Genomic DNA, 47,880 nt, shown 5'->3' with positions numbered 1-47,880 from the left:
GCGTACCCATGTATTGGAATAGATTCACATAATATGAAAATACTGTAGTAATATTTGTCGAATAATATTTTTTTGATGCACTACCAATGGCTCAAACCGTTGGTACATCAACATTTATAGAGGGAGGAATTTTTCCCTCTATTTATTAGAATCGTATGTTTAACCTAATTTTTTATCCTCCCCAACAATAAGTAGAGGCATTCTTATAAGTAACCTCATTTACTTGTGGTACGGTTCACCGTGTTGTATCTAAATGAGGATTTATCGCCCTCTTTAATTACGCACACAACTTATCCTGTTTCCACACAGTTAATTACATCTATTATCTCTTACAATTCAGTTCAAATAAAGTCCATAAACTACTTTGTGGACTTACTTTTTTATAAAGCCGTGGATAAAATGGTTTTCTTTTTCAAATAATAAGAAAAAATTATTAAGGATTTTTCAAATGGCAAACACACCAAATAACAATAATTGCCCAAATTATAAAAAAATTAAAAATATCCTCAACCAATCACCAGATTTACTTTGCAGGACAATTGAGGTCGCTGGAGATTGTCTGGAAGTTATCTTTATGAAAAATTTAATTAAGACTGAAACAGTTAATGAATATGTTATTAAATTCATTCAACAGCTGCCAAAAAAAGATATAACCTACTCTTATTTAATAAAAAATATCCCTATTGACGAGGTAAAGATTGACTTTAAGGAACAAGAAATTATTTCTTCACTTTTAAATGGATTCGTTTATATTTACTTATTAAAAGAAAATAAAGCCCTTTTAGTAAATTGTGCTAATCCAATTGAAAGATCCATCGAGAAAGCAGAAACTGAATCTTTGGTATACGGCCCTAAAATTTCGTTTACAGAATCATTGTCTTCTAATATAAAAATTATCAGACAAAATCTAAATAATTCTAATTTGTGTACAGATGAATTAGAAATAGGAGAACGTGTTAAGAAGAAATTAAGAATTATTTACATTAAAGATTTAACGGATGAAGACATACTAAAAACACTTAAGCAGAAGCTTGAAACTATTACAATGGATGATATAAGTGACAGTTCAGTTTTGGCACAGTGTCTTGAAGATAATCATTATTCTTTTTTTCCTCAGTTTATCATGACAGAACTGCCTGATCGATTTCTCTATTCTATTTTAAATGGACGGGTTGGTATCCTTTTAGATCGAAGCCCAGTAGCTATTATTGGGCCTGCTAATTTTTTTTCGTTTTTTGAATCAACAGAAGATATTTATTTACGCTGGTCTTTGAGTACTTTCATTAGATTTATACGGTTTTTAGCTATGGCTGGATCATTGCTCTTTACAGCCTTCTATGTGGCAGTCCTCACCTATCACTATGAACTTATACCATCTAAATTGTTAATTGTCATTGGGCAATCACGTTCACAAGTTCCTTTTCCCCCGTTACTAGAAGCAATATTAATGGAATTCTTAATTGAATTACTTAGAGAGGCAGGAGCACGTCTACCATCAAAAGTAGGTCAAACAATGGGGATTGTTGGAGGGATTGTGATTGGTCAAGCAACTGTTGAGGCTGGCTTAACTAGCAACATTTTAATTATAATCGTGGCATTTAGTGCCTTAGGAGCCTTTTCAGCTCCAATTTATGAAATGGGTACTGCTATAAGAATCGCCAGATTTCCTTTCATTATTCTAGCAGGTGTTTGGGGTTTTAATGGGATTATCATCGGTGTCTGTGTACTGATTGTCCACTTGTTAAAGTTGACATCCTTAAATAGACCTTATCTTGCACCTCTATACCCGCTTAGGATAAAGGATTTAAAATACGCCTTTATACGTCTCCCACACCATTTTTATAGGAAACGTCCTGTTGTTAATCGTCCATTAAAATTATTCCGGATAGGAAGGAAATCTAAAAAAACAGATACCGATTTAGATGAAATTTGAGGTGGATAATGAAATCAAATATTAGTTTTGTAAACGCCTATCTTGCTTTCTTTATCATTCACACTTCACAAATCGGAATGGGCATACTTGGCGTTCCTAGATTTGTTTTTCTTGAAGCTAAGCAAGATGCCTGGATCAGCGTTCTACTCTCTGGACTATTCATAAGTGTTATCATTTTGATAATAATGCGCATCCTTGCTAAATATGAAAACTGTAATCTTTATGAAATACACGAGAATTTATTTGGTCGCTTTATAGGCAGTATCATCAATACCTTTATTGTTATTTACTTTATTGCAGCACTTTACTCTATCATCATCGATTATGTTGAATTGTCTCTGACATGGGGATATGAAGGAGTTGATGAATGGGTAGATGTTTTAGCGCTATTATTCGTAACCATTTATGCCGTTTCTGGCGGATTCAGAGTAATTGCAGGGATATGTTTCTTATCCTTTTTAATGACGATATGGCTAGTATTTGTTTTTTATCAACCGCTTGAATCGATAAACTTCACTAGAATTTTACCTGTCATGGCGGCAACCCCTGAACAAATAATGAAAGGAGTATTTAAAACCAATTTTACAATGTTAGGTTTTGAAACTTTATTTTTTATTTTTCCATTTATAAAGGAGAAAAAAAAGCTGCTTTTTTTCAGTCAATTAGCAATCTGGTTTACTACACTTCTTGTATTTATCACAACGGTTATTTCGATCTTATTTTTTAGTCAAAAGGAATTGGAAAAATATATTTGGCCTGTGGTCAGTATGATAAGCACGGTCCATTTTCCATTTCTTGAACGGTTTGAATTTATTGCCGTTCCATTTTGGATATTGGTTATTTTTCCAAATTTATGTTTATACCTGTTCATTTCTTCAAAAGGATTAAAACAAATATTTCATTTAAAACAAAAACATGGTATATGGTTAATCTCCATAATCATTTTTATCACGAGTTTTTTTGTCACCAAAAGAGTCGACAATAACCTTTTTTTTGATCAAGTTGGTCATGTTGGCTTTTACCTATGGTTTATCTATCCATTCTTGTTATATTTCATTTCAATCATTAAATCTAAAATTTTTTCACAATCTTAACGGAGTTGAAACGATGAAAAAATGGCTTATTCTATTTTGTTGTCTTATCTGTACTGCATGTGTGCCCCCTGAAAAAATATTAGAAAGGCAAGGGATTTCAACTATTATTGGTTATGATTTACTTGATAAAGATACATATAAAGGCTCTATTAGCTTGTTGCAATTCGACCGTAAAGAAGAGAAAACAAGTGAAACCATTTCTGCCGTCGGTTCTACAAGCAAACAAATAAGACAAAGGTTAGAACAACAAACAAGCCACGACATTACATCTGGACAATTGAGGACAATACTATTTGATAAAGATATAAGTGAAAAGATAGGAATTTCATCTTTTTTAGATTCGATGCAACGAGAAAGCAGCATTGGATCATTAATTTTTTTGGCCATTACAAACAATACTGAAGAAGTCATTAAAAATAATATCTATGAAGAATACCCGGAAATGGGGTCATATATTTATCAATTATTGGATAAGCAAGAAAGGAAGGAAATGTTAATAAACTCCAACCTGCATGATTTTTTCTCCACTCTATATGAAATTGGCATCGATCCCACCTTACCGATTATATCGAATAAGAATGGTGCAGCACCCTATATTGAAAAGGTGGCATTATTAAAGGATGATAAAATGGTCGGTTCTATTTCTTTGACAAAAACCTTGTTCATAAAATTATTCTCCAATCGCAAGGCTTCTCTGGGAGATATAACATTAAACATTCCTATAGAGGTTTTAGAACAAAAGGGAATACCATTAGTCGAAAAGCCAAAAGGAGATAATTTTAACATTACTATTCACCCAATAAAGCACCACGGAAAGGTTAAATTATTTAACGAAGATGACTTTTATCTAAACGCAACGATAACTGTTTCAACTATAGAAGTACAACCTGCAATTCCTCTTAACAATAGGAAATCTATAAAAAAATTAGAGCAACTGCTTGGGGAAGAACTAAACAAAGAATTGGGGGATTTTCTTGAGGAGTTAAGAAAATTAAATACTGATCCAATTGGCATTGGAAGAAAAATAAAAAGCATCAGAAAATATTCCAATTTAAGTGATAAAGATTTGAGGGAAAAGTATTCAAGTTTAAAGTTAAATTCAACTATTAAGGTTGAAATAAAACGCACAGGTGTTGTTGATTAGTAAAGATAGTAGAGAAAAAAACTCTACTATCTTATTCTTTCAAGTTTTTTACGTTCAAGAATATTAACGAAGAAGAACCTCATTTACTTGTGGTAAGGTTCCCCGCGATTGATCCTGAATGCTCGATAAATCTGCTCAACCAGTATCAACCTCATCATTTGGTGAGGAAACGTCATTTTTGAAAAAGATAGCTTTTCACTAGCTCGTTTCAACACGTCATCGCTCAAGCCTAACGAACCACCTATGACAAAGGCAATTTTACTTTTTCCATATGTAGCAAGCTTGTCTAGATCATCTGCTAATTGCTCTGATGATTTCATTTTCCCATCAATCGCTAGTGCAATGACATGTGTATCTTGACTGATTTTACTTAAAATCCGCTCGCCTTCCTTTTGCTTTACTTGTTCCATTTCTGCTGCACTCAGTTCCTCTGGTGCTTTTTCATCGGCCACCTCGATGATTTCGAGCTTAGCGTATCCCGACATCCGTTTCACAAATTCATCAATGCCTTGTTTTAAATACTTTTCTTTTAATTTTCCAACCGTCACAATTAAGATATTCACAGTTATCCCCGCTTTACAAACAGTTTACAAACAAGATATCCACAGGAGTTATCCACATACCCACATTTTCTATCCACATCTTGTATGAGATCAACTGTTCGCCACAACATATACAGCTAGATTTCGACAATATTCACAGGTTGTTGATATCTTTTTCTCTTCATCAATTTTCTCTAATGTTGGCGAAGTCATATAATCATCAACGATCACATCTAAAGCCAATTCTACATGTTCCTCACAGCAATATATCATTATTAAAACTCCTTTCTCGTTTATCCACAGTTTCCTTAACAATACTATATCCCTGATATCCACAAATTAAAATCATTTAATCTAAACTTATTTATCCACAACCCGACTATCCAACCCTTTCTTGTATAAAAAAATGAAAAAGCAGAAAGCTACAATAAGCCTTCTGCTAAAATTATTATTCAACAGCTATTAGTTTTGGCCAGCAAGTCTCATCGTAGTCTCTTGCAGTTTGCCATTTCGATAAAACTTAATCTTCATTTGCTCGCCAATTTTCTTTTTATTATAAAGGTGCTTTCGAAGATCGATTACATCTCCGATTTTTTCGCCATCCATTTCAACAATGACATCAAGCTCCTTCAGTCCAGCAATATCAGCAGGTGAATTCGGTACAATTTGACGAAGTGCAACTCCGTAAGTAATATCCTTCGGCAACTTTAATGCTTCCTCTTGATAGTATTTGGCAATTTCACTGACAGATTGCAATTCTACACCCATGTATGGTCGTTTCACTTCACCATGCTTTTCAAGGTCTTCAATAATAGGAATGGCATAGTTGATTGGAATGGCTAATCCAATCCCCTCAACGGACGATTCAGCAATCTTCATGGAGTTTATTCCAATTAATTGGCCATCAATATTCACGAGGGCGCCACCACTATTACCTGGATTAATCGCAGCATCGGTCTGAATGACCTCGGCTTGCCAGTCTTCAATTCCATCTGAGTTAATATCAATTGGAATCGTCCGTTCCAGGCCAGAAATAATCCCTTGTGTTACTGAACCACTAAAGGTTGCTCCAAGCGGATTACCAATAGCAATTGCCGGTTCGCCAACCTGTATACTATCAGAATCTCCGAATTCTGCAATATTTTTAATATTTTTAGCCTCAAGCTCTAGTACTGCTAAATCTGTCCATACATCTGAACCACGCAGCTTGGCAGCATGCTTCGTACCATCAGAAAGAGTAATCTCAAGCTCTTTGGCCCCGTCTACCACGTGATGATTTGTGACTACAAATGCCTTGTTGCCTTCTATTTTATAAATAACACCAGAGCCTGTCCCGGCTTCTTGACGGCTGCTCTCTCCAAACCAGAAACCAGTTTCCTGTAGGTTTGAAATAGCTACAACAGTATCTCCAGCTTTTTCAACAGCTTTAGTTACTTGTGATGTAACATCAACTGAAACATTTTTTGTTGTACCCGATGAACTTCGCTGATTATTTACGGCATTATTTTCTGTTGAAGGTTGATAGGGAAGGACCCCTAAATCAGTTAACTGTGGTAGGGAAACAATGACGAGCATTGCGCCAAGAATTCCGCCAACTAAACTAGCAATAATATATCCGCTTTTATTACGCTTCGGTTGTTTATATCGACCTTCATAATCTTGATCATAATACCCCATAGACTCCATCCTTTCTAACAAAACAAATACCTTGAGAATCCTGTGTTAATCATAATTATACTAAAATGATTACAATTATCTAGAAATACATACCAATATTAAAAATGTTAACAATTTGTTAATAGATTAGACCGACATTGGTAATATTTTGTTCGGAAATGGCTTGTTTATACAAGGGTTAAAGGAGTAGGAATTTTTGGATCAGTATCAAATAACTCAAATTGCTCACCAACAATAATTCCTCTTGATTGTAGCGTTTGCGATACTGACATTCTCGCTAAATCCTTCATATTATTATCGAGACTAAGGTGCGCTAAATAAAAACGTTTTGTTTTATCTCCAGCCACATCACTCATCGCTAGTGCTGCATCTTCGTTTGAAACATGGCCAACGTCGCTTAATATTCTACGTTTAATATTCCATGGGTAACGCCCCATACGCAGCATTTGTACATCGTGATTGCTTTCAAATACGTACATATCTGCATTGGATATTATCCCTTTTACTCGCTCACTGACATAACCTGTATCAGTTATTAAAACGAGCTTTTTATCTGAATGATGGAATACATAAAACATTGGCTCTGCAGCGTCATGGGAAACTCCGAAGGATTCAATTGATACTGAGCCAAAGCTTTTCACACTTTCCATTCCAAACACAAACTTTTGCTCAACCGGTATCTCCCCGACTAATCCTTCCATTGCCTGCCATGTTTTTTCATTTGCGTATATTGGCAATTTATATTTCCGTGCCAAAACACCAATTCCCTTAATGTGATCACTATGTTCATGCGTCACTAGTATCCCCGAAAGATTTTCGATTTTACGGTCTATTTGTGAAAATAAACCTTCTATTTGCTTGCCGCTAAAGCCTGCATCAACTAAAAATGAATGATCCTCCGACTCCACATAGATCGCATTCCCTGTACTCCCACTTGCGAGCACACTAAAATGCATAGACATTCAATTCACTCCACTAATTTTTTTCTTTATTATCATCTATCTCGATAATTTGCCCCTCAAAAGCATTAACATATAAATTTTCCTTATCATCCACAACAAAATGCCAGGTCGGTGTTAATAATTGGGATGCAGTAAGTTGAACTAATGTATGCAGTCCAAGCTCAACCTTAGTAATTTTAGTTCTTGGCTCGAGTAGGCCATTTTCGTAAAGTGTTTCTATGGCCTTTATTGGAGGTAATACATCGTGTTCCTCTTGCAATAATTCTATTTCCTCCAACAACGTCTGTGAAAATGAATAGATTTCATTCCTTTCGTTTACATAGAGCGTCAATTTGCCATTAATGTTATTATAAATCGTTTTATTTTTAAATTGTTGATAAAAGGTTATCGTTTGTTCCTCTTTATTTTGACTAAAATATTTATATTGATCACCATAAAGAATTTTATTGACTACCAATGCGTTTAAGTCAGATTTTTGAAGATCCTTCATGCTTATCGGCTGATCGAAAACTCCCTGTAAAACCGTTCCGTCAGTAATCGAATAATTAACACCTTTCATCTTTCCGTACTCTTCTTTCCTAAAGACTTTCGGTTTCGCACTAACATAAGTATCTTTAGTCAAGTTAGTGGGCAGATCGACATAATCAATTTTATCTTGAGCTAAATGCTCTTCAAACGAAGTTTCAGTAATAAAGTCATACTTGCTAGCATCGCGAATCTTAAAAAATTCATATAGCAAATAGATATCCAAGGCAAGGAAGGTCAAAATAAAGATCGTTTTAATCTTACTCCAATCCATTACTATTCCCTCCAACATCCTTCTGGACAACTTGAACCCAGAGGTTTCCATACTGGTAGTACCAAGCTGGTTCAAGATTCATTAATTGCGGTTCATTTGGATCTATGGACATCTTATATCCAATTGCAATATCCTTCAGCATTTCTGGCTTAAAGCCTTTCTTGCTCTTTAAGTACTCAATTACTTCACTACTAGATAAAAGGGTTACTTCCTTTTTGTCTGTAGTTAACGGTACATCCAGTGAAAAAATGGGACGATTGTATTTATAAATATCATTTTTCCCCCATATTTGGACGATTTGCGAAAGACCTAAATCATTAAAAATCGGATAACCGCTCCGATCATAAAGTCTGAATTTAATTTGCTGATTTTCCTCATCAACTGCTGCATATTTATAATTTCCAGTCCAACCACCATGTTCATTTACATAATTAATACCCTTTTTTAATAAATCCTTTGTAGGTACCGCTCCATCTGATTTCTCTGCTGGTATCACATATGAAAGCGTGAGGGAGTCATAATTAACGGTCAACATGCTAGAATCATCAATGTATTCTACCGTATTTCCATCATCATTTCTTTGAACATAGCTAGGGTCATTAAAAATGGCATCTTTAAACTTTTCTGGATCCAACTGATCTAAAAAATACTGATAGTGAATGAGTGTTTTATTTTTCTCAGGAAGGAATAAAGTTCTTTCCTCAGTCACCTGATATGAGATATAGTTTTCATATTGATTGGATACTCGATAAAACTGATGATCGAATTTCTTCAAATCCTCGCCATTAATATGGCTCGAAAATACTTGATAATCTCTTGGATTTCCATAATTGACAAAGTATATATTACCTTCATTTTTAACAGTATTTTCAATATCAATGACGATTCGGTTAAATTGGAAGTTAGGTATTTTCTTATCTTCAACATGGATGATACTTTTATAAAGTTCAATTGGTACAGCATCAGGAAAAATAATTTCCACATTTCCTTTAGCATGAACAAAATCTGTTAATTTGCCCACTTCCTCAGTTATTTCTTCAAAATCATAAAAATTCCAACGAAATACTTCCTGTAATGTCTGATCAATCTCATCACTGCTAGTCGTACCAAAATGAGAATCCTTTAAATGATAAATAATTTTATTAGGTTGAATGATCTCCTCTACTTCCTTAGCTTCACTCAATATAACCTCTTGTACAGTATTGGTGTTTTCCATCGTTGCATAGCGTGGTTGGTAAGTCCATAGATTCCAGGTTAATACCACACTTGTAATGACTAGAATTGTTAATATGACTGATTTAATATTTTCGTATGTCATGACCAATCATCCTCATAGGAATGGTTGTATGGAAGGGTAAAGGAAATCGTAGTTCCTTTTCCTTCAACACTTGTAGCCCAAATTTTGCCACCGTGGGCATTGATAACTTCTTTGGCAATCGCTAACCCGAGACCAGTACCACCTAGTTTTCTGGACCGAGCTTTATCCACTCGATAAAACCGCTCAAATATTTTTTCAAGATCTGCCTTTGGTATTCCAACACCCTGATCAGAAATGCTTACCATAATCAAGTCTTCTTTTTCCTCAACAGCAAATCTGACATATCCTCCTTCTGGAGAATACTTCAATGCATTAGAAATGATATTATCTAAAACCTGAGTCAGCTTATCTTCATCCATTTCAATGAAAATATCATGAGATGGAAGATTCCTTTTGAAACGAACATTGTGCTCCTTCGTAATTTCAAAACGATCGATGATTCGGTTGAAATACACGATGAAATTAATCCATTCCTTCTTCAGTTGATAATCTTGACTGTCCATTTTTGATAACTGCAATAGGTCATTAACAAGACGAATCATTCGCTCCGTTTCATTTCTAGTAACATCAAGAAAATTTGGAGCAATTTCTTCATCCTGCCAAGCGCCGTCAGCCAATGCTTCTAAATAACTCCGCATTGTGGTTAATGGTGTTCTTAATTCATGAGATACGTTTGCTACAAATTCTCTCCGTTCCCGATCAATCTTTTCCTGCTCAGTTATATCATGCAAAACCGTGATGAGACCATTTACAAATCCAGTTTCCTTTTGGATAACTGAAAAATTAGCTCTAAGCACATAGTGGTTTTTATCAGTGCTATAGTCTAAATTGACTGATTCCTGTTCTTCCAACAGATCCTCAAAGCTATACTTGTCCTCAAGTCCTAACAAATGAACAATCGGCTGCGAGAGGACTGTTTCACGTGAAACATTCAAAAGCTTTACCGCAGGCTCATTAATTAAGATTACCCGTCCCCGTCGATCCGTTGCGATTACTCCATCCGTCATATTAGAAAGGACTGAAGAAAGTTTACGTCGCTCACCTTCAGTAGACGCTTGAGCTTCCTGAAGCTTTTTAGTTAAATTATTAAAAGTTATTGCCAACTGCCCGATTTCATCATAGCCGTAAACTTTAACTTTTCTCGTAAAGTTTCCTCTCGCTAAAGCCAGTGCATGCTTACGCATATCTGAAATTGGTCGAGAAATCGTTTGGGCAAGTAGAATACCTAAAATTGCAGTAATAGCAAGGGCGATAGCTGTTCCGGAGATAAAAATATCATTAATATCCTTCATTTGCGCAAATACGTTTTCAATTTTTGCTACTAAATAAATAGTGCCCTTAACTTCTCGATTAGATTTAATTGGTGTAGCAAGGACCCAAGTACGCTTTCCAGACTGCTTGTCAATTAAAATGGAGCTTTGTTCTGATTCTAATACAAGCGACCTTTTAATCATTAAATCATTTGATCTTTGACCTACAACATCCTGATTATTAAGCTTAGATGTTCCGATGATTTTTAAACTGCCCGCTTGGATAACTCTCACTTCAATAATATCAGCGGAAGAAAAGTCCAATAGAATCCTCTTAATATCTTCCTCTAGCTTAGGATCGTCTTTATCTCTTTCCTTCATCATCTCTTCTTCAACATTGTAGGCAAGTAAATCGACTCGTTCATTTAATGAATTTTTAAAGTTAGTTAAAAGCGTTTCTTCCAACTGTCTTACAAAATAAACTCCAATAATCTGCATCGCAACTAATATGAGCAGAACGTAAATCAACACAAATTTAATATGGATGGATCGAAAAAAACCAACCTTTCGCATCACATCAACCCTATTCCTGTTCAGGATTCCTTAAATAATACCCCACACCTCTTCTTGTTACAATCCAAATTGGGTTACTCGGATTATCCTCAATTTTCTCACGTAAACGTCTTACGGTTACATCTACTGTGCGGACATCTCCAAAATAATCGTAGCCCCAAACGGTTTGTAATAAGTGCTCTCTCGTCATCACTTGTCCAATATGATTGGCAAGATAGTGGAGCAATTCGAATTCACGATGTGTTAATTCAATAGACTCACCGCGTTTAGAAACAATATAAGCATCCGGATGAATAATCAGCGAACCAACATTAATAGTATTTCCTTCGGCCTCAGTTTGAGCCGCAGTATGACCGTGACGACGAAGATTTGCCTTTACCCGGGCAATTAATTCACGAGTACTAAATGGCTTGGTTACATAATCGTCAGCACCAAATTCCAATCCGAGCACCTTATCTATTTCTGAATCCTTAGCCGTTAGCATAATAATTGGCATTTCATACTTTTTTCGCACTTCACGACATACTTCCATGCCATCCAATAGTGGAAGCATAATATCAAGGAGGATTAAATCTGGAATAATTTCATTAACCATTTCAAGAGCTTGATTGCCATCATAGGCGCAATAAACATCATAGCCTTCTTTTTTTAAATTAAATTGGAGTATATCAGCTATTGGCTTCTCATCATCAACGACTAGTATCTTTTTCATGTCCATCTGTTTTTCTCCTTTTATCTGGTTAACACGATTTCCAGTTTTGCTGGATAAGCGCGTTCACGTCCTATTTTATCTATTATAGTATCTTTGATTTGAACTTAAATGCATAATCTACTATATAAATTTACCATATGACCTTTAACACAGCCAATATCAAAAAAGCCCCTAGACTAACTGGAGTCTAGAGACTTTATCAATCATTTATCTTAAATAGGAAACAGGGTTTTGTAAACTGCCACCTTTATAAACTTCAAAGTGTAAATGTACGCCAGTTGAGTCACCGGTAGAGCCCATCACACCGATTGCTTGACCTTTGGCAACGGTTTGGCCTGAGCCTACGCTAATTGATGATAAATGAGCGTATACGGTACGCATTCCATTTCCATGATCGATGGTGATTTTATTTCCATAAGCACCATCCCATCCAGCAGATACGACTCTTCCATTGTCTGCAGCCTTAATCGTAAGATTACTTGGTCTCGCAATATCGATACCCTTATGCATCTTACCGCCACGGTAACCCATTGGACTTGAAATATATCCACCAACTGTCGGCCATGTTAATGAACCATCGCCACGTGAAGGAATAACCTTTGTTCCCTTAACAATAACTTCGTTTACTGGTTGCTTAGTAATATTTGAGCTAATTTCTTGTTTGCTAACAACTTGACCGTTTTGTTCAGAAATTGTATAAGTTGCAAGTCTTTCACCGTTTTGACCAGTTTGAGTTACTTTTTTCTCGCCCTTCGGTAAATTTCCATCTTCTTTTGTTTCAGTAGTGTAAGCAATACTTTCTTTAACCATTGCTTCTTTTTCTACAATAACCTGTAGTAAAGGTACTTGAACTGTAATGTTGACTTCTTGTCCAATCTTCAACACAGTTTCCTCAGTTAAGCCTGGGTTGATTTCAACCATTTGCTTTAAAGTTAGGCCATTATTGTTAGCAATTGAGCCTAATACATCGCCCTCTTGAACTTGATATTTCTTTTGTTCTAAAGTACCATTTTGTAAAAATTTTACAGCATTTTCAACTGACATTAGTTTGTCTGGTGTCACTTCTGATTTTTCAAAGGAAACTTCCTTTGATAGTTTAATATCTAGAACACGAGTTTCATTTTCTTGAAGTTGAGGTAAAGCACTGGATGAGTCTTTTTTTCGGGCTTCAACTGCATTCATTTGATCTTCACTTACATATTGAAGTTTAAGTTGTTTAATAACTTCCTCAGCTGATTTTTGGCTATCAACGAATGCAACTTGTTTACCGTCTAATACAATTGCTGCTGCATCAGCTTGAATGGTTAGTTTTTCGTTTAATTGTTTAATCACCTGATTATTGTTCGTTGAGGAACTAGAACCAAATACTTGTTCAGGTATGTATTTTAGTTGAGAACCTGTTGATAATTCGATACCCTCGTAATTTGACTTCGTCTCTTCTAGTTTCTTTTTAACCACTGATTGAATTACTTTCTTATCTGAAACAGTTCCAATATATTCATTGTTAAAATACACATAATATACTGTAGTTGTTTCCGATTCGTTGCTACTACTACTTGCCATTGGTGCATTGTAAATGCCAAAGGATAAGGCAGTTACAGCGAGCGCTGTATAAACAACCTTTTTCGCCTGCGGAATCAGTCTTGCTGTTTTATTGCCCGTAAGGTTGGACAAACTTGTTTTCCAATTCTTCATTCATAATCCTCCTACTAAACGTGCACAAACAGTCTATTAATATCATATTCTGACAAATTTAATGTGTTAGTCTTACAATTTTCGACTTTTTTACTTTACCATAAATTAGCGTTAAAATGGGCATTTGATTTGATAATGTAACATAAATGTATAATTACTGTCATTTAATGTCGAAAAATGGCAGTGTATTGGAAGGGTTTTCATATTAAATATTTGATCCAATATGGAGAATCCTTATTATTAAAGGATTTTTAGGAATTGTTTGGTTAGGAAGGACTAGCTGATGTTTTTTACGTAACTTACCCTAACATTACAGTAATATTACAAAAGAGCATACAATGTATGCTCTTTTGCAATTTAGATGGCTCAGGACGGAATCGAACCGCCGACACATGGATTTTCAGTCCATTGCTCTACCGACTGAGCTACTGAGCCAATTTCTATTCTGTTATGTAAATGGCGGTCCGGACGGGACTCGAACCCGCGACCTCCTGCGTGACAGGCAGGCATTCTAACCAACTGAACTACCGGACCAAATAAAAAGTTGACCAACGTAAAACCGTCCTTGCCAGCTCTTTGCTAGCCAACTTATGCCGATGACCCCTACGGGATTCGAACCCGTGTTACCGCCGTGAAAGGGCGGTGTCTTAACCGCTTGACCAAGGGGCCATACTAAAATTAAAATGGTGAGCCATGAAGGACTCGAACCTTCGACCCTCTGATTAAAAGTCAGATGCTCTACCAACTGAGCTAATGGCTCGTACTAATATAATTATCTATACGAATTTGTCGTCGACTGAGCTAATGGCTCGCACTAATACTGTGACGACGTTTTTTATAATATCATATAAAATTATAATTAAGCAATAGTTTTTTTGATATTTTTTTATTTATTAATAAATCTAATGATTTTCGATAAAACTCACCAAGTAACTTAGGAAAAGAAAGACGTGCAGTAAACACATCAACTGCACGTCTTTTTTTATAGGTAAAGCTACAGCTGCATACCACTCAGGATCAAGCTGCTCCGTTTTTCGTTTTGTCTAGCTACGGCAGCTAGCCCCTCGGGGTCATAAGCCAATCCGTCCAGAAGGTAAAGACCAACCTTCTTGCCGGCTTGTCTTATGCCTGTCGGGGCTGGTCAAGCTGCCTCCGCTTTTCGTTTTAGCGCCAAGGGCTGAATACTACGTTTGTTTGGTTACGATCTGGCCCTACTGAGAAAATGGATAAAGGAATACCAGTAAGTTGAGAAACTCGCTCTAAATAATGTCTTGCATTCACTGGTAGCTCATCGAGTGATTTACAGCCAGTAATGTCTTCAGTCCAGCCTGGAAGCTCTTCGTAAACTGGTTTACATTCTGCTAACACTCTTAGGTTTGCAGGATATTCAGTAATCATCTCACCGTTGTAATCGTATGCTACACAAATTTTAACTGAATCTAAACCAGTTAAAACGTCAATAGAGTTTAAAGATAGGTCTGTGATTCCGCTAACACGACGTGCATGACGAACCACAACACTATCAAACCAACCAACACGGCGAGGTCGGCCAGTTGTTGTACCATATTCACGGCCTACTTCACGGATTTGGTGACCAATTTCATCATGAAGCTCAGTTGGGAATGGACCATCACCAACACGAGTTGTATAAGCTTTACATACGCCAACCACGTGATTAATCTTAGTAGGACCAACGCCTGAACCAATTGTTACACCGCCAGCTACAGGGTTTGAAGAGGTAACAAACGGATAGGTACCTTGGTCGATATCTAACATAACTCCTTGTGCACCTTCAAATAATACACGACGACCTTCATCTAAAGCATCATTTAATACCTTTGAAGTGTCTACTACATATTGCTTAATTTGTTGTCCGTACTCGTAATATTCATCTAAAATATCTTCAATCTTAAAGCCTTCTGTTTCATAGAAACGCTCGAACATGCGATTTTTTTCTTCAAGATTACGGGTTAGCTTTTCTTCAAATACTTCACGATCTAACAAATCTGCCATACGGATTCCGTTACGAGCTGCTTTGTCCATATATGCAGGTCCAATACCTTTTTTCGTAGTACCAATTTTGTTGGCACCTTTGCGCTCTTCTTCAACCTCATCTAACTTAAGATGATAAGGTAGAATTACATGGGCACGGTTACTGATTCGAAGATTATCAGTTGTAACACCGCGATCTTGAAGACCTTTTAATTCAGCAACTAATGCTTTTGGATCAACAACCATACCGTTACCAATTACACTAATTTTATCTTTATAGAAAATACCTGATGGAATTAAATGTAATTTATATGTCTCGTTGTTAAATTTTATTGTATGTCCTGCGTTATTCCCACCTTGATAACGTGCGATAACCTCAGCATTTTCCGATAAGAAATCGGTTATTTTTCCTTTTCCTTCGTCGCCCCATTGTGAACCGACAACAACTACAGATGTCATCTTAAAGAACCTCCCAGGTTATATGTATTTATTTCATTATAACTTTCCCGATTCAAACAAACTAATTTTATCAATTTACTGCCATGTAAGTCAATAAAACACGAACATTTTCATAAAACTTATATTTTATGTTCGGAAAAGGACGGATATTTCATCGAAAGAATAATAGAAATATAATATTTTCCTCTCTCAAAAAAATAATAATATAAGATTAAAATCATAAAAAAAGGTTAACCTAATAATAGGTTAACCGCATTCTAAGCACCTGGTGGCATAGATGGATCGTTGTAACGAGTCTCTAAGTTTACGAATTTATTATACTCTTTGACGAAGGCGAGTGAAACAGTGCCAACTGGACCATTACGTTGTTTTGCAATAATAATTTCGATAATATTTTTATTTTCCGTTTCCTTATCATAGTAATCATCACGATATAAGAAAGCAACAATATCAGCATCCTGCTCAATACTACCTGATTCACGAATATCGGACATCATCGGACGCTTATCTTGACGCTGTTCTACACCACGAGAGAGCTGCGATAGAGCAATAACCGGTACTTGCAATTCACGGGCAAGCTGCTTTAGTGAACGAGAAATTTCCGATACCTCTTGCTGACGATTTTCGCCTGAACGTCCATCACCTTGAATTAGCTGCAAATAGTCGATTAATATCATACCTAAGCCATGCTCTTGCTTCAAACGGCGACATTTAGAACGGATTTCCCCAATTCTAACACCAGGGGTATCATCAATGAAAATACCTGCATTAGATAGGCTTCCCATTGCCATCGTTAATTTTCCCCAGTCCTCATCTGTAAGTGCGCCAGTTCTAAGGTTTTGCGCATTTATATTCCCTTCAGCACAAAGCATACGCATAACAAGTTGCTCAGCACCCATTTCGAGACTGAAAATCGCGACATTTTCACCTGTTTTTGTCGCTACATTTTGAGCAATATTTAATGCGAAAGCTGTCTTACCAACAGAGGGACGTGCTCCGACAATGATTAAATCATTTCTTTGGAAGCCAGCAGTCATTCGGTCAAGTTCTGCAAATCCTGTGGCAATCCCGGTAATATCACCTTTACGATTCGTTAATAGTTCAATATTGTCATAGGTTCTAACTAATACGTCTTTTATATTATGGAAGGCGCCAGCATTTTTGCGCTGTGCAACCTCAAGAATACTTTTTTCAGCTTCACCCAACAGGGCAGTAACTTCATCCTCACGCTCATATCCATCTTGAGCTATTCCAGCTGCAGTACGGATTAATCTGCGTAGAATCGATTTCTCTTCCACAATTTTTGCATAATATTCAATATTGGCAGCTGTAGGAACAGAAGCAGCCAATTCACTTAAATAGCGAACTCCACCAGTATCTTCAAGCAGTTTTGCAGCTGCTAATTCCTCGGTTACAGTAATTAAATCAACTGCTTTTCCTTGATCATTAAGCTTTAGCATTACACCAAAGATTTTTTGATGTGAGCTGCGATAAAAGTCTTCAGGAATTAATATCTCAGAAGCCATGATTAAGGCTGCAGGTTCAAGAAAAATTGCCCCTAATACTGCCTGCTCCGCTTCAATATTTTGGGGAGGAAGACGATCTGTTAATGCATCATTCATCTATAAAAGCCTCCTTATCGAGAGAGGAATGACTTCCTTTTCTTCACATACTGTATGAAAAAAGTGATCAGCCAAATAACCGATCACTGTTTGCTCAACTATTATATTCTAACAAGATTTTTTACGAATGGGAACTGCCAAATTTAGTTTACTTCTTTAACGTGAACATTTAATGTAGCAGTCACATCATGGTGCAATTTTACAGGAACCTTAGTGTATCCAAGGCTTCTAATTGCATCAGCAAGTTCAATTTTTCGCTTATCAATTTTGATTTTATGCTTTTTCTGGAGTTCTTCAGCAATTTGCTTGCTTGTGATTGAACCAAATAATCGGCCACCTTCACCAGATTTAGCAGATAGCTCTACAGTAATTTTTTCAAGCTGGGCACCTAACTTCTTTGCCTCTTCTAGTTCTTGTGCAGCTTGTTTTTCTTCTTTTTTCTTCTGGGCTTCAAGTGAACTCATATTTGCTTGTGACGCCTCTATCGCTAAGCCCTGCTTCAATAAGAAGTTTTGGGCATATCCGTCTGCTACATTCTTAACTTCACCTTTTTTTCCCTTTCCTTTAACATCCTTTAAAAAAATTACTCTCATTCTCTTCTGCCTCCTTCTAAGTATTCATCGATGGCTTGTTGAAGAAGCATTTCAGCTTCAGCAACCGATGGAACCGTTAATTGAGTTGCTGCATTTGTTAAGTGACCGCCACCGTTTAACGACTCCATAATGACTTGTACATTGACATCACCTAGGGAACGGGCACTAATTCCTATTCCTGCTTCACCACGTTTGGAAATGACGAATGATGCAATTACTCCATTCATCGTTAGCAAAGTATCAGCTGCCTGTGCAATAACTACCTGACTATATTCTGTATCCTCACTACCCTTAGCAATAGCTAGCCCCTCATGATAAAAATAAACAGATTCAATTAATTTTGCACGTCTAATATATGTGCGAATATCCTCTTTTAAGAATTTTTGTACTAATATTGTATCAGCACCTTGAGCACGCAAATAAGATGCTGCCTCAAATGTTCGAGACCCAGTTCTTAATGTAAAGCTTTTTGTATCAACAATGATCCCTGCTAATAGCGCCGTTGCTTCAAGCATATCAATCTTACCGCGCTTTGGCTGGTATTCGAGTAATTCTGTTACTAGCTCTGCTGTTGATGAAGCATATGGCTCCATATATACAAGTAACGGATTTTCAATAAATTCCTCGCCACGGCGATGGTGATCTATTACCACAACATTATCAATTTTTGTTAACAGCTTTTCTTCAATTACAAGCGATGGCTTATGTGTATCAACAATCACCAGCAAAGTACGATCAGTTGCGATTTCAAGTGCTAACTCGGGATTAATCATTCTAGAATATAGAGCTTCTTTTTGTTTGATTTCCGTCATTAGGCGGCTCACACTTGCGTCGATTTGATTATGATCAAATACAACAAAGCCTTCTCGTTCATTCATTTCTGCAACTTTTAATATCCCGATTGAGGCTCCGATTGCATCCATATCAGGATTTTTGTGACCCATAATAATGACTTTATCACTGGCGGTAATTAATTCTTTTAATGCATGAGAGATTACCCTTGCCCTAACTCTTGTACGCTTTTCAACCGGGTTCGTTTTTCCACCAAAAAACTTCACCTTGCCATTTGCCTTTTTAATCGCTACTTGGTCACCACCCCGTCCAAGTGCAAGGTCAAGGCTGGACTGTGCTAATGTACCAAGCTCCGGAAGGGAGGAAACCCCTGTGCCAACCCCGATACTAAGTGTAAGTGAAACATTTTGCTTTGATGTACTCTCTCGCACTTCATCTAGTATACTAAATTTCCCTTTTTCCAAAAACTGTAGGATATGCTCATTAAACACTGCGATAAAGCGCTCGGATGAAACACGCTTGAGAAAAACACCATTCTCCTTAGCCCAATTATTGAGCAATGCTGTGACCATGTTATTGATGTTACTACGGGCTTGATCATCCATGCCTTGTGTGAGTTCATCATAATTATCTAAAAAGATGATTCCGAGAACAGTACGCTCATCACGGTACATTTTCTCAATTTCTGTTTGTTCGGTTACATCGAAAAAGTACAATAATCGCTCCTCGTACTTATGGATAACACGAAGCTTTCGTTCGTGTAGGGTTATAATTTCCGTATCAACCTCTTGCTTAATTAACGGAATTAATATATCAGCAACATCGTAAAGCGATCTTCCCACTAAACGATCTTCCTGAAAAAATGAAGTTAAAAATGGATTAGTCCATTCGATACTGTAATCATCATTAATGAGCATAATACCAATTGGCATTTCCATTAATGCTTCCTCTCCGACTTTTTTTACTCGATAGGAAAGGGTTGATATGTATTCTTCAGCTTCTTTTCTCTGGATTCTTGAGATGTAAAAAATAAAGTAGTATGGGATCGCTGTGAGAAAGAACGCGAAAAGACCAATAAGCCAGTTATAGTAAGTTAACAGACCAAGTAGCAAAAGAGTAAAGCCCATCAACCCAAATAACCAATATCGCAGGGATTTTTTCTCCAAAAAAGAAGGCATGTTTTCAGCTCCCAGACTGTAATGATTGGATAATTATTTAAAAAATACAGCAAAGACGAATTAAGATAGATTACTGTTTTTTTGCTATCCGTTTTCTTAAATCAAATCCTAGGTCAATTATACCGAATATCCTCACAATATAAAGGAGAAATGGCAGTAACATTGAAAAAACTACAACTACAACAGGTACAACTTTTCCAAATCCTTTTACGTGACAATAATAGAAAATAAGTGAAACACCTTGAATAATCATCGCAAATTGCAATATGTATACAAGATTTGTAATAGCAATATATAAGTATGTACCGGGCTCTGGGTTCACTATTAAGCTAATTCCCATGCAAATAATATAATACCACAGCAAGCTTTTCGGAAGAGTTAATTCACGTAATGGAATCCAATCGATCAATTTAACCCCAAATCGTTTCATAAAAGGCATTGATATTAACATAATAAAAAAGACTAATAAAAAGGAAGACATCACAAAAATGCTTGGCATTAATATTTCAAACATTTTAATGCTAGCTTCTAACTGCTGAATCACCTGTTCATTAGGCTTCTGTCCCATGCTCTCGAGCATTTCGTAGCTCATTTGAAACGATTCATGCATCATATCCATTGAGGACTTAATAACATTAACATTTAAAAATACAACCGATACCACATAGATGGCAATAATATTGATTAAAGTAAGAAATGATGTTGTCGATAGAATAACCCATCGACTTTTTTGCTGACTAATTAAATAGCCTATTGAGACACCCATCACAGCAAAAACCCATGTCAGCGGTATTGTCAGCATTGTCCCAACTATCATCGACAGCAGCAACGCTCCAACGATTAAAACAAACGAACTTTTCAAATTGTTATGTGCAGCAAACAAAATGAAAGGAAGAGGCAAGAAAAAGACGGTGACGGATCCTAGTAGTGGTACATACAACGTTATTAATAATAATATAGAATATATTGTTAAAAACATTGCTCCCTTTGTTAACTGACTTGCATTTTTCATTCCATTCCTCCGATAAAAAAGACATTCAATATCTCTATTGTAGCTAGTAAAATCAAACGATTCAACCTTTCTATCTTCTACGAATAGTGTCAATCTAGAGATAAAAAAAGACAGTGAGCGTACTCACTGTCCTCTTTTACAATTATTCACCTGAAACGTATGGTAATAAAGCCATTTGACGTGCGCGTTTGATCGCAACAGTCAATTTACGTTGGTATTTAGCGCTTGTGCCAGTTACACGACGAGGTAAAATTTTACCACGCTCAGAGATGAATTTTTTTAATAAATCCACTTCTTTGTAATCGATGTGTGTGATTCCGTTCGCTGTGAAGTAACACACTTTACGACGTTTAGCACGTCCGCCTTTACGTCCTCCTGCCATTTCGAGTGACCCCCTTTTCAATTTTGATTTTATACGTCAGCTAAAACATATTAGAATGGAAGATCATCATCAGAAATGTCAATTTGACCGCTTCCTGCAAATGGATCTTCATCTACACGTGTATAGCCTTTACTGTTATTATTGTTGTTATTGTTAGGTCGTTGATTCTGATTATTTCCAAACGGAGAACCCTGTTCTCGTGGTGGTTCGTTATAGAATCCGTTTCCGCCTCTGTCACCAGAATTACTGCCTCTTGGTTCAAGGAATTGAACGCTATCCGCAACAACTTCTGTCACATAAACGCGTTTACCATCTTGTCCCTCATAGTTACGCGTTTGAATCCGACCGTCAACACCAGCCAGACTTCCTTTTTTCAAGAAATTAGCCACATTCTCTGCAGGACGTCGCCAAATCACGCAATTGATGAAATCTGCTTCCTTTTCACCTTGTTGATTCGAAAAAGTTCGATTCACAGCTAGGGTAAAGGTCGCGACTGGTACACCGTTCGGGGTGTAGCGTAAATCAGGATCTTTTGTTAAACGGCCAACTAATACTACACGATTCATCATCAGAACCAACTCCTTTCTTCATTCACTTCGATGTTTCACGTGAAACACTGAAGGATTGGAAGAATATGTCAAGTCAATATTATTTTACTTCTTGTTTAATTACGATATGACGAATGATGTCTTCGCTGATTTTTGCTAAACGGGAGAATTCTTCAACCGCAGCTGGAGCAGCATTAACATTTAAGATTTGGTAGTATCCGTCACGGAAATCGTTGATTTCGTAAGCAAGACGGCGTTTACCCCAATCTTTTGTTTCGTTAACTTCCGCACCATTTTCAGTTAAGATCGAATTGAAACGCTCAACTAAAGCTTTTTTCGCTTCATCTTCAATGTTTGGACGGATGATGTACATAACTTCGTACTTTTTCATCACTTTCACCTCCTTTTGGTCTACACGGCCCTTTTAGGGCAAGGAGCAACTATTCATTACTCACAAGTTAAAAGTATAGCATATCTTTGAAAGACTTGCAATGTTATGTCGATGGAAAAAGAAAAGGATGACCAAAAAATAAAAGTCACCCTTTTCATTCCTATCCAGTTTGAGGAATTATTAAACATTAAAACGGAAGTGAATGACATCTCCATCTTTTACTTCATACTCTTTTCCTTCTAGGCGAACTTTACCTGCTTCTTTTGCTGCTGTCATATTACCTGCAGCGAGCAAATCTTCATAGGCAACTGTTTCTGCACGAATAAATCCTCTCTCAAAATCAGAGTGAATTACTCCAGCACATTGAGGTGCTTTCATTCCTTTACGGAACGTCCAAGCGCGCACTTCCTGTACTCCTGCAGTAAAATAAGTAGCTAATCCGAGCAAGCTATATGCTGCACGAATTAATTGGTCAAGTCCTGATTCTTCAATTCCTAATTCTTGAAGGAACATCTCTTTTTCTTCGCCATCCAGCTCGGCAATTTCGGATTCAATTTTTGCACATATTACGATTACTTGTGCGTTATCCTTTTCAGCAAATTCCTTTACTTTCTTAACGTATTCATTGTCTGATGGATCAGCTACATCGTCTTCAGAAACATTTGCTACATAAAGAACTGGTTTAATTGTTAATAAATGAAGTCCTTTGACAATTTTCAATTGCTCTTCTGTAAAGTCTACAGTACGAGCTGGTTTTTCTTCTTCAAACGCTTCACGTAATTTTGAAAGCACTTCAAATTCTGCCGTAGCATCTTTATCCTTTTGCTTTGCTAGTTTTTCAACGCGTCCAATTCGTTTTTCAACAGATTCCATATCTGCTAAAATCAACTCTAAATTTATCGTTTCAATATCATCAATTGGATCCACCTTACCGGCAACGTGAGTGATATTGTCGTCGGCAAAACAACGAACAACCTGACAAATTGCATCTACTTCACGAATGTGGGAAAGGAACTTATTCCCTAAACCTTCACCTTTGCTGGCACCTTTTACGATTCCGGCAATGTCCGTAAATTCAAATGCTGTTGGTACAGTTTTTTTAGGTTGAACTAATTCTGTTAGTTTGTTTAAACGATGGTCAGGTACCTCGACAATTCCTACATTCGGGTCAATGGTACAAAAGGGATAATTGGCAGATTCTGCACCTGCTTGGGTAATTGCGTTAAATAATGTTGATTTTCCTACGTTTGGTAAACCAACAATACCAGCTGTTAAAGCCATCCTGTTTCACTCCTCATTTTCTTCTATATTAAAGCTATGAATTCTAATTTTAAATACGGTCAATCCTTATAGTCTTTCACAATTATAGATACAAGCCAATAAAAAAACAAGCTTATAAACTATGATTTCTGCTCCTTGTGTTTTACTTATCACAAAGAAAAGCATGAATTATTCTTCATGCTTTAACAGTAACTTTTTCATTTTTCGCGAAAAATCACGACGTGGGATTAACACGCTATGGCCACAGCCTTCACATTTAATTCTGATATCCATCCCCATCCGAATTATTTTCCAGCGATTGGTACCACAAGGGTGAGGCTTTTTCATTTCAACTATATCATTTAAGTTAAATGTGATTTCCTGCATAATGGACCCTCCTCTTTTTCCTGCTATATCTGCTTATCCAACGACTGCTCTGCTTTAGAGTACATAACAAGTCGAGGGTAGGGAATTTCTATTCCATGTAAATCAAGCCAGTGCTTGACCTCTTTACGGATCGCTCTCGACACAAGAAAGTGCTTCATTGGTTGGGTCTCTGCAACAATTCGCAGAACCACTTCTGATGGTCCAAACGTTTGAACCCCTAAAAGCTGTGGTGGAGCAATAATCTCTTCATATTTCCCAGGCAAGGTTTCCAGCAATTCACGAATGACTTGCTCAGCTCGGTCAATATCTTCCTCATAGGCAATCCCAACATCAACAATTGCTTTACTATTATGAATTGAAAAGTTTGTTACGTCTAAAATACTACCATTCGGAATAATATGGCGCTCACCGGTGAGTCCCTTTATTTTTGTCGTTCTTAAGCCGATTTCCTCAACATCGCCTTCAAATTGACCAATTCGGACGTAATCACCGACTGAAAACTGATCTTCAAAAATAATAAAAAATCCGGTAATAATATCTTTCACGAGGTTTTGGGCTCCAAACCCGACTGCGAGACCTACAACACCAGCACCTGCCAATATTGGTCCGACATTGATGTTTAACGTGGACAACATCATAATAAACGCAATAAAATAGATTACATATGTAACAATATTTTGTAATAATTTCGCAAGTGTTGTATCCCGACGTTCGGAGGTCCTTAATGGCGACAACGAACGAACCTTAAAAATATTTTTAATCGCCAACTTAGCAATCCGTATGATTATACCTGCAATAATAAAGATAGCAACTATTTTTAATGCCACAGTTCCTAAATAGATCCATGTTTCCTGCTCAACTAGCTTCTCTGTTACATTCTCGATGTCCTTTTCGGTTAATTTCAACTATCATCACCTACTTTATTTGAAAGATTGTCTAATTATTATCTTAACAGAAAACGGCATTTACTTAAAAATGAAAGACATTAAATAAATTTTCCTTAAAACTTGCTTTTTATTAATCAATGGACGTATACATTGCCATTATTATCCGTATACTGTTAGTACAATGAGAAGAGGTGGAAGCTAATGAATTTTATGCCAAATTTCTTTGATAAGAGAGGCGGGAGTTCAAGAATTCTTCATGATGAAATTGCGGCTCCTGAAAAATTGGCAATAGAACTTACAACGAAAATGTCTAGCATGAATGCTAACCGACCAATTGTTTTTGTATGTATTGGAACTGACCGCTCTACAGGAGATTCATTAGGCCCCCTTGTCGGAACATTTCTAGAAGAAAAAGTGATTTCTCCCTTTTTTGTATATGGGACGCTTGAAAATCCGATCCATGCTGTCAATTTGAAGGAGCAACTTAACGCAATTCATGAAAAGCATGCTGATCCATTTATTATTGGAATCGATGCATGTTTAGGACGTTTGAAAAGCGTAGGAGTAATTCAAATTGCTGAAGGTCCTGTCAAACCAGGTGCAGGTGTCAATAAAGACCTTCCAGAGGTAGGCGATATCCATATTACTGGAATCGTAAATGTAAGTGGTTTTATGGAATTTTTTGTATTACAAAATACTAGGCTAAACTTAGTTTTAAAGATGGCTAAAACGATTGCAAATGGAATTCACGAAGCAAGTATGAGCTACCACCGACGCGATCACTGGTCACATGTAGCTCTGGAACAAATTAGTAGGGAGAACACTCCTTAACCATCAAGTTTAAAATCTATGCTAATGAAAAGGGAGAATATTTTTACATTCTCCCTTTTCCTATTCTCTAATATTCATTAAGCTAACAAATAAATAATTGTTACAATTATAGCTGTGATGAGGATGCTAGGGAGGAGGTTCGCTACTCTTACTTTAGTTATTCCTATTAAATTTAGACCAATAGCAAAAATCATCACACCACCAGTCGCAGTCATTTCAACAATAAATGAATCCATTAAAACTTGCGGTACAAAGCGATCAATTTGAGTAGCGAACATTGCAATAGTACCTTGATAAACAACAACAGGTATAGCTGAAAATAATACACCAATTCCTAATGTTGTTGTCAATATAATCGCAGTGAATCCATCAATAATCGCTTTCGTATATAGGACATCATGATCTCCACGAATTCCACTGTCTAAAGCACCTATAATGGCCATTGCACCAATTACAAAAATAAGTGTAGCCGTAACAAAGCCTTCTGAAATACTCCCATTACTTTTATTACCAATTTTCGATTCTAACCAATTTCCGACTTGATTCAACTTATTTTCAAGTTCGAAATATTCACCGATTACAGTACCAATTACAAGACTGATGATAACAATTAAAAAGTTTTCACTTTTAAATCCCATCTGTAAACCTAAAACAGCAACTGCAAGTCCAATTACCGTCATAACAGAATGCTTCATTTTTTCTGAAATGCGATGGAATAATTTTCCTAACAAAGTTCCGATGATGATTAATAAACCATTTACAATTGTTCCTAATAAAAACATGTGCATCCCCTATTCGCCTAGTATGGAAAAAATACCAAAGTTAATATTACAAAATTAACATTATTGCACGAAAATTTCATCCTATTTGTGAGTATTGTTGATTTATAGTATAAATGCTACATTCAGTGGAGGGGGATGGACGAAATCAAAAAAAAGAGCCAACAAATTAATTGTTGGCTAGGAAAAATCACTTTGATCAAGCAATTCTAAGATTCGCTCTAAATCTTCTTTTGAATGAAACTCAATCTCAATTTTCCCTTTCTTTTTTGTTTGTTTAATATTAACAGTCGTACCAAAGCGTTCACGCAGATAAGATTCACGTTCGATTAAAAATACGTCTTTTTTCGGTTTATCCTTTTTTGTTTCACGTGAAACATGATCATTTAACTGCTGGATATACAACTCTAGCTGACGAACATTTAAGTTTTCCTTAATTGTTTTTTCAACGACTGCAGGTATGATTTCTTTTTTCCGTAAACCTAACAATGCTCGGCCATGTCCCATCGAGATTTCCCCTGAGGAAATTAATTCTTGGATTTTTTGTGGAAGTGAAAGCAATCGAATTAGGTTAGCGATATGAGGCCTACTTTTACCAAGTCGATTGGCCAACTGCTCTTGCGTTAATTCTAGCTTTTGCATCAGCATTTGATAGGCTGCTGCCTCTTCAATTGGAGTTAAATCCTCACGCTGGAGATTTTCTAGAACGGAAAGTTCCATCATTTGTTGCTCATTCAATTCTCGAACAACAACCGGAACCGTTTCAAGCTTAGCCTCTTTTGCAGCGCGATAACGCCGCTCTCCAACAACAATTTCATAGCCCTTAATACTTTTGCGAACAATGATAGGTTGAAGGATTCCATGTTCAAGAATAGATTGCTTTAATTCATCAATCGCTTCCTGCTGGAAAATTTTCCGCGGCTGATATGGATTAGGACGTAGTTCTTTAAGCTTTATCTCTTGTACAGCTTCTTCAGATTCAGCTTCAATATTTGAAAAGAACGCATTCAGACCTTTTCCTAAGCCTTTAGCCATTCACAACCACTTCCTTTGCCAAATCTAAATAAACCTCGGCACCACGTGATTTTGCATCATACTTAATAATTGGCTCACCATGGCTCGGTGCTTCACTAAGACGAACATTTCTTGGGATAATCGTTTTATATACTTTGTCTTGAAAATATTTTTTTATTTCCTCAATAACCTGTAATCCCAAATTTGTTCTTGCATCCAACATGGTTAACAGCACACCTTCAATCGTTAAATCATGGTTAAGATGTTTCTGTACAAGGCGAACCGTATTTAACAATTGGCTTAAGCCTTCTAAAGCGTAATACTCGCATTGAACAGGGATAAGGACGGAATCTGCAGCTGTTAAAGCATTAAGGGTTAACAAACCAAGTGATGGTGGACAATCGATAATAATATAATCAAATTGATCCTTCACCTCTTCCAAAGCACGTTTTAGGCGAACCTCCCGAGAAATCGTTGGGACAAGTTCTATTTCAGCTCCAGCTAATTGAATCGTTGCCGGGATGGCAAACAGGTTTTCTACTGCCGTTGGCTTAATAACTTTACTAGCTTCAACATCATCTACTAATACATCATAAATGCATTGATTTACATCAGCTTTTTCAATTCCGATACCGCTTGTAGCATTTCCTTGCGGGTCAATGTCTACTAACAAGACCTTTTTCCCTATGTATGCTAAGCAGGCGCCTAGATTTACAGAAGTAGTCGTTTTACCGACTCCTCCTTTTTGGTTCGCGATAGCAATAATTTTGCTCACGACATCACCTACCTTCATTTTCCTAAAAATGAACTCATAGAGACGATTCTTCTATGGGGTACACTAGCAATCATGTATTCTATTTTAACATGAAAAGGAATCGATAATCGAAATTTTATTTAAAATCTTGTTAAGTGAATCATATTCAATTGAAGGAAATGATGGAAAAATAGTACTGATATTATAATTGAGGTTAACATTCACGGAGATTAATATAATGGACAAACAAAAAAGAGAGAGGCTGAGACAAAAAAATAGTCTAAACGCTTTCCCTCTTCCATTTTTTTCAAATATTATCTATTTAACTTTTCTTTGGAATCCGAATCGTAAATTGATAGAAATCATCAAATTCTTCTTCTTCAGCATTTAATTTAATCCCACTGTCAGATACCATTGATAAAGATTGACGAATTGTATTAACAGCAATTCGCATATCTTTACTGAACGCTTTTCGTTTTGGCTTTGGTTTTACTTCTGATTGTTCAAGCATTTTAACAACACGGTCCTCTGTTTGTTTAACATTTAGACCCTTTTCAATTATTTCTTGAAGTAGTTGTACCTGTTTCTCTGGATCCTTAAGCGGAATAAGAGAACGAGCATGACGTTCAGTAATCGTCTTACTTAGAAGCTCATCCTGAACTTCTTGTGGTAGCTTTAAAAGTCGAAGCTTATTGGCAACCGTCGATTGACCTTTACCAAGTCTTTGCGCAAGTGCTTCTTGAGTTAAATTATGCAGTTCAAGTAATTTCCCATAGGCAATTGCTTCTTCAATCGGTGAAAGTTCTTCTCGTTGAAGGTTTTCAATTAATGCAACAGAAGCGGTTTCAGTATCGCTTAAATTTTTAACAATTGTTGGTGCTTCTTCCCAACCCAATTTTTTCATTGCACGCCAACGACGTTCCCCAGCAATTATTTCAAATTGCCCTTGTTCGAATTCTCTTACAACAATTGGCTGTATAATCCCATGTGTCCGAATGGTTCGTGCTAATTCTTCAATTTTATCTTCGTCAAAAACCGTTCTCGGTTGGAAACGATTTGGAACGATTTGATCGATAGCGATTTTTCTAATTTCTTCACGCTCGCTCGATTGTTCTTCTTCAATTTGAACCTGTTCCCCCTTTTCGCCCAGGCCAAAAAAGCGTGAAAAAGAATTCTTCATCACCCTGCACCACCTTTACGAAACTCCCTAAAAAATAGATTCTCGTTATAAGAAAAGCGCAAGCGCCTTGCTCAGCGACGTATGGACTGGAGACCTTCCGACTGAGATAAAGGAAACACGATGAGCACGAAAGTGCGAATCGATGTTGACTTATCGTAGGGAGGGAGGTTGAAGTCCACTAGACGCTAGGCGCTGGAGCTAGACACTAATCTATGTTAAAAAATTATACTTCTTACACAAAAAATAAATTATTGTCGACTACTTTTCCCCTAAAACAAATTATGCCACAATACAATGAAAAAAGGTATCCTCTATTCAACTGGAGATTTATTCGGCGTCCCCGGTTTTCTAGGATATTTCTTCGGGGTAGATTTTACTTTATTAATAATGATAATATTGCGATCGCTTTCTTCGAGTGGGAGCAAAAATGAATGGATTTGCTCGACCTTACCACCCATTATTGTGATAGCCTTTTTCCCAGCAGTTAATTCTTCTTCTGCACTTTGCGCCTTCATGGCAAGAAAGGTTCCACCTACTTTAACTAAAGGCAAGCATAATTCAGTCAACACTGATAATCTAGCGACTGCCCGTGCCATTACGACATCAAATTGCTCGCGATAGGCAAGATTTTGCCCAAATGTTTCAGCACGGTCATGGATAAACTGAACTCCTTCGAGATTTAGCTCATTAGCTAAATTCTCTAAAAAGCTAATTCGTTTATTCAATGAATCCACTATTGTTACATTAATATGAGGAAAAGCAATTTTAATCGGGATGCTTGGAAAGCCCGCTCCTGCACCTACATCGCAGATTTTTAATGGTTTATTAAAATCAAAATAAAATGCTGCCGAGATTGAATCGAAAAAATGTTTTAGGTAAACGGATGGTTGGTCAGTAATTGCCGTTAGATTCATTTTTTCGTTCCATTCAACTAGTGTTTGGTAGTATTGATTATATTGTTCAAGCTGATGTGGAGAAAGGGCTATGCCTTTCTCCGCCAGCATTGATTGAAATTGTTCGACATTCATAGGAAAGCCATCCTTCTCATAACTTGGTTGTTGATTTCCGCTTCAGGCACTTCGCGCACCTTAGGGCAGTGCAGGGAGATTGTCTAGCTGCAGCGGCTAGCCCCTCGAGTCGCTTCGGTCAATCAGATGAACTCAAAAGGACGACTTCATCCGCTTGCCCTCCAGCGCTTGTCGGGGCTGAGCAAGCCGCTTCCGCCTTTCGTCCTCCTCGGCGCTTTGCGCCTGCGGGGTCTCCCTATGCCCTTTCCTCCCGCAGGAGTCTTCGTGCCTTCCGCTCCATTCAACATTATTTATCAAAAACTAAATATTAGCCTTCGTTTGGTACTCGTGCGATTTTCCCTTGTTCGATATAGACTAATAATATTGATATATCAGCAGGGTTTACTCCGGAAATACGTGATGCTTGGGCAATTGACAGAGGAAGTACCTTTTTTAATTTTTGGCGCGCTTCTGTTGCAAGACCGGAAATTGCATCATAATCAATATTCTCTGGGATTTTTTTATCTTCCATCTTTTTAAGACGCTCTACTTGTTGCAACGATTTTTCAATATATCCTTCATATTTAATTTGAATTTCCACTTGTTCACTAACTTCAAAATCAAGTGGAACTTCACTCGGAATGATTGAATGAATATGTTCATAGTTCATTTCTGGACGCTTCAGTAAATCCGCGCCACGAATACCATCTTTTAATTCACTACCGCCTTGTGAACGAATCAGTTCCTGCACTTGTTGTGTCGGTTTAATAATGATAGAACGCAAACGCTCTTTTTCAGCTTCTATTAATTGTTTTTTCTTTGTGAACTTTTCATATCGTTCATCAGAAATTAGACCTATTTTGCGACCAATATCAGTTAAACGAAGGTCTGCATTGTCATGGCGTAATAACAGGCGATATTCTGCTCTGGAAGTGAGCAACCGATATGGCTCGGCAGTACCTTTCGTAACAAGGTCATCAATTAATACTCCAATATAAGCATCTGAACGACTCAGAATTATTTCTTCTTTTTCCAAGGCCCTTCTTCCGGCATTGATACCGGCGATTAATCCTTGACCTGCCGCTTCCTCGTACCCAGATGTACCGTTAATTTGGCCACCCGTATACAAATTTTTAATTACCTTTGTTTCAAGTGTTGGCCATAATTGTGTTGGCACAACAGCATCGTATTCAATGGCATATCCAGAACGCATCATTTGGGCATTCTCTAAACCAGGAATTGATTTGATAATTTCCTTTTGAACATCCTCAGGTAGGCTAGTTGATAAACCTTGTACATATACTTCTTCTGTATTGCGTCCTTCAGGCTCAAGAAAGATTTGATGACGGGGTTTATCATTAAAACGAACTACTTTATCCTCTATTGAAGGGCAGTAGCGTGGTCCAGTTCCTTTGATCATCCCTGAAAACATCGGTGATCGATGTAAATTATTATCTATTATCGTGTGTGTCGTTTCATTTGTATATGTTAACCAGCAAGGAAGCTGATCTGTAATATATTTTGTTGTTTCATACGAAAATGCGCGTGGTATATCATCACCTGGCTGAATTTCCGTCTTGCTATAATCGATAGTTTTGCTATTTACCCGTGGTGGTGTACCTGTTTTAAAACGAACAAGCTCTAAGCCGAGCTGCTCTAAATGCTCGGATAATTTTATCGAAGGCTGTTGATTGTTTGGACCGCTTGAGTATTTCAAATCACCTATAATAATTTCGCCACGTAAAAATGTTCCACTTGTAATAACAACTGCCTTAGAGCGATAGATTGCTCCAGTTTTTGAGATGATTCCCTTGCAAACACCATCTTCAACGATTAGTTGCTCCACCATGCCTTGAAGCAGTGTTAGATTTTCGGTATTTTCAAGCGTTTTTTTCATTTCGTGTTGATAAGAGAATTTATCTGCTTGAGCGCGTAACGCACGCACTGCAGGACCTTTCCCAGTATTGAGCATACGCATTTGAATATGAGTTTTATCAATATTTCTGCCCATTTCTCCACCTAGGGCATCAATTTCACGTACGACAATTCCTTTGGCAGGTCCGCCGACTGATGGGTTACATGGCATGAATGCGACCATGTCTAGATTGATGGTAATGATTAATGTTTTTGCACCTTGACGTGCTGAAGCAAGTGCTGCTTCACAACCGGCATGTCCTGCTCCGATTACAATTACGTCAAAATTTCCGGCCTCATACGGCATTTTAGAATGCCTCCTTATTCTTAAAAAGATTTCATTAATTATTTGATTTCCAGCGACTCCCTGACCGAGCCGCTTACGCTTTTCTTATTGTCTAGCTTCAGCGGCTAGGGGCTCGGGGTCACAAGCCATTCCGTCCAGACGGTCAAAGTACGACCTTCTAGCCGGCTCGTCTTGTGCCTGTCGCCCCTGTGCAAGCCGCTTACGCTTTTCTTATTGTCTAGCTTCAGCGGCTAGGGGCTCGGGGTCACAAGCCATTCCGTCCAGACGGTCAAAATACGACCTTCTAGCCGGCTCGTCTTGTGCCTGTCGCCCCTGTGCAAGCCGCTTACGCTTTTCTATTTCCCTAAACAAAATTGGGAGAATAACTGGTCGATTAGACTTTCGTGGACGCTTTCGCCGATAATTTCGCCTAGTAATTCCCATGTTCTTGTTAAATCAATTTGCACAATATCGATTGGGACACCCATATCAACACCACTAATTGCTTCCTCGATAGCATGTGCTGCTTGATTTAATAAAGCTATGTGGCGCGAGTTAGAAACATAAGTTAAATCACCAGCTTCAATCGAGCCTTCAAAAAATAATGAAGCAATCGCTTCTTCTAGCTCGTCTACTCCACGGTCTTCCAATAAGGAAGTTGTAACAATCTTGTGTGTATCCGCTAGATCTTTTACTTTTTCCAAATCAATCTTTATCGGTAAATCAGTTTTATTGACGATGACAATAACATCCATACCTTCAACTGCTTTAAACAGATTGATATCCTCTTCCGTCAGCTCATCGGAGTAATTTAATACTAGTAGTATTAAATCGGCCTCCTTTAATACTTGTCGTGAGCGTTCTACGCCAATTCTTTCTACGATATCCTCTGTTTCTCGAATTCCAGCTGTATCTAATAGACGTAAGGGTACACCACGAACATTAACATATTCTTCAATAACATCACGGGTAGTCCCAGGAATATCTGTTACAATTGCCTTATTTTCCTGAACTAGACTATTTAATAAAGAGGACTTTCCGACATTGGGTCTTCCAATGATCACCGTCGAAAGCCCTTCACGAAGAATCTTCCCCTGCTGAGATGTATGTAAAAGCTTGTTAATTTCACCTTGAACATATGTAGCCTTTTCTATTAACATCCTATGAGTCATTTCTTCTACATCATCATATTCTGGATAATCTATGTTAACTTCGACATGAGCAAGAATCTCCAATATTTCCTGCCGAAGCTTTTGAATCATTTTGGAGAGCCTTCCCTCCATCTGTCCAAGTGCAACGTTCATTGCTCGATCTGTTTTGGCTCGAATTAAATCCATTACTGCCTCTGCTTGAGATAAATCAATTCGTCCATTTAAGAAAGCTCGTTTCGTAAATTCACCTGGTTCAGCCAGACGCGCGCCGTTATTTAGCACCAGTTGCAAAACTCGGTTAACTGAAACAATCCCACCGTGACAGTTGATTTCAACTACATCCTCTTTTGTAAAGGTTCGAGGCCCCTTCATCAACGATACCATAACCTCTTCGACAACCTGCCCGGTTTTCGGCTCTACTAAATGTCCATAATGTATCGTATGGCTACTTACCGTGGCTAATCTTTTTTCATTTACCCCACGGAATAGCTGGTCGGCAATTTTAATTGCCTCGTCTCCGCTCAATCGGACTATTGCAATTGCTCCCTCTCCCATAGGAGTCGAGATTGCTGCAATCGTATCAAATTCCATACTTCTCACCTCCAACCTTTCAGCCCTCAATCATCTATTTCAACTCAGTCAAATTCAACTCATTTCCTAATTCCCAAGAATACCACAAGCACTCTTTAGAAAAAAGTCCTAGCTTTCACTTATCCACACGAAGTCTTTTTACGTTTTATTTTAACTTATCCACATGTGAATAACAATAAATCTCGTTTTTTCCTCTATCTTTTTACCCAAAAATATTATCCACAACTCATGACCCAGAAAAAAACATTAGAATTTCATCAAAAACCATCAAAAAAAATCCATCCCGCTTGGAATGGATTTTTTTATTGGCTATGTTAAATTTGAATGTTGATTTCCGCTTCAGGCACTTCGCTTTCCATGGGGCTAACTGGGAGCCTCCTCGGCGCTTTGCGCCTGTGGGGTCTCCCATGCCAGCTACTCCCATAGGAGTCTACGCGCCTTCCACTCCAATCAACGAGGCAAAAATCAACATTGTACATTAAAACAGCCTTTTAAAAAAATAATTTTCTTATTATTTTGGTGCAATTACGATATGTCGGTATGGTTCAGTACCGTCCGAATATGTTTTGATTTTCCTATTTTCAACTAAAGCTGTATGAATTACTTTTCGCTCATATGAAGGCATTGGTTCGAGAGCAACATTTTTACCAGTTCTAACAGCCTTTTGAGCTAATCGCTCAGCAAGCTGAATTAGCGTCTCATTTCTTCTTTTGCGATAATCCTCAGCATCCAGCATAACCGTTAAATATTGATCGGAATAGCGATTTAATACTAGTTGGGTCAAATATTGAAGTGAATTAAGGGTTTGTCCCCTTTTTCCAATAAGTAAAGCAATTTTTTCTCCAGTTAAAACGAAATGCACATGCTTTCCTTCTCGTATTGTTTCAACCTTAACCGAAACTCCCATTTCTCTACTTACATCAACAATAAATTTACTAGCTTCTTCAAGTGGATCAATTTTCACGGTTACCTTGACGATAGCAGGTCGGGATCCGAAAATACCAAATATGCCTCGTTTACCTTCGTCAATAATAGATATCTCTGTACGATCTTTTGTCGTATTTAATTGAGCTAAAGCACTTTCTACTGCTTCTTCGACAGTTTGTCCTGTAGCAGTTACTTGTTTCACTTTTTTGCTCCTCCCGCTTTACCAGTATCCGGTGTTTTTTTCAATTCTGGACCTTTAATAAAATACGTTTGAACAATCATAAAGATATTACCTACTACCCAGTACAAGGAAAGTGCAGCTGGGAAGCTGATTGCAAATACAATAATCATAATCGGCATCATCCAGAGCATCATTGCCATTTGCGGATTTTGATTTGCAGTTCCTGCCATCATCATCTTTTGTTGAATAAATGTAGTCGCACCTGCAACTAACGGTAAAATGTAATATGGATCCGGAGAGCCAAGATCAAACCATAGGAAATTGTGTTCTGCGATTTCTCTTGTTCTCGAAATTGCATGATAAAAACCAATTAATATTGGCATTTGAATTAGTAGCGGAAAACACCCTGCCAATGGATTTACTCCATGCTTTTGAAATAATGCCATTGTCTCTTGCTGCAGCTTTTGCTGAGTAGCTTGATCCTTTGAACTATATTTTTGCTTTAGAGCTTCCATTTCAGGTTGTATTGCTTGCATTGCCTTAGAGCTCTTTGTTTGCTTAATCATTAACGGTAAAATGGCTAAACGAATGATAAGCGTAACAATAATAATCGAGATACCATATCCACCAGCAAATTCTGCAACCCATATGATTAGCTGGGATAACGGCCAAACAATATATTCGTTCCAAAATCCTTTACTCTCAGATGTTATTGGCTGGTTGTATTCTGTACACCCTGAAAGAAGAGCCATGAGTAGAATTAAACCAATAACAAGAAATATTCTTTTTTTCAAGCGTTTATCCTCCTGACTTCAATAAATATAAATTATTCATCATAAAAAAGAAGACCTTAGTCTCCTCTATTATTTCTTTCCTAGACACACCATTCATATTTTAACATCTTTTTAATAAATGCGCTTTCACAATTTTACTTTTGCTGATTGTTTTCAACCGTTTTTTGTAATACTTTCGCAACCCTTAAAACGTGAATAAGACTGCTTTTTATTTGATGGAAATCCATTTCACTAACAGGCTTTCTGGCAATTATGACATAATCTTGACCAGCTTTGAGCGAATCCTGTAATTCAAAGATTGATTGGCGAATGCATCTTTTAATCCGATTTCGCATTACACTATTACCGATTTTTTTGCTTACAGAAAGACCAATCCGAAACTTCTCCTGTACAGGATTTCCTAGCACATAAATAATAAACTGCCTGTTGGCAAATGATTTTCCATTTTTGAATACATGTTGAAATTCTTTATTTTTTTTAATTCGGAACTCTTTTTTCATTTTTTCACCCTCAAACCAGGAAGGATCTTTATGTATAAATTATTTGTTGCTGTTAAGTAGCTTCAGAAATATCAGCTGAAAGCAGAATGCCATGGGGAAGATAGGAGCAAATGAGAAAAAAGACCACTGATGTTTCAGTGGCCTAAGCAGATAATACTTTTCTTCCTTTACGGCGACGGCGCGCAAGCACTTTACGTCCGTTTGCTGAGCTCATACGTGCACGGAAACCGTGAACTTTGCTGTGTTTGCGTTTGTTTGGTTGGTAAGTTCTTTTCATATATAACACCTCCCTGAGGATTTACTGCTAAAGACAGTCTTTTCAATTATAGTGACCGGTGCTTAAAGTTGTCAACTGTTTGTCAGAAATTATCTATACTTCATTCTTCTTATTATGAAATTCTCCGCCTCTAGTATAACCGAAAATCCAATATAAATTCTCTTTTACCACAATTAAATATTTTACCCTTTTTTTATTAAAAATAAAATAGTCCTGTTTTTCCCATAATATATTTCAGGATCAAAATAGAGAATTTCTCACTATTGCCTTTTCAAAAAAAATAAAAATAAGCAAACACTCAAAACCATAATTTCAAAATAAAATTTCATGCATTATATTGCTCGACACTATGGTTGTGGATAGTTTTCGACAGGTTTTTTTATTATCCACAATCGATATCGACAGGTTCTTAACAGACTAAGAGGCTGTGGACAAAAATTATTAACAAGATGTGGCGCTTGTGGATAATGTATTAAAAGGCATTGCACCACAATGGATTATTTGATATTATATTTGTGTTTTCACTCTGAATAAATAGATGTGAATAACTGTTTTATCCACAGATTGTGGATAAGCTGTGGACAGGTTATTCAGAGGGGTGGGAAAAGGTTGTCCACAAGTAGTGGATATTGTCGAAATCCCTTTTTCCTTCCTTATTATATATTTTTCCACATTAATCGATTTGTATTTTTATAAATTCATAGTTTCTTGGATGAATAGCGTTGAATATTTATGAATAATCCAAGCTAACTATGTCTAAAGTCATGCAAAAAAACAAAAATGAAAGCACTAAAAAGCTTTAAATGTAATTTAGTGAAAAGGAGGGATATCAAAATTGGAAAATATTGCGGATCTTTGGAATAAGGCATTAGCGACAATAGAAACAAAGATAAGCAAGCCTAGCTTTGAAACCTGGCTAAAATCAACAAAGGCTCATTCATTACAAGGCGATACACTAACAATTACAGCTCCGAATGAGTTTGCACGGGATTGGCTCGAGGAACGATATTCGCAATTGATAGCTGGAATTCTGCTAGAAATTACAGGTGAAGAGCTTAGTGTTCGCTTCATCATTCCGCAAAATCAGCGAGAGGAAGACATAGATCTTCCAGTACCTCCAAAAAAGTCAAAGAAAGAAGAGGATGTTGCAGAGCTTCCGCAAAGCTTGCTTAATCCTAAATACTTATTTGATACTTTCGTTATTGGGTCCGGAAATCGCTTTGCTCATGCCGCTTCGTTAGCTGTGGCTGAAGCTCCTGCAAAAGCATACAATCCTCTATTCATTTATGGAGGAGTAGGTTTAGGAAAAACCCATTTAATGCATGCCATTGGCCATTATGTTTTAGATCATAACCCGCAAGCAAAGGTAGTCTATTTATCATCTGAAAAATTTACTAATGAATTCATTAATTCAATTCGGGATAATAAGGCAGTTGAATTTCGAAATAAGTATCGCAATGTCGATGTGCTATTGATTGATGATATTCAATTTTTAGCAGGAAAAGAATCTACACAAGAGGAATTTTTCCATACTTTTAATACGCTTCATGAGGAAAGTAAACAAATTATCATCTCGAGTGACCGTCCACCAAGAGAGATTCCTACCCTGGAGGATCGTTTGCGTTCCCGATTTGAATGGGGCTTAATAACGGATATTACACCACCTGATTTAGAAACGAGGATTGCCATTCTTCGTAAAAAGGCTAAAGCAGAAGGATTAGATATACCAAATGAAGTGATGCTATATATAGCAAATCAAATTGATTCCAATATTCGTGAATTAGAAGGTGCGCTAATACGTGTTGTAGCTTATTCGTCTCTAATTAATAAAGACATTAACGCTGATTTAGCAGCAGAGGCACTTAAAGATATCATTCCTACTTCTAAACCGAAAGTGATTACCATCCAAGAGATTCAACGAGTGGTTGGAGAGCACTTCAATATTAAACTAGAAGACTTCAAGGCCAAAAAACGCACAAAATCAGTCGCGTTTCCGCGCCAAATTGCCATGTATCTATCAAGAGAGCTTACAGATTTCTCATTACCTAAGATTGGTGAAGAATTTGGAGGACGAGACCACACAACCGTCATTCATGCCCATGAGAAAATATCTAAGCTTTTGCAAACAGATCCTCAACTGCAAAAGCAACTTAAAGAAATCAATGAAATGTTAAAATTTTAGAAGAAGGCTCATACTAATAGCATAGTGTTACCTTGGAAAATGTGTATAACTTACATTAACTTACGCACAGTCTGTCCACATGTGGATAGACTGTGTTTCCTTTCGCTTTACGTAGTTATCCACATACTAACAGGCCCTACTAGTACTTCTATTATTTTTAAATCTTATTATTATATGTTTAGAACCAAAAAAATATGCATAATACGGAGGATTAATTTTAAATGAGATTTATAATCCAACGAGATCGCTTAGTTCAAAGTGTACAAGACGTAATGAAGGCTGTTACTTCCAGAACAACTATCCCAATCTTAACGGGAATCAAAATTGTAGCAACAAACGAAGGGGTAACTTTAACAGGTAGTGATTCAGATATTTCAATTGAATCATTTATTCCAAAAGAAGAAGCTGGAGATGAAATTGTAGAAATTAAACAAACTGGGGCAATTGTATTACAAGCTAAATTCTTTAGTGAAATTGTAAAAAAGCTGCCTACTGATACAGTTGAGATTCAAGTAGAAAATCATTTACAGACAGTTATCCGCTCAGGCAAGTCGGAATTCAACCTAAATGGACTTGATGCAGAAGAATATCCGCATCTCCCACAGATCTCTGAAGAAAATGTTTTTCGTATCCCAACTGATTTGTTGAAAGTGATGATTCGTCAAACTGTTTTCGCAGTGTCCACCTCAGAAACACGACCAATCTTGACAGGTGTAAACTGGAATGTTGAAAATAACGTACTAGCCTGTATTGCAACAGATAGCCACAGATTAGCTTTGCGGAAAGCTAGAATTCAATCTGAAAACGATGCATCCTATAATGTTGTTATTCCAGGTAAAAGTTTAAATGAATTGAGTAAAATTCTTGATGATTCAAATGAACTAATCGATATCGTTATTACAGAGAATCAGGTTTTATTTAAAGCAAAACATTTATTATTCTTCTCAAGACTGTTAGAAGGAAATTATCCTGATACATCACGTTTAATACCAAGTGATAGTAAAACTGAAGTATCTGTTCTTACAAAAGAATTTTTACATGCGATAGATCGTGCTTCGCTATTGGCACGTGAAGGAAAAAATAATGTAGTAAAATTAGCAACAATTGAAGGAAGTGCAATCGAGGTCTCCTCTAATACCCCTGAAATTGGAAACGTCGTAGAACAAATTCAAGCTCAGGAGATAAATGGTGAAGAGCTAAAAATCTCTTTTAGTGCGAAATATATGATGGATGCTTTAAAGGCTTTAGAAGGATCTGAAATCAAAATCAGCTTTACTGGGGCTATGCGCCCGTTCGTGCTGCGTCCAATTGAGGATGATTCAATTTTACAATTAATTCTTCCAGTAAGAACATATTAATTTTAAAGCTACAAAGGGCTCGGCTGCATTTTTAGTCGGGCTCTTTTTTTAAATTGCCGCCTTCTATCTTTTGGATTTGTACACTTCGTGTTTTTTTAGTAAAATTAAAGAATTGAGTCTAAAAAATTATCATTATTTTTTAGAACATCTTACCTTCAAGATGAAAAGAGTGAGATAATGAAAGAAATCAAAATTGATACGGAATACATCACTATGGGTCAGTTTCTAAAATTGGCTGAGGTTATTCAAACCGGTGGTATGGCAAAATGGTTTCTAGGGGAATATGCAGTTTTCGTTAATGATGAACAAGATCAACGAAGAGGAAGAAAGCTTTATCCCGGAGACCAGGTTGATATCCCCGACTTTGGAACGTTCATTGTGATGTAATTAACAAAGGTGGCTTCCATGTATATTGAGCAATTGCTGCTAAAAAATTATCGTAATTATACTGAACTTGAAGCTCATTTTGAAAACAAAGTGAATGTTATCCTAGGTGAAAATGCCCAAGGGAAAACAAATGTTATGGAATCAATTTATGTATTGGCAATGGCCAAGTCCCACCGTACTTCTAATGACAAAGAACTTATTTCTTGGGACAAAGAATATGCTAAAATAGAAGGTAGAATAAAAAAAAACCATGGCTCAGTGCCCTTGCAATTAATTATTTCGAAAAAAGGAAAAAAAGCTAAATTTAATCATATTGAGCAACAGAAGTTGAGCCAATATGTTGGAAATATGAATGTTGTGATGTTTGCGCCGGAAGACTTAAACCTTGTTAAAGGTAGTCCTCAAGTAAGGCGCCGCTTTATTGATATGGAGATTGGACAAGTATCCCCGATTTATTTACATGATATGGGGCGATTTCAAAAGATACTACAGCAGCGTAATCATTATTTAAAGCTATTACAAACAAAAAAACAAACCGACATGACCATGCTGGACATTTTAACTGAACAATTTATGACACTGGCTAGCAAAATAGTTCATAAGCGGTTTGGATTTATCCAATTATTGGAAAAATGGGCTATTCCAATTCACGAAGGGATTTCTCGCGGCCTAGAAACATTAAAATTGGAGTATAAACCGTCAGTGGATGTATCAGAACACCTTGATTTGTCGAAAATGTTAGAAGTATATGAACAGAAATATTTCAAGGTTAAAAATAAAGAAATTGAGCGCGGTATTACTTTGTTCGGTCCCCATCGTGATGATCTACTTTTTATTGTGAATGACAGAGATGTCCAAACATTCGGTTCACAAGGACAACAAAGAACGACAGCCCTCTCCGTCAAGCTCGCTGAAATTGAGTTGATTCGCTCTGAAATTGGTGAGTACCCTATTTTATTATTAGACGATGTCTTGTCTGAATTAGACGATTATCGTCAATCCCACTTACTAAATACAATTCAAGGGAAGGTTCAAACGTTTGTTACAACAACAAGTGTGGACGGAATCGACCATCAAACCTTGAAAGAGGCAGCTGCCTTTAAGGTGGAAGCCGGAAAAATGAACCGAATTCAGTGAGGTGAGAATTTTGTATTTGCATGTTGGCGAAGAGATAACCGTTCATACGAAAGAGATTATTGCCATTATTGATAAGCATAGTATACGTTCATCACCGTTAATGGAAAAATTCATTCAACAACGCAAAGACCAAATCATCAACCTAACAAAAGGAAATTATAAATCGGTTGTCATTACATCTAATAAAGTTTATTTTTCCCCCTTTTCATCCGGAACATTAAAGAAACGCTCAAAAGTTTTATTTAATCACGATTAACAAAGCAAAAATGGCTTTTGAATAATTGAAGACGAGTGTGTATGCAGAAAGAGTAGGTGATTCAAATGACAATGGAGCAAAAAGCGTTACAAGAGGAAGTCTATGATGAAAGCCAGATACAGGTATTAGAAGGATTAGAAGCAGTACGTAAACGCCCTGGGATGTATATTGGCTCAACAAGCTCTAAAGGCTTGCACCATCTAGTTTGGGAGATTGTCGATAATAGTATTGACGAAGCCCTTGCCGGATATTGCTCGGAAATTAATGTCATTATTGAAGAGGACAATAGTATTACCGTAAAGGACAATGGGCGTGGGATTCCGGTTGGAATTCAAGAAAAAATGGGTCGCCCGGCTGTAGAAGTCATTTTAACCGTTCTTCATGCAGGCGGAAAATTTGGCGGTGGAGGCTACAAGGTTTCAGGTGGACTACACGGAGTTGGTGCATCAGTCGTAAATGCTCTATCAACTTATCTAGAGGTTTTTGTTCACCTTAATGGTCATATTTATTATCAAAAATATAACCGTGGTGTACCGTTAGCGGATTTAGAAATTATCGGTGACACTGATCGTACAGGTACGACCATTCACTTCGTTCCAGATGGTGAAATTTTCACAGAAACATTGGAATACGAATATGACATACTAGCAAATCGTCTGCGCGAGCTAGCGTTCTTAAATCGTAATATTAAAATCACAATTGAAGATAAACGTGAAGAAAAAAGAAGCAACGAATATCTTTATGAAGGCGGGATAAAGTCCTACGTTGAACACTTAAACAGAACGAAGGAAGTTCTTCATGAGGAACCGATTTTTATTGAAGGTGCTAAGGATGGAATAACCATAGAAGTTTCCCTTCAATACAACGAAAGCTATACAAGCAATATTTATTCATTTGCTAATAATATTCACACCTATGAAGGTGGTACCCACGAAGTTGGCTTCAAAACTGCATTAACTCGGGTAATAAATGACTATGCTCGAAAAAACGGCTTAATTAAGGATAACGATACGAACCTTTCTGGGGAAGATGTGCGCGAGGGCTTAACCGCAATTGTGTCTATCAAGCATCCAGATCCGCAATTTGAGGGGCAAACAAAAACGAAGCTTGGTAACTCTGAGGTTCGTGCTATAACAGATACACTTTTCTCGGAGCATTTAGAAAAATTTATGCTTGAAAACCCTGCTGTGGCTCGGAAAATTGTTGAAAAAGGTTTAATGGCAGCAAGAGCAAGACTAGCTGCGAAAAAAGCACGTGAGTTAACACGTCGTAAAAGTGCGCTTGAAGTTTCAAGCTTACCTGGTAAATTGGCAGATTGTTCTTCGAAGGACCCATCAATCAGTGAGCTTTATATCGTAGAGGGTGACTCAGCGGGAGGTTCGGCTAAACAAGGGCGGGACCGTCATTTCCAAGCTATCTTACCTTTACGTGGAAAAATTTTAAACGTGGAAAAGGCTCGTCTTGATAGAATCCTTTCAAACAATGAAGTACGTGCAATGATTACAGCAATCGGAACGGGAATTGGCGAAGAATTTGATATTGCCAGAGCCCGTTATCATAAAGTCGTTATTATGACTGATGCTGATGTTGATGGTGCGCATATTCGTACATTGCTATTAACGTTCTTCTATCGCTATATGAGAAAAATTTAAGAAGCAGGCTATGTCTATATTGCCCAACCGCCGTTATATAAAGTTCAGCAAGGGAAACGGGTAGAATATGCATATAACGAAAAGGATTTAGAACGAATCTTTGCAGCATGGCCTAGTCAGCCAAAGCCGAATATTCAGCGATATAAAGGTTTAGGAGAAATGAATCCTGAACAGCTTTGGGATACAACAATGGATCCATCATCAAGAACAATGCTCCAGGTTAGTCTTAAAGACGCAATCGAGGCGGATGAAACCTTTGAAATGCTAATGGGTGATAAAGTGGAGCCACGTCGGGTTTTCATTGAAACAAACGCACAGTACGTTAAAAATTTAGATATATAAAGTCTTAAACTAGACATAGAAAGATTAAGGGTAGAGGTCGGACCACTATCCTCCTTTTCTTTTTTTCAGTACGAAGGGTGTTGAAACAAATATCTGCGCCCTAATTAGGAGGCACCAATTATGGCTGAAACACCAAATTCTCAAATAAAAGAGATAAATATTAGTCAGGAAATGAAGACATCCTTTCTTGACTATGCAATGAGTGTTATTGTTTCACGTGCACTTCCAGATGTACGCGATGGATTAAAACCTGTTCATCGGCGTATCCTTTATGCTATGCACGATCTTGGAATTCATGCGGACAAACCATATAAAAAATCAGCACGTATCGTAGGGGATGTAATTGGTAAGTATCACCCTCATGGAGATTCAGCTGTTTATGAAACGATGGTTCGGATGGCACAGGATTTCAACTATCGCTACATGCTCGTAGACGGTCATGGAAACTTTGGTTCTGTTGACGGCGACTCAGCCGCAGCGATGCGTTACACTGAATCAAGAATGTCAAAAATCTCAATGGAACTCCTGCGGGATATTAATAAAGATACGATTGACTACCAAGATAACTATGATGGTGAGGAAAAGGAACCTGTTGTGCTTCCAGCGCGTTTCCCTAACCTCTTAGTTAATGGAACAACTGGAATTGCTGTTGGAATGGCAACAAACATACCTCCACATCAACTTGGCGAGGTTATTGACGGTGTTTTAGCGGTCAGTCATGATCCTGATATTTCTATCCAAGAATTAATGGATATCATTCCTGGTCCAGATTTTCCAACCGGGGGACAAATATTAGGCCGTAGCGGAATCCGAAAAGCTTACGAAACTGGCAGAGGCTCTATCACAGTCAGATCAAAGGTTGAGATTGAACAAAAATCGAACGGTAAAGAAGTTATCATTGTAAATGAGTTACCTTATCAGGTAAATAAAGCAAGATTAATTGAAAAAATTGCTGAGTTAGCTCGTGATAAAAAAATTGAAGGAATTACCGATCTTCGCGATGAATCAGACCGTAATGGTATGAGAATCGTCATCGAGGTTCGTAAAGATGCAAACGCCAATGTCCTTCTAAATAACTTATACAAGCACACAGCTTTACAAACCAGCTTCGGAATCAATACTTTAGCATTAGTCGATGGCCAGCCTAAAGTATTAAGTTTAAAGCAATGTTTAGTTCATTATTTAGATCATCAAAAAGTTGTCATTCGTCGCCGAACAGAGTTTGAACTACGGAAAGCGGAAGCTCGAGCGCATATTTTAGAGGGCTTGAAAATAGCACTAGACAATATAGACGCAGTGATTAGCTTAATTCGAGGATCACGAACAACTGATATTGCTCGTGAAGGTTTGATGACTCAATTCCAGTTATCAGAAAAGCAAGCACAAGCAATCCTTGATATGCGTCTGCAGCGTTTAACAGGTTTGGAAAGAGATAAAATTGAGGATGAGTTAAATTCCTTACATCAACTTATCGCCGAATTAAAGGCAATCCTAGCAGATGAAGAAAAAATTCTTGAAATTATTAGAGAAGAACTCTTAGAGGTTAAAGAACGTTTCAACGATAAGCGTCGAACTGAAATCATTACAGCTGGTATTGAAATGATTGAGGACGAAGACCTTATTCCGAGAGAAAATGTTGTAATTACCTTAACACACAATGGATATATTAAGCGCCTTCCTGTCTCTACGTATCGCTCACAAAAACGAGGAGGCCGTGGGGTCCAAGGGATGAATACAAATGAGGATGATTTTGTAGAACATCTGATTACGACATCAACCCATGATACTATCCTGTTCTTTACCAATAAAGGAAAGGTGTATCGTTCAAAGGGATATGAAATTCCGGAATACAGTAGAACTGCAAAAGGTTTACCGATTATCAACCTGCTAGAAGTTGATAAAGGTGAATGGGTTAATGCGATTATTCCAGTTTCAGAATTTGGTGATGATTTATTCCTATTCTTTACTACTAAAGAAGGAGTTTCTAAACGATCACCATTGACATCCTTTGCACATATTCGAAATAATGGCTTAATTGCTGTGAACTTACGTGAGGAAGATGAGTTGATTTCAGTTCGTCTAACAGATGGCAGCAAAGAAATCATTATTGGTACTAAAAATGGAATGCTAATTAGATTCCCAGAAACAGATGTGCGTTCAATGGGAAGAACAGCAACTGGTGTAAAAGGCATCACTTTAGATCCAGATGACCAAGTAGTAGGAATGGAAGTACTCGAAGAAAATACTGATATCTTAATCGTAACTGAAAAAGGCTATGGAAAACGAACTCCTGCTTCAGAGTACCGAATTCAGGGTAGAGGCGGTAAAGGTATTAAGACTTGCAATATCACCGATAAAAACGGCTATCTTGTTTCTATGAAGGTTGTAACTGGCGAAGAGGACGTAATGCTAATTACCACTGGCGGAGTATTAATCAGAATGGATGTAAATGATATTTCTTCTATGGGGCGTAATACTCAAGGTGTACGACTAATCCGTCTTGGAGAAGAAGACCACGATCAAGTTGCAACTGTGGCAAAGGTTGAAAAAGAAGAAGAAAAGTCGGAAGACGAAATGGAAATAATAGAAACTGAAGGTAGTGATCTTGAAACAAATCCTACTGATACGAGTTTAACTCGTTTACTTGAAGCAGCTGAGGCTGATCAAGATGATGAAGGTCCAACTGAATCTGAATCAGAAACTTCTGATGATGAAGAGTAATTTATAGCAACTTAACTAAGGTGACTCAGTAATGGGTCACCTTTTCTTGCCTCTTAAACGAAAATACTTGCAATACTCCTTTAGTCTTGATATAATCATTCAAGTCAGCAACACACTGATATGTCATCAACAATTAATAATTAAAAAAGATTGTTGACATATTTAAGTGAGAATGATATATTAATAAAGTCGCTTCAAGCGATAAATTAATAAATTGCTCTTTGAAAACTAAACAAACAAACGTCAACAATAAATAAAATTTAGTGTATCTGACTTTGGTCATGAACACTAGCCAACGTAACTTTTATGAGCTAATCAACTCAACTTTCTTGGAGAGTTTGATCCTGGCTCAGGACGAACGCTGGCGGCGTGCCTAATACATGCAAGTCGAGCGGACTTGAGGGAGCTTGCTCCCGATAGTCAGCGGCGGACGGGTGAGTAACACGTGGGCAACCTG

Annotated in this window: 41 protein-coding genes, 4 tRNA genes, 1 rRNA gene and 1 pseudogene; 12 read left to right on the top strand and 35 right to left on the bottom strand. The window is 37.2% G+C overall.

The window, feature by feature from the left end:
• Nucleotides 1–448 precede the first annotated feature (448 nt).
• The 3 genes from FXW34_RS21175 to FXW34_RS21165 are packed head-to-tail and all read left to right on the top strand — an operon-like array spanning nucleotide 449 to nucleotide 4,171.
• Nucleotides 449–1,933 carry a spore germination protein gene (locus FXW34_RS21175; RefSeq protein WP_147536026.1) on the top strand — a complete coding sequence of 495 codons (1,485 nt, stop codon included), beginning with the start codon at nucleotides 449–451 and terminating at the stop codon, nucleotides 1,931–1,933.
• Between the two features lie 8 nt (nucleotides 1,934–1,941).
• A complete protein-coding gene (locus FXW34_RS21170) occupies nucleotides 1,942–3,027 on the top strand; it encodes a GerAB/ArcD/ProY family transporter (protein WP_147536025.1) in 1,086 nt (361 codons plus the stop codon).
• A gap of 13 nt (nucleotides 3,028–3,040) precedes the next feature.
• A complete protein-coding gene (locus FXW34_RS21165; protein ID WP_147536023.1) occupies nucleotides 3,041–4,171 on the top strand; it encodes a Ger(x)C family spore germination protein in 1,131 nt (376 codons plus the stop codon).
• Nucleotides 4,172–4,254: 83 nt separating this feature from the next.
• On the opposite strand, the gene rlmH is transcribed toward FXW34_RS21165, so the two are convergent.
• The 24 genes from rlmH to FXW34_RS21045 form a co-directional block, all read right to left on the bottom strand.
• Nucleotides 4,255–4,734, bottom strand: coding sequence for a 23S rRNA (pseudouridine(1915)-N(3))-methyltransferase RlmH (gene rlmH / locus FXW34_RS21160; protein WP_147536022.1), 480 nt, complete (start codon nucleotides 4,732–4,734; stop codon nucleotides 4,255–4,257).
• 90 nt (nucleotides 4,735–4,824) lie between these two features.
• Complete coding sequence (locus FXW34_RS21155) at nucleotides 4,825–4,986, bottom strand: CxxH/CxxC protein (protein ID WP_147536020.1); 162 nt, start codon at nucleotides 4,984–4,986, stop codon at nucleotides 4,825–4,827.
• A 189-nt stretch (nucleotides 4,987–5,175) separates the two neighbouring features.
• Nucleotides 5,176–6,390 (bottom strand): S1C family serine protease, encoded by a 1,215-nt coding sequence (locus FXW34_RS21150; protein WP_147536019.1) that lies wholly within the window; start codon nucleotides 6,388–6,390, stop codon nucleotides 5,176–5,178.
• 167 nt (nucleotides 6,391–6,557) lie between these two features.
• Entirely contained in the window at nucleotides 6,558–7,352 is a 795-nt protein-coding gene (locus FXW34_RS21145) for an MBL fold metallo-hydrolase (protein WP_147536017.1), read from the bottom strand.
• Nucleotides 7,353–7,365: 13 nt separating this feature from the next.
• A complete protein-coding gene (locus FXW34_RS21140; RefSeq protein WP_147536016.1) occupies nucleotides 7,366–8,151 on the bottom strand; it encodes a two-component system regulatory protein YycI in 786 nt (261 codons plus the stop codon).
• A complete protein-coding gene (locus FXW34_RS21135; protein ID WP_147536014.1) occupies nucleotides 8,138–9,469 on the bottom strand; it encodes a YycH family regulatory protein in 1,332 nt (443 codons plus the stop codon). Before FXW34_RS21135 ends, FXW34_RS21140 begins: the two co-directional genes overlap by 14 nt.
• Nucleotides 9,466–11,292 carry a cell wall metabolism sensor histidine kinase WalK gene (gene walK, locus FXW34_RS21130; RefSeq protein ID WP_147536013.1) on the bottom strand — a complete coding sequence of 609 codons (1,827 nt, stop codon included), beginning with the start codon at nucleotides 11,290–11,292 and terminating at the stop codon, nucleotides 9,466–9,468. Before walK ends, FXW34_RS21135 begins: the two co-directional genes overlap by 4 nt.
• Nucleotides 11,293–11,302: 10 nt before the next feature.
• The gene (yycF, locus tag FXW34_RS21125; protein ID WP_147536012.1) at nucleotides 11,303–12,010 is read right to left on the bottom strand and encodes a response regulator YycF; all 708 of its coding nucleotides are present in this window, start codon (nucleotides 12,008–12,010) and stop codon (nucleotides 11,303–11,305) included.
• A gap of 201 nt (nucleotides 12,011–12,211) precedes the next feature.
• Nucleotides 12,212–13,699, bottom strand: a complete 1,488-nt coding sequence (locus tag FXW34_RS21120) for a peptidoglycan DD-metalloendopeptidase family protein (protein WP_147536011.1) — start codon at nucleotides 13,697–13,699, stop codon at nucleotides 12,212–12,214.
• Between the two features lie 362 nt (nucleotides 13,700–14,061).
• Nucleotides 14,062–14,134: transfer RNA gene (locus FXW34_RS21115), tRNA-Phe, on the bottom strand.
• 22 nt (nucleotides 14,135–14,156) lie between these two features.
• Nucleotides 14,157–14,233 (bottom strand) — tRNA-Asp (locus tag FXW34_RS21110).
• Between the two features lie 63 nt (nucleotides 14,234–14,296).
• A tRNA-Glu gene (locus tag FXW34_RS21105) sits at nucleotides 14,297–14,368 on the bottom strand.
• Between the two features lie 15 nt (nucleotides 14,369–14,383).
• Nucleotides 14,384–14,459: transfer RNA gene (locus FXW34_RS21100), tRNA-Lys, on the bottom strand.
• 404 nt (nucleotides 14,460–14,863) lie between these two features.
• The gene (locus FXW34_RS21095) at nucleotides 14,864–16,150 is read right to left on the bottom strand and encodes an adenylosuccinate synthase (protein WP_147536010.1); all 1,287 of its coding nucleotides are present in this window, start codon (nucleotides 16,148–16,150) and stop codon (nucleotides 14,864–14,866) included.
• 257 nt (nucleotides 16,151–16,407) lie between these two features.
• On the bottom strand, nucleotides 16,408–17,772 hold the full coding sequence (dnaB, locus tag FXW34_RS21090; RefSeq protein ID WP_147536009.1) for a replicative DNA helicase: 1,365 nt from the start codon (nucleotides 17,770–17,772) through the stop codon (nucleotides 16,408–16,410).
• Nucleotides 17,773–17,915: 143 nt separating this feature from the next.
• Nucleotides 17,916–18,365, bottom strand: a complete 450-nt coding sequence (rplI, locus tag FXW34_RS21085) for a 50S ribosomal protein L9 (protein ID WP_147536008.1) — start codon at nucleotides 18,363–18,365, stop codon at nucleotides 17,916–17,918.
• Nucleotides 18,362–20,335, bottom strand: a complete 1,974-nt coding sequence (locus FXW34_RS21080; RefSeq protein ID WP_147536007.1) for a DHH family phosphoesterase — start codon at nucleotides 20,333–20,335, stop codon at nucleotides 18,362–18,364. The genes rplI and FXW34_RS21080 overlap by 4 nt, the downstream gene beginning before the upstream one ends.
• A 70-nt stretch (nucleotides 20,336–20,405) precedes the next feature.
• Nucleotides 20,406–21,347: a YybS family protein gene (locus tag FXW34_RS21075; RefSeq protein ID WP_147536006.1), complete on the bottom strand. Its 942-nt coding sequence runs from the start codon at nucleotides 21,345–21,347 to the stop codon at nucleotides 20,406–20,408.
• A gap of 142 nt (nucleotides 21,348–21,489) precedes the next feature.
• On the bottom strand, nucleotides 21,490–21,729 hold the full coding sequence (gene rpsR, locus FXW34_RS21070) for a 30S ribosomal protein S18 (protein WP_147536005.1): 240 nt from the start codon (nucleotides 21,727–21,729) through the stop codon (nucleotides 21,490–21,492).
• Between the two features lie 50 nt (nucleotides 21,730–21,779).
• Entirely contained in the window at nucleotides 21,780–22,298 is a 519-nt protein-coding gene (gene ssb, locus FXW34_RS21065) for a single-stranded DNA-binding protein (protein WP_147536004.1), read from the bottom strand.
• A 79-nt stretch (nucleotides 22,299–22,377) separates the two neighbouring features.
• Nucleotides 22,378–22,668: a 30S ribosomal protein S6 gene (rpsF, locus tag FXW34_RS21060; protein ID WP_147536003.1), complete on the bottom strand. Its 291-nt coding sequence runs from the start codon at nucleotides 22,666–22,668 to the stop codon at nucleotides 22,378–22,380.
• Nucleotides 22,669–22,848: 180 nt separating this feature from the next.
• The gene (gene ychF / locus FXW34_RS21055) at nucleotides 22,849–23,949 is read right to left on the bottom strand and encodes a redox-regulated ATPase YchF (RefSeq protein WP_147536002.1); all 1,101 of its coding nucleotides are present in this window, start codon (nucleotides 23,947–23,949) and stop codon (nucleotides 22,849–22,851) included.
• A 168-nt stretch (nucleotides 23,950–24,117) separates the two neighbouring features.
• The gene (locus tag FXW34_RS21050) at nucleotides 24,118–24,315 is read right to left on the bottom strand and encodes a DUF951 domain-containing protein (RefSeq protein ID WP_147536001.1); all 198 of its coding nucleotides are present in this window, start codon (nucleotides 24,313–24,315) and stop codon (nucleotides 24,118–24,120) included.
• A 23-nt stretch (nucleotides 24,316–24,338) separates the two neighbouring features.
• A complete protein-coding gene (locus tag FXW34_RS21045; protein ID WP_147536000.1) occupies nucleotides 24,339–25,220 on the bottom strand; it encodes a mechanosensitive ion channel family protein in 882 nt (293 codons plus the stop codon).
• A 183-nt stretch (nucleotides 25,221–25,403) separates the two neighbouring features.
• On the opposite strand from FXW34_RS21045, the gene yyaC reads away from it, so the two are divergent.
• Nucleotides 25,404–26,033 carry a spore protease YyaC gene (gene yyaC, locus FXW34_RS21040; protein WP_147535999.1) on the top strand — a complete coding sequence of 210 codons (630 nt, stop codon included), beginning with the start codon at nucleotides 25,404–25,406 and terminating at the stop codon, nucleotides 26,031–26,033.
• A 77-nt stretch (nucleotides 26,034–26,110) separates the two neighbouring features.
• On the opposite strand, the gene FXW34_RS21035 is transcribed toward yyaC, so the two are convergent.
• The 11 genes from FXW34_RS21035 to rpmH form a co-directional block, all read right to left on the bottom strand.
• Nucleotides 26,111–26,815: a DUF554 domain-containing protein gene (locus FXW34_RS21035; protein ID WP_147535998.1), complete on the bottom strand. Its 705-nt coding sequence runs from the start codon at nucleotides 26,813–26,815 to the stop codon at nucleotides 26,111–26,113.
• Between the two features lie 177 nt (nucleotides 26,816–26,992).
• Nucleotides 26,993–27,847 carry a ParB/RepB/Spo0J family partition protein gene (locus FXW34_RS21030; RefSeq protein ID WP_147535997.1) on the bottom strand — a complete coding sequence of 285 codons (855 nt, stop codon included), beginning with the start codon at nucleotides 27,845–27,847 and terminating at the stop codon, nucleotides 26,993–26,995.
• Nucleotides 27,840–28,601, bottom strand: a complete 762-nt coding sequence (locus tag FXW34_RS21025) for a ParA family protein (protein ID WP_147535996.1) — start codon at nucleotides 28,599–28,601, stop codon at nucleotides 27,840–27,842. Before FXW34_RS21025 ends, FXW34_RS21030 begins: the two co-directional genes overlap by 8 nt.
• Nucleotides 28,602–28,902: 301 nt before the next feature.
• Nucleotides 28,903–29,760 carry a nucleoid occlusion protein gene (noc, locus tag FXW34_RS21020; RefSeq protein ID WP_147535995.1) on the bottom strand — a complete coding sequence of 286 codons (858 nt, stop codon included), beginning with the start codon at nucleotides 29,758–29,760 and terminating at the stop codon, nucleotides 28,903–28,905.
• 311 nt (nucleotides 29,761–30,071) lie between these two features.
• On the bottom strand, nucleotides 30,072–30,788 hold the full coding sequence (rsmG, locus tag FXW34_RS21015; RefSeq protein ID WP_147535994.1) for a 16S rRNA (guanine(527)-N(7))-methyltransferase RsmG: 717 nt from the start codon (nucleotides 30,786–30,788) through the stop codon (nucleotides 30,072–30,074).
• Nucleotides 30,789–31,095: 307 nt separating this feature from the next.
• On the bottom strand, nucleotides 31,096–32,988 hold the full coding sequence (gene mnmG, locus FXW34_RS21010) for a tRNA uridine-5-carboxymethylaminomethyl(34) synthesis enzyme MnmG (RefSeq protein WP_147535993.1): 1,893 nt from the start codon (nucleotides 32,986–32,988) through the stop codon (nucleotides 31,096–31,098).
• 335 nt (nucleotides 32,989–33,323) lie between these two features.
• The gene (gene mnmE, locus FXW34_RS21005) at nucleotides 33,324–34,709 is read right to left on the bottom strand and encodes a tRNA uridine-5-carboxymethylaminomethyl(34) synthesis GTPase MnmE (RefSeq protein WP_147535992.1); all 1,386 of its coding nucleotides are present in this window, start codon (nucleotides 34,707–34,709) and stop codon (nucleotides 33,324–33,326) included.
• Nucleotides 34,710–35,220: 511 nt separating this feature from the next.
• Nucleotides 35,221–35,838: an RNA-binding cell elongation regulator Jag/EloR gene (gene jag / locus FXW34_RS21000; RefSeq protein WP_147535991.1), complete on the bottom strand. Its 618-nt coding sequence runs from the start codon at nucleotides 35,836–35,838 to the stop codon at nucleotides 35,221–35,223.
• Nucleotides 35,835–36,611, bottom strand: coding sequence for a YidC family membrane integrase SpoIIIJ (spoIIIJ, locus tag FXW34_RS20995; protein ID WP_147535990.1), 777 nt, complete (start codon nucleotides 36,609–36,611; stop codon nucleotides 35,835–35,837). Before spoIIIJ ends, jag begins: the two co-directional genes overlap by 4 nt.
• 134 nt (nucleotides 36,612–36,745) lie before the next feature.
• Nucleotides 36,746–37,111, bottom strand: a complete 366-nt coding sequence (rnpA, locus tag FXW34_RS20990) for a ribonuclease P protein component (RefSeq protein WP_147535989.1) — start codon at nucleotides 37,109–37,111, stop codon at nucleotides 36,746–36,748.
• A 142-nt stretch (nucleotides 37,112–37,253) separates the two neighbouring features.
• Nucleotides 37,254–37,388 (bottom strand): 50S ribosomal protein L34, encoded by a 135-nt coding sequence (gene rpmH, locus FXW34_RS20985; protein ID WP_013059930.1) that lies wholly within the window; start codon nucleotides 37,386–37,388, stop codon nucleotides 37,254–37,256.
• A gap of 835 nt (nucleotides 37,389–38,223) precedes the next feature.
• On the opposite strand from rpmH, the gene dnaA reads away from it, so the two are divergent.
• The 8 genes and pseudogenes from dnaA to FXW34_RS20945 form a co-directional block, all read left to right on the top strand.
• Entirely contained in the window at nucleotides 38,224–39,570 is a 1,347-nt protein-coding gene (dnaA, locus tag FXW34_RS20980) for a chromosomal replication initiator protein DnaA (protein WP_147535988.1), read from the top strand.
• 221 nt (nucleotides 39,571–39,791) lie between these two features.
• Nucleotides 39,792–40,928, top strand: a complete 1,137-nt coding sequence (dnaN, locus tag FXW34_RS20975) for a DNA polymerase III subunit beta (RefSeq protein ID WP_147535987.1) — start codon at nucleotides 39,792–39,794, stop codon at nucleotides 40,926–40,928.
• Between the two features lie 177 nt (nucleotides 40,929–41,105).
• Nucleotides 41,106–41,315: a S4 domain-containing protein YaaA gene (yaaA, locus tag FXW34_RS20970; protein ID WP_281292954.1), complete on the top strand. Its 210-nt coding sequence runs from the start codon at nucleotides 41,106–41,108 to the stop codon at nucleotides 41,313–41,315.
• 18 nt (nucleotides 41,316–41,333) lie between these two features.
• Nucleotides 41,334–42,452: a DNA replication/repair protein RecF gene (gene recF, locus FXW34_RS20965; protein WP_147535985.1), complete on the top strand. Its 1,119-nt coding sequence runs from the start codon at nucleotides 41,334–41,336 to the stop codon at nucleotides 42,450–42,452.
• 10 nt (nucleotides 42,453–42,462) lie between these two features.
• Entirely contained in the window at nucleotides 42,463–42,708 is a 246-nt protein-coding gene (gene remB / locus FXW34_RS20960; RefSeq protein ID WP_147535984.1) for an extracellular matrix regulator RemB, read from the top strand.
• Nucleotides 42,709–42,779: 71 nt separating this feature from the next.
• Nucleotides 42,780–44,702, top strand: a pseudogene (gene gyrB / locus FXW34_RS20955) (DNA topoisomerase (ATP-hydrolyzing) subunit B).
• Nucleotides 44,703–44,822: 120 nt separating this feature from the next.
• The gene (gene gyrA / locus FXW34_RS20950) at nucleotides 44,823–47,423 is read left to right on the top strand and encodes a DNA gyrase subunit A (RefSeq protein ID WP_147535983.1); all 2,601 of its coding nucleotides are present in this window, start codon (nucleotides 44,823–44,825) and stop codon (nucleotides 47,421–47,423) included.
• Between the two features lie 326 nt (nucleotides 47,424–47,749).
• Nucleotides 47,750–47,880 (top strand): 16S ribosomal RNA (locus FXW34_RS20945); the annotation flags it as partial.

The organism is Bacillus marasmi, from assembly GCF_902168435.1.
Classification (GTDB): Bacteria; Bacillota; Bacilli; order Bacillales; family Cytobacillaceae; genus Bacillus_BU; species Bacillus_BU marasmi.
This window is presented reverse-complemented; position numbering and strand designations above follow the sequence as displayed.

What these genes read in the sequence shown, in the direction of transcription:
- yaaA (WP_281292954.1), top strand. Translation starts at nt 41,106, where the DNA reads ATGAAAGAAATCAAAATTGATACGGAATACATCACTATGGGTCAGTTT.
- dnaB (WP_147536009.1), bottom strand. Translation starts at nt 17,772, where the DNA reads ATGAATGATGCATTAACAGATCGTCTTCCTCCCCAAAATATTGAAGCG.
- ssb (WP_147536004.1), bottom strand. Translation starts at nt 22,298, where the DNA reads ATGATGAATCGTGTAGTATTAGTTGGCCGTTTAACAAAAGATCCTGAT.
- FXW34_RS21175 (WP_147536026.1), top strand. Translation starts at nt 449, where the DNA reads ATGGCAAACACACCAAATAACAATAATTGCCCAAATTATAAAAAAATT.
- gyrA (WP_147535983.1), top strand. Translation starts at nt 44,823, where the DNA reads ATGGCTGAAACACCAAATTCTCAAATAAAAGAGATAAATATTAGTCAG.
- FXW34_RS21035 (WP_147535998.1), bottom strand. Translation starts at nt 26,815, where the DNA reads ATGTTTTTATTAGGAACAATTGTAAATGGTTTATTAATCATCATCGGA.
- FXW34_RS21165 (WP_147536023.1), top strand. Translation starts at nt 3,041, where the DNA reads ATGAAAAAATGGCTTATTCTATTTTGTTGTCTTATCTGTACTGCATGT.
- rnpA (WP_147535989.1), bottom strand. Translation starts at nt 37,111, where the DNA reads ATGAAAAAAGAGTTCCGAATTAAAAAAAATAAAGAATTTCAACATGTA.
- FXW34_RS21030 (WP_147535997.1), bottom strand. Translation starts at nt 27,847, where the DNA reads ATGGCTAAAGGCTTAGGAAAAGGTCTGAATGCGTTCTTTTCAAATATT.
- mnmE (WP_147535992.1), bottom strand. Translation starts at nt 34,709, where the DNA reads ATGGAATTTGATACGATTGCAGCAATCTCGACTCCTATGGGAGAGGGA.
- walK (WP_147536013.1), bottom strand. Translation starts at nt 11,292, where the DNA reads ATGCGAAAGGTTGGTTTTTTTCGATCCATCCATATTAAATTTGTGTTG.
- noc (WP_147535995.1), bottom strand. Translation starts at nt 29,760, where the DNA reads ATGAAGAATTCTTTTTCACGCTTTTTTGGCCTGGGCGAAAAGGGGGAA.
- FXW34_RS21050 (WP_147536001.1), bottom strand. Translation starts at nt 24,315, where the DNA reads ATGCAGGAAATCACATTTAACTTAAATGATATAGTTGAAATGAAAAAG.
- recF (WP_147535985.1), top strand. Translation starts at nt 41,334, where the DNA reads ATGTATATTGAGCAATTGCTGCTAAAAAATTATCGTAATTATACTGAA.
- FXW34_RS21170 (WP_147536025.1), top strand. Translation starts at nt 1,942, where the DNA reads ATGAAATCAAATATTAGTTTTGTAAACGCCTATCTTGCTTTCTTTATC.
- rplI (WP_147536008.1), bottom strand. Translation starts at nt 18,365, where the DNA reads ATGAGAGTAATTTTTTTAAAGGATGTTAAAGGAAAGGGAAAAAAAGGT.
- dnaN (WP_147535987.1), top strand. Translation starts at nt 39,792, where the DNA reads ATGAGATTTATAATCCAACGAGATCGCTTAGTTCAAAGTGTACAAGAC.
- rpsR (WP_147536005.1), bottom strand. Translation starts at nt 21,729, where the DNA reads ATGGCAGGAGGACGTAAAGGCGGACGTGCTAAACGTCGTAAAGTGTGT.
- yyaC (WP_147535999.1), top strand. Translation starts at nt 25,404, where the DNA reads ATGAATTTTATGCCAAATTTCTTTGATAAGAGAGGCGGGAGTTCAAGA.
- yycF (WP_147536012.1), bottom strand. Translation starts at nt 12,010, where the DNA reads ATGGACATGAAAAAGATACTAGTCGTTGATGATGAGAAGCCAATAGCT.
- FXW34_RS21075 (WP_147536006.1), bottom strand. Translation starts at nt 21,347, where the DNA reads ATGAAAAATGCAAGTCAGTTAACAAAGGGAGCAATGTTTTTAACAATA.
- FXW34_RS21080 (WP_147536007.1), bottom strand. Translation starts at nt 20,335, where the DNA reads ATGCCTTCTTTTTTGGAGAAAAAATCCCTGCGATATTGGTTATTTGGG.
- rpmH (WP_013059930.1), bottom strand. Translation starts at nt 37,388, where the DNA reads ATGAAAAGAACTTACCAACCAAACAAACGCAAACACAGCAAAGTTCAC.
- FXW34_RS21120 (WP_147536011.1), bottom strand. Translation starts at nt 13,699, where the DNA reads ATGAAGAATTGGAAAACAAGTTTGTCCAACCTTACGGGCAATAAAACA.
- FXW34_RS21140 (WP_147536016.1), bottom strand. Translation starts at nt 8,151, where the DNA reads ATGGATTGGAGTAAGATTAAAACGATCTTTATTTTGACCTTCCTTGCC.
- FXW34_RS21145 (WP_147536017.1), bottom strand. Translation starts at nt 7,352, where the DNA reads ATGTCTATGCATTTTAGTGTGCTCGCAAGTGGGAGTACAGGGAATGCG.
- FXW34_RS21150 (WP_147536019.1), bottom strand. Translation starts at nt 6,390, where the DNA reads ATGGGGTATTATGATCAAGATTATGAAGGTCGATATAAACAACCGAAG.
- rsmG (WP_147535994.1), bottom strand. Translation starts at nt 30,788, where the DNA reads ATGAATGTCGAACAATTTCAATCAATGCTGGCGGAGAAAGGCATAGCC.
- FXW34_RS21155 (WP_147536020.1), bottom strand. Translation starts at nt 4,986, where the DNA reads ATGATATATTGCTGTGAGGAACATGTAGAATTGGCTTTAGATGTGATC.
- ychF (WP_147536002.1), bottom strand. Translation starts at nt 23,949, where the DNA reads ATGGCTTTAACAGCTGGTATTGTTGGTTTACCAAACGTAGGAAAATCA.
- FXW34_RS21135 (WP_147536014.1), bottom strand. Translation starts at nt 9,469, where the DNA reads ATGACATACGAAAATATTAAATCAGTCATATTAACAATTCTAGTCATT.
- rpsF (WP_147536003.1), bottom strand. Translation starts at nt 22,668, where the DNA reads ATGAAAAAGTACGAAGTTATGTACATCATCCGTCCAAACATTGAAGAT.
- mnmG (WP_147535993.1), bottom strand. Translation starts at nt 32,988, where the DNA reads ATGCCGTATGAGGCCGGAAATTTTGACGTAATTGTAATCGGAGCAGGA.
- FXW34_RS21095 (WP_147536010.1), bottom strand. Translation starts at nt 16,150, where the DNA reads ATGACATCTGTAGTTGTTGTCGGTTCACAATGGGGCGACGAAGGAAAA.